The sequence below is a fragment of the Shewanella profunda genome (genome assembly GCF_023283765.1).
Lineage (GTDB): Bacteria > Pseudomonadota > Gammaproteobacteria > Enterobacterales > Shewanellaceae > Shewanella > Shewanella profunda.
This window is the reverse complement of record NZ_JAKILG010000022.1, coordinates 1-57671: the sequence shown is the minus strand read 5'-3', so window position 1 is coordinate 57671 and position 57671 is coordinate 1. Positions and strand designations below refer to the sequence as shown.

Below are 57671 nucleotides of genomic sequence, written 5' to 3'. Positions count from 1 at the left end.
ACGGCGCCATTACTCACTGTTTATAAAGATGCTAATTGTGGCTGTTGTGAGAAATGGCTAGCGCATATTAGTGAACGTGGATTCAGTGTTGATGCCTACAATATTAACAACCTTTATGAGTTTAAACTGTCAAAGGGTATTCCTGCTTCCATGCAATCTTGTCATACCGCAGTGTCATCTCAAGGTTATGTGTTTGAAGGGCATATCCCTGCAAAATTCATTAGTCGTTTTTTAGCCACCCCCCCTAAAGATGCTATCGGCCTAACCGTACCCGCTATGCCTGTGGGCAGCCCTGGTATGGAGTACCAAGATAAATTTATGTCATACCAAGTCTTACTGTTGAAAAATGATGGCAGTAGCCAGGTATACGCCCAAGTGAACTCGCTTGAGGAGTCTGTGCAATGAAATCGCAATACATGATAAAGCCCATGACTCAAACGACAAACAGTGAACTCAACAACAGCCGACGCAGGTTTGTGTTTGGTGCATCAGCCATGTTGGCATTGATGTCGACCCCTTTCCCTAAAAATGCTTTTGCCAATGCATTAAGCCAATCGTTGAGCCAGCTTTCTGGCAAAGTGTTCGACTTATCAATTGACTATAAAATGGTTAATTTTACCGGGAAATCTGCTCGAGCCACTGTGGTCAACCAATTGCTGCCCGCGCCGTTATTGCGCTGGAAAGAAGGTGAAACAGTCACCTTAAGAGTAAAAAATAACCTCGACCATGATAGCTCTATTCACTGGCACGGTATTATTTTACCCACCGAAATGGACGGTGTGCCTGGCTTTAGCTTTGATGGCATTAAACCCGGTGAAACATTTGAGTATCAATTTACCGTCCAGCAAAGTGGCACATATTGGTATCACAGTCATTCAGGCTATCAAGAACAAACCGGTTTATTCGGTGCTATTGTGATTGATCCTGCGACCCCCGATCCGGTCATATATGACCGTGACTATGTGATCATGCTGTCTGATTGGTCTGACGAAGCCCCTGAAAACATTTATGCCAAATTAAAGAAACAAGCCGATTACTATAATTACCGTGAGCGTACGGTAATGGATTTTTTCTCTGACGTGAATAAAAATGGCTTAGCCAATACGTGGAACGCTCGTTCGATGTGGAATAACGCGCGCATGAGTGACAGCGACATATCTGATGTTACTGGTTCAACTTACACCTATTTAATGAATGGCAATCCTCCGCAACAGGGCTGGCAAGGGTTGTTTGAACAAGGTGAGAAGGTGCGCTTACGCTTTATAAATAGTTCTGCTATGACCATATTTGATGTGCGTATACCGGGCCTAAAGATGAGTGTTGTCGCCAGTGATGGTCAGAACATTCAACCGGTTTCTGTGGATGAATTTCGAATCGGTGTTGCTGAAACCTATGATGTGGTTATTGAGCCAGAGGTTGATAATGCTTACTGTATTTTCGCTCAAAGTATTGACCGCACCGGCTTTACGGTAGGTAACCTTACTTCAGATGCCAGTTTACATGCTCTTATTCCACCAATGGATCCAAGGCCAGTCCTTAGCCACAGTGATATGGGCATGGACATGAGTGGTATGGACATGAGTGGTATGGATATGAGCGGTATGGATCATAGCAAAATGGACATGGGCGCAGGTGATATGTCAGGCATGGAACATAGCAAAATGAACATGGGTGGCGGTGATATGCCAAGCATGGACCACAGCAAGATGGCTATGGGCGGCGGTGATATGCCTGGCATGGATCATAGCAAAATGGCTATGGGCGGCGGTGATATGCCTGGCATGGATCACAGCAAGATGGCTATGGGCGACGGTGATATGTCAGGCATGGATCACAGCAAAATGGCCATGGGGACTGCTAAAGCGACAGTCTCAGGATTAGGGCTTGCAGGCTTTGGCAGTAACAATGAAATTAAACACATTGACACCGAGTTCGGCCCACAAGTGGATATGCGTGCCGATGCCCCAAAAAGTGGTTTACACGATCCCGGGATTGGATTGCGTGACCATCAACAACAATTTAATCGCAAAGTATTAACTTATGGCGATATTAAAGGCTTACATCCTACCTACGACACGCGCCAACCTAGCCGCGAAATTCAACTGCATTTAACCGGCAATATGAACCGATATATGTGGTCTGTGAATGGGGTGAAATTTATGGACGCCGCGCCATTAGAGTTTGAATACGGAGAAAGACTGCGGATCACCTTAGTGAACGACACGATGATGACTCACCCTATGCATTTGCATGGTATGTGGAGTGAGTTAGAGACAGGCGACCCTGATTTTATTCCCCGTAAGCACACGGTATTAGTTCAGCCGGGTTCTAAGATCAGTTACTTAGTCACCGCCGATGCAAAAGGGCAATGGGCATATCATTGCCACTTGTTATTCCACATGCCAGGCATGTTCAGAAAAGTCGTGGTGAAATAAGGGGAATACAGATGAATAAAACGAATTTAGTGGCATTGGGACTGTTGAGTCTGAGCGCCTCATTGGCTAGCTCAGCTGTGTTTGCCGGCGGTAATGATGATCCTCTATTAACAAAAGTCATGCTGGATCAATTTGAAAAAGGCGTGGATCCGCAAGATCCCACCCAGTTTAGTGCACAAGCCTGGTTAGGTTACGATTTGAATAAGTTGTGGCTTAAAACCGAAGGTGAATATTCAAATAGTGATAAGCAAGACCTTGAAATTCAGGCTCTTTACAGTAAGCCCATCGCACCATACTGGGATGTACAATTCGGTATTAAAACCGATATCAAACCGACGCCGAACCGTAATTGGGCTGTGATTGGGGTTCAAGGGTTAGCGCCATATTTTTTTGATATTGATGCGGCCTTATTCATCGGTGATCAAGGCCGTACGGCTATGCGTGTGAGTGCGGAATATGAACTGTTAATCACTCAAAAATTGATACTCACACCTGAAGTAGAAGTTAATTTATTTGGTAAGGACGATGCTGAACTTGGAATAGGCTCAGGCTTATCTGACGTCAGTGCAGGGCTGCGATTGAGATACGAGATTGTTCGAGAGTTCGCACCCTATATCGGTGTGGATTGGCGTCAGAAGCTCGGTAATACCGCCGATTACGCCCGAAATGAAGGGGAAGAAACACAAGAAACCCAGTTTGTTATTGGTTTTAGAGCTTGGTTCTAAGACCTCGTTCGTACACTGAGTTATAAGCTTGGCGCCAAGATGTTAGCTAAGCCAATATTTAATCATTTATGTAAACCGTTTTTCGATCGTTAAAAACAATATAAAAGGAAATATCATGAAATTATTTAACAACGTTTTAGTCGTAACAAGTCTATTCCTGAGTGCTTCAGCATTTGCTCATGTCGGACTGGGTAGTTCTATGCCCGCTAACGGTGCGATGCTAAGTCAAGCCCCAACAACGCTTGAACTGACCTTTACGGCTCCGGTACGTTTGGTCAAATTAACAATGCAAGATGAGAAGCAGCAAAGCGTACCGCTAACATTACCTTCAAGTGCGACCAGCCAAGCAGCATTTTCATTCGCTCTACCAGCATTAAACGCAGCTAATTACACAGTTAACTGGATGATCATGGGTGACGACGGTCATAAGATGAAAGGCAACATGAGCTTTATGCTTCACGACTCTGGCATGAACACTCGCAGTGCACCGCCTATGACAATGGAGCATGAGACTAGCGAGCACACTGCACATCAATAAGTGGATGAGTAAACATGATATTAACCGTATTTGAAATATCGGTGTTGATATCTAAATGGGTTATCTATCTGAGTGTTGCCGCCGTTATTGGCGGCACATTGATGCAATATCTCATTAAGGGTCAACCGAACCTTGGTATTAACGTTGCAAAATATACCTTCGTAGGTGCCGTTTTGGGGTTGATTGCCGTCAGTATCAACTATTTTGCTCAAGTAGGGGCTTTTGCTGAAAGTGGCTTGACGGGAATATTTGATGCGCAGATGCATGCTTTTCTTTGGCCAACCCAGGTAGGGCAAACGGTGCTTTGGCGCTTAATCGGTTTTGGGATAATGCTAGTGGTTAGTGGTTTACTGTTACATAAGAACCGTTATATCAAAACGTTTTCTGCGGTATTAGCGATTCTCAGCTGTCTGTTAATTGCTGTCACGTTTACTTTTATTGGCCATAGCACTGAGCTGGGATTGCTTGCTCAAGGCTTAATATTGATACACGTGTTGATCATTGGCAGCTGGATAGGCGCTTTTTATCCATTATGGAAATTATGCAGCACCGATGACAACATCGTCATAAAAAATGTCATGGATACATTTGGTCGTTTAGGCATAGTGATTGTCATTCTTGTGTTGCTCTCAGGCATGGGAATGGTGTGGATGTTGTTTGATAGTCCCACTGAATTATTCAGCTCCGATTATGGTATTGCGGTCACCATCAAGCTCTGTTTGGTGGCTATCATTTTGCTTATAGCAGCATGGCATAAATTGGTTTTAGTACCGAAATTAACGATTGCGAACCCATTACTCGCAAAACAAAAACTACAAAAATCGATTGGATTAGAAGCATTAATAGCAGTACTGATATTAGCGACAACAGCGGTACTTTCGAGCGTGCTAGGTCCTATGAGCCTTGGATAATCACTATAAATTAACAGAGAGATAAAAATGAAGAATAGCCCTTTAACAATACTCATAACGACCGGGATATTACTGATGTCAGCAGGACAAAGCACATTGAGCTTCGCCCATGGTGATGAAACTCACCCTATAGAACAAAAAACGTTTATCGGTGTTGATTCCGCCGCGGGTAATGTTGTCAAACAATTTCATGTTGCATTACAAACGGGCAATGAGGCTATTGTCAGGCAGTCATTAGCTGTCAATGTGCAAATTTATGAAGGTGGAAAAGTAGAACGTTCACTTACGGATTATGCCAATCATCACATGCTTGCAGATATGGCCTACTTAAAAGGGTTAACCATAACGCCAAAAGAACACCAAGTAACGATTACAGATGACATTGCTATTTCAACGTCAATAAGTCACGCCCAAGGTGAATATAAAGGTAAAAGTATTGACTCAATGACCATGGAAACGCTTGTGTTAATTAAACAAGCGGATGGTCATTGGAAAATAACCCACGTGCACTGGTCGTAACTAATAAAAGTTTCATCAACCAGATAAGGGATTATCTTGAGCTTCTTTGTAGGTGCTCCCAAGAAAACCACAAAGACTCGGATCATGTTAGTGCATGATATTTTATGGAAAAGGATTTCCATTTTTTATATAAAAAAAGACCGGAATAACTCCAGTCTTTTTTGATTTTGCATTCAAATATTAACTTTCAATAAGTTGCATAGTAGTAATGCAAGTTCTATCATTATTGAAAGTAGACAGTACCTCTCTTGCCACTCTTTCGCTTCCGTCTTTTGCTTTATGATAAATATTGAATGCTAAGTTTTTATCTTTTGGAACCCAAAAGTCTATAAATCCATCAGGTTGTGTCGTCACTTTTTTGTCTATTAATGTTTCACCTGTATCAGTATCAATCATGACAACTTTCATTACTTGATTTTTTATCTCACCGGTACAACCTGTTAAAACATGATTAGTACATGGATGAGAGCTATTAATGTACGGAGCTATTGAAAGAAAGAATTGATCTTTTGGTATTGCTACAAAACTACTTTTACCATCTGAGAAAGTTGCAACTATTCTATTGGGTAAAACTTTTATCATTATCCCTTCATTATTTTTATATAGTGTATGTGCTGTTGTTACAGCACTCTTATAATCTAAATCTTTAAACGTTTCTGAATTTATTGTGGCGGCATATGATTGACTTGAAAAAGCAATTATAAGTCCTAGTAAAATATTTTTTTTAATCATGATATGAATCTTCCTATGTTGTTTTTGTGAGATAATATATTTTGTTTAAATGTGTTTATCTATTTTTATTGTAATGTTTGTAGTTTATTTTATATTGATCGAATTAACATTTTTGATATTAATTTAATATTTTTTGTTATTTTAAATCTTTCCTTTAAGTGCTTTTTTAATATTTCCTCCACCTAAGTTTTTAACTTTGGTTTTAAACCTATGTCTTATTTTAATTTGTTATTTTTGTGAGTTTAATATTTTTTGTTGTGAAATGGATCACTGTTAAAAATGTTTTTATTTGTATTATTGATTGGGTTTGTAATTTATTTGTTTATCTTCGGTTTTTATTTTGCTCAATATAATTTCTTGTTTGTAACTTAACGTTAATAAGGTTTATATGTTTAAATATAATAAATATTTTTTGGTGATATTAGCAATGAGTAATAATGCATTCTCTAATGGTGATATTGAAAGTTTTTCTGAATGGATACACAATGGTAATGTTGGAGGTACAGCGAAATCGTACTATTTCGAACAAGATTTTGACGATTCAAATGCAGAGAATAGCTCGATTTGGGTGAATGGTGGTAATGTTACTTTTAATACATCAGAGTTTAATGGGTTTAAATTGGGAGGAGAAGTACAGGGATCATACGTTAGTAACATCAATGATGATGATGATAGAACTGCGGGCAGTATAAACGCACAAGGACTTGTATTATCAGAAGCTTTTTTGAAATATCAGTTTGGTGGTACGGTGTTTTCTGGAGGTAGACAACACTTTTCATCACCCTTGATCGCTAACTCAGGTTCAAGATTGATAAAAGAGTCTTTTGAAATGTATCAGGTATCTTCAAGTCATTTTGAGGATACTGATATTTCGATTGGTTATGTGACTAAATATCAGACTCGAACAGATAAATCATTTTATGTTGATAATGAATTTGTTGATTTTGATTATAATGGTTCTGGTTCCCCTGGCGACTTTTATAAAATAGGTAATGATGGCGTCTTTTTCGCACAAGTTAATAAACGGATAGCTAAAAAAGTTAAAATTAACTCACAGTACGCAAATGTAATAAATGAAGTCCAAGCACTTTATGCGGATGTAGAATATACATTGCCAACTAACTTTAACAGTTATATTGCGGTGCAGTACTACAAAACTAAGTGGGATAAAAATGAACTAGTTGATAATGATCTTTTGGGCTTTAAAGTAGGTTTCAGCCAAGGGGGAGTAGATTTTTTCGCTGGTTATACATTAGCTGGAGGGAATGAAGGAGAAAATAGAGTTTTTAGAGGCATAGGTCAAGGAGCTTATTATCAGTTTACTGCAACTACTAAAACTGCGGGTGTTGCTGCATTTGAAGCGGGCACAAATTCGTATCAACTGGGGTTAGGTTCTACTATCTCTAATATTAAAGGTAAATTATTTTATACATCTTTTGACAATCCCATAGTTGGAAAAGATTTAAATGAATGGACGGTTAATCTTGCATATCAATTTGATGGTAAACTAGCTAATTGCGGTATATCAGTTGATTTTTCAATATTGGATTATGAAAATAATCAAAAAGATGCTACTGATTTAAGGACAAAATTCTCTTATAGCTTTTAGCGGTTATAACTTATTAAAAATTTTATTTTTGATAAAGGTTGATTCCCTGTCAATGTTATTTTAATTGTAAATTCAGGCCGTATTAATCTGCTTGGATTTACAATTTTACATGATAAATTACCTCTAGATGATTAAAAGTGATCAAAAACTTGTCGGTTGATAATTGTCTCAATGTCCACTTTTACAAACGACCTCCACTGGAGTGTATTTTAGAACTAAGTAAATTAAATCACAAACCGACGGATATTTTATAACTATTTTACATCACTAGCAGTAGTGGCTAAGAAATATCGGCTGCTACTTTATAAGACTACTGTAGAGGTTAAATTACGTTTGTAACTCAAACTTGTTTTTGCCCCTTTGTGAGTTACTGGAAGTAAACAGTACCGTTAAGTCACACGCCAGTGGGCCTACTTTTGCTCATTGATAAATGGCAACTTAGTATTACTTTTGATTAGACATCTATATCAATGCCCATTTTTCAATTTTCCGCGCTCGTTTATTTAGCTCCACTCTGGTAGAGTTCTTATGAATCAATAGCTTTGATTTAGAGAAGCTTAAATGATAGATAGGAACCTGTACATGCGCGATGTGCCATTTATACTTTACAAACAGCACATCGCATAAATACTAAAACTTTAATGAGCTGGAGAAGTATCAAACTATGTACGTTGGTAAATGTCTGTGTGCCGAAGTGATGGTTAAAATAAATGGACCGATAAGCGATATTATTCATTGCCACTGTTCTTTGTGTCGGAAGAATAGCGGTACAGCATATGCCACTAACGGTTTTATCAATAGAGCTGATTTTGAAATAGTAACAGGTGAGAATAGCTTAACTACTTTTGCGTTTAAACCTGGTCGAAATAGACATTTTTGCACAAAATGTGGTTCACCAGTATTCAGCTCTAATGATCAAGATCCTAATCGACTTAGGATTCGTTTAGGTATATTGGACTCTGATATAGCTGAAAGACCAATTTCGCATAATTTTGTTACGTCAAAAGCTAATTGGGAAGATTTTGATATCATGTTGCCAAAAATATGAAACCTTTGAGCCAAATCGAAACTAGCTCATTAACTAAGACGCTTCACGGAGCCAACAGAGGCTTCAATTGAGCGCATAATCCATCTTGAATCAGCCAAGCTTAAAGATGTATGATAGGAAAATATAATGAAAAGGAATTTCAATGAAAAACTTACCCACTACTCAACATCAATTGACAAAAATCTGCTCTGTAACCCAGAGTCAGCATCAAAAAAAGAAAGTTTCTATGGAATGAAGTATGCCAATCAACTTGTACTAAGCATCGACTAAGTCCAACAAGCAATTTATGCCTTGCAAACAGCGCAGCGTATAAATTCTTAAACGTTAGGCATCAAACAAGGAGTTACATATTATGTCAAAATGGGCAGATTATCTTATTTCAGCAGTGCGTTATAATTCAGAACATTCTCATATTGAGCAGTTAAAAGCTCATGAGGATAAAGATGATAAAGTGGTAGAGGGAACAACGTATAGTAGGCAAGCAATTGTAGATGCGATAAATACAGGTACAACTTTCCTAACTATATATAAGAACGGTAAAGGTAATTATGACAAAGGGCAAAAAGTCTATGTTATAAATGTTAACGGGACAGGTTACTTGAAAACCGTAGACAACAAGAAAGAAGATGATAATCTTGAGAACCTTCCTGAATTTTAGCCTCCAGTCCCCACACTGCATTTGGCTCCGCACAAGGCAGTTCATTTAGAACACCTAATTAAAGATTCTGGTTAGGATAATGAACTGCGACCTATCCATCTCTTAGTGAATATAATCCAGTTTCTTCAGATATTCATTACTCAGCTCGCTCTATCTGGTGTTTTCGAGCTAAGCCAAGCTGGATTTGTATTAAAATATCTTCCTGTTTGGAAGATTCAGTTAGTACGTAAAAGACCAATAAAAACAATATCTTTGACGATTTATTAAGAAAAAGGTATCTTGGCTTGAAAATTCGAAATAGATTAAACAAATTATTTTTCAATTTAGGTTTCATGTAAAATTATAATATCAAGCTGCATTCATGCTGTGGTGGTATTTTGTATTGGTATAGGGTGTTATTTAGGATTTTGTGCACTAGCAGCAACTATTATTTTATCTTATGATTTTCGAAACCAGGTACAAAAAATCTTTGCTGGTTATGTAAAATAACTTCATTATTTTTTAACCATAAATGATATTGTTTGCCAACTAGTAAATTATCGGCGGGCGAGCAGTCAACATTCCAATGCCTGAGAAAATATCCCATTAAGGCCGCTTTTACAGTCACTCTATGTTCACCATTTTGCATCGCATAATCTAATTCAATAGAGCGTGGATTCTGCAATAATGGATGAGGTACCAAAACTAGCCTAACTTCGCTATTCCATTCAGTATCATTAGTTTTTTTTTCATAGCTATTAACCTTACTTTTGATTCCTTTAACCTTTTCAATTCGAGTGATAACAAAATCAGAAAATAGGTCTTTTTCTCTGTCATAAGCTCTAAAATGCCATCTTTCCCCATTATTAACGACAGAGTGAGGAATAATGACTGCTCGGCGCTTCCCTGATCGAACAGAGTAATACTCAATTTCTATAGGAATAGCGCTAGCCATAGATCTCGTTATTGCAGAAACGATTTCAACCTTCGGTTTTGTAATCATTTCTAGAGTTTCACTACTCAAACATTGTTCATGTGTTTTCTGAGTCAGACTTTGCCTTTGTCCCGTTAATTCTAACAATGCAACATTAACGTCAATTTCAAATTGTTGAGTAAAGCTTCTTTGATTGTATAGGTATGCTTTGAGTTTGTTATCGTAAGTGCAATTATCAGGGCTGTACTTTTGATAGTCTATTAGATCTCTAGTTGCGGCAGCGTCACTAATTTGGAACCTTTCCTTCAATGTCTTCCTTGTAATTGTGCCTACAAATAATAAATTGAGTTCAATAAAAGCTAATCGCTCTTGACGATTTACAGGGAGTAATTGCATGTGCTTATGCCTGCTATTTATAGATATTGACGATAAAATTAGCACTTATCCTAAATAATAACAACATCAAAATGATCTGGTGGTTACTTTTTCCACATCTTTATGCTTGCGATCTTTTTTTGATCCGATTATAATAAAATTAATGGAAACACTACATAGTGTGCCTGTAGTGGCACACTAATTTTGGCCACCTAAATAGAGGTGATATTATTACCTCGTAGATGACTTTAGGTGAACACATGAGATCGACAACCAGAAAAACATTTAGTGCTGAATTCAAACTTGAAGCAGCCCAATTAGTCCTCGATAAAAACCATAGCATCATCGAAGCTGCAAAGGCGATGAACGTAGGTAAGTCCACTATGGATAAATGGGTGAGACAGTTAAAACTAGAACGCCAGGGTGGCACACCAAAAGCATCTCCGATTACCCCTGAACAAATTGAAATCCGTGAGCTGAAGAAGCAAATAGCTCGTCTTGAGGAGCACAATCTTATCCTAAAAAAGGCTACCGCTCTCTTGATGTCAGACTCGATGAACAATTTACGCTAATCAGCGAACTCAAGCAGAGCCACTCTATTCTCACAATTTGTAATGCATTCAAAGTACATCGAAGTAGCTATAAGTATTGGCTAAAAAGAAAAGAACATATTGATGCAGACTTTACTATTTTATGTAGTGAAGTGAAGGCCGCACATCGTATTAGTCATGGCTCTGCCGGTGCTCGAACGATAGCGCAATTAGTGACTAACAAAGGGATTGGTCTCAGTCGTTATCGAGCCCGTAATCTAATGAAAAAGCTTGGGTTATTAAGCTGTCAGCAGCCTAAGCATTCTTATCGGAAAGCGACACAAGAGCATGTTGCAATCCCCAATACGCTTAATCGACAGTTTGCAGTAACTCAACCAGATCAAGTGTGGTGTGGCGACGTGACGTATGTTTGGGTCGGTAATCGTTGGGCCTATCTAGCTGTTGTTTTAGACTTATTTTCCCGCAAACCTGTTGGATGGGCTTTGTCATTATCACCAGATAGTGAGCTGACCTGTAAAGCTTTGAAAATGGCATTTGAGTTAAGGGGTAAGCCTGAGAATGTGATATATCACAGCGATCAAGGTTCGCATTACACAAGCTTGAAATTCAGACAATTAATATGGCGTCTTCAGATTGAGCAAAGTATGAGTCGCCGCGGGAATTGTTGGGATAACGCACCAATGGAGCGTTTCTTTAGAAGTTTGAAATCTGAGTGGATACCCGCCAGTGGTTATGGGAATTTTACAGAAGCAGATAAAGAGATCACAAATTACATCACTGGATATTACAGTGAGACAAGACCCCATCAATATAATGGTGGGTTAACGCCAAATGAGTCAGAACGTTTATATTGGAATGACTCTAAAACCGTGGCCAATTTTACTTGACCACTACAAAAAGAAGGTGTTAGTTTCTATGAAGTAGGCCTACAAGGTGGAACTATCTATTGGTGGGTGGCTGAATATGGTTTTGTAGTGGCTGTAGGAGAGGAACAAAGTCTCATACCAAGTATTAAAGAATCATACTAAGGATTAAAGTACCATTCTAAATAGCAGCGATTTATGGCCATAAAATCAATAAAGTCATCCTTATTCTACCAGTTGGCTGTAAAACTGATGAGGCCGCTTTTGGGGCTTGCAATCATTTTCCTGTTCATTATTCGCACTAGCGGAGAACAGTTTCCACAAGTCAACAGTCAGTGAGATAAATCGTTAATAGAAGCGCTTAACAACATCCAATTGGATAGCCAAAATTATATAATCTGACCGCTAGAGAGAGCAGTTATGAACATGCAATACTCACACTGCACATGATGAAGGGTCACTCGTGATTAATCTCTAAGTAATTAGCTAAAAGTGTATAAAACCGAGTCTATAGTCGTTTATCAATGGTTTAATTATACAAATTGCAATTAAGTGTATTTTAATTTTAGATTTGTTTTTGTTAAATGTTCATGTTTAAAAGGGGTTTTCACTCACTCACTCACTTTTTGGTGTGGTATTTTAGTGGGTATTACCCTTCTGAGGAATACATAAATAGACATCGAATAACGAATAACCCAGCCTATATGCTGGGTTATTCTTTATTGCCTTTAAAATTAACCTGTTGGTACCTTAATGCTGTTAATGATCGATAATTACGACTCTTTTACCTTTAACTTAGTGCAGTATTTTCAGCAACTAGGGCAAAAGATAGTGGTGAAACGTAATGATGAAATTAGCTTAGATGAGATTGAAGCCCTCGCTCCAACTCATCTGGTGATTTCCCCAGGTCCCTGTTCTCCAAATGAAGCGGGGATTTCCCTCGCGGCGATTAAGCATTTTGCGGCGCGTTTACCTATTTTAGGTGTGTGTTTAGGGCATCAAGCCATGGCTCAGGTTTTTGGCGCTAATGTTGTGCGTGCCGAGCGAGTGATGCACGGTAAAGTGAGTACAATTGAACACTGTGGTGAGCGATTATTTACAGGGCTAAATCACCCTTTGACTGTGACAAGGTATCATTCATTACTTGTGGATGTGGTACCTGAGGATTTTGTGCTCGACGCTTGGTTCGATGATCCTGTTTATGGGCGGGAGATAATGGCAATGAGCCATCAACACTTACCGCTTTATGGAGTGCAATTTCATCCAGAGTCGATTTTAACCGAGCAAGGACTCGATCTCTTAGCAAACTTTTTATCTTTATCACCAAGCTCCAAGTAGTTTTTTATTCACCCTTTTATCATTCTCTGTTACAAGATTTATCCCTCCTTTTACGTCAATTTAGCGGTTAAATATGATATAAGTGCCGCAAAACCACGCCAAACAGACAAATACATTTTGGCTGTTGCGATAACAATAAAAGGAAGGATGAATGAAAAGCGTAATCCGAAATTTGGGTTTAAGTGCACTGGCTGTTTCCGTGTTAGCGGGTTGTGCCGCAACATCAACAGAAACGTCAACTCCCACACCATTGCCGCAGGTATTCCAAGTCCCATTGGCGCAACCTCCTCAAGTTTCACAGGCGCTGACGCTTAATCAAATTATGGCTAATCCTGATTGGATGGGGATTTTCGCCAAAGAGGCTTACTGGAGTGATGATAGTCAAAGCGTACTTTTTGCCCGTCAAGCCAGTGCTGCACCTTTACGAAGCTATTATCAGCAAGGTCTTAATGATAATAGTGCGGTTGAGTTAGCCGTCGATAAGCTACATACAGCCGATCAGCAATTTGGGGTATTAGATCCCACTAAATCCCATAAAGCTTACCTCTATCAAGGCAATATTTTTGTTAAGCAGCTAAGTACAGGCAAGATCACTCAATTGACTCGCCAACGTATTGCTATTGATGGTGTGCGTTATTTGAATAATGGCGATATTGCATACTGGCAGGGTGATAATGTTTTTCAAATTCATCAAGATACAGGTTTAGTTGAACAGCTTGCCGAAATCAAAATGGCAAAAGCGCCTGAAGGTGTAAAAGAGCCTAGTACCTATTTAGCGAAACAGCAGCACAGATTAATTCAATACGTGGCACTGCAACAAGAAAACGCTAAAGCTAAGGCGAAGTTCAATGAGGAATTACAAAAAAACGATCCGACTCTTGCGGCCAGCACTTGGTATTTAGGTGATAGCGAAGTGGTTTCTGAGCTTAGCCTTTCCCCTGATGGACGCACTATTTTAGTGGTGTTAACCGATAAAAATAATAATGGTCGTAACGAGCACGACATTATGCCTAACTATCTAGGCGCAAAAGGATATATTGATCCTGTGCCTGTGCGCGCACGTGTTGCTGAAGACCCTCAACCAGGGCAACGTTTTGTATTGCTTGATCTAAATCAGCATAAACAAACGGATATCACCATTGAAGGCCTTACCGGATTCGATGAGGATGTACTGGCAAAGGTTAAAGCAGAGAATGCCAAGGCCAAGGGTGAAACCTATCAAAGCACTAAAGTGCCGCGTAAAATTCAGCTAATACAGGATTGGGGCTGGACACAAAGCGCAATTCAATGGCATGAGTCGGAAACTAAAGTCGTCCTAATGTTGGAAGCCACAGATAATAAAGATCGCTGGATAGCCAGTGTCGACCTGTCAAAGGGAAAATTTATTACCGAACATCGCCTCCATGATGACGCTTGGGTGAACTATGACTATAACCAATTCGGTTGGTTACCAGGGACGGATACGCTTTACTATCTGTCGGAAGAAACTGGCTATTCGCAGCTCTACATTAAACCACTGGGTGGGAAGCCACGTGCCTTAACCCAAGGTAAGTTTGTAGTGAGTGATATTATGCTATCACCTGATGCTAATTTTATTTACTACAAAGCAAACCAAAATCATCCCGGTATTTATAATGTTCACCGCGTGAATATATCAACGGGCAAAAATGAGCAATTAACTCAGTGGGATGGAAATTTAGATTACAGCCTAAGCCCTGACGGGACTAAACTGTTGCTCAATGCATCACGCCGTACGCAGCCAAATGAACTCTATATTCAACCTATCGGCGGTGAACTAAAGCAACTGACCTCTTATACGAGTGATGCCTTTAAAAACTACCCATGGCAAGCGCCTGAAGTGGTGGCAGTGCCTTCAAATCATGGTGCGGGTAGTATTTATACGCGAGTATATTTACCCCAAGGTTATGACAAATCCCGCGCTGAGAAATATCCGGCAGTGATTTTCAACCATGGCGCAGGTTATTTACAAAATGCGGACTATGGCTTTAGTGGGTATTTTCGCGAGTTTATGTTCCATAACTTACTAACTCAGCAAGGCTATGTGGTGATGGATATGGACTTCCGGGGTTCTAAAGGTTATGGCCGTGATTGGCGTACCGCTATTTATCGCAATATGGGGCATCCTGAGGTCGAAGACTTAAAGGATGGTGTCACTTGGATGGCGACCCATACGAATGTCGATACCAAACGAGTCGGCACCTATGGTGGTTCCTACGGTGGATTCTTAACTTTCATGTCGCTGTTTACCGCACCAGACCTATTCCAAGCAGGAGCCGCACTGCGTCCTGTAGCCGATTGGGCGCACTATAATGCCCCTTATACCTCTAACATCTTAAACACGCCCGATGTGGATCCTATTGCCTATGAGCGTAGCTCACCGATTGAACATGCTAAAGGATTAACTAAGCCACTGTTGATTATGAGTGGTGTGATGGATGATAACGTCTTCTTCCAAGACAGTGTTCGTATGGTGCAGCATTTGATTGAACTAGAAAAGCCTATGTTTGAAATGGCGATTTATCCCGTTGAGCCCCATGGTTTCCGTCAGCCGTCGAGTTGGTTAGATGAATATCGTCGTATCTATAAGCTGTTTGAACAAGAACTCAAATAAGCGGGTTTAGCCCTCAGTTAAGGCCTCAATAAGAGGCCTTTTTTATTTTGGGGCCGCTAAAGTTGAGCGGTATTAAGCAGTATGGCTTGCTTGTTGCTAAGATTGAGAGTGTGTGCTGAAATTGTAATGATTTTGAGGGTTTTAGAGTATTGGCGCCACATGGCATGGCTATATAGGACAGATTGATAGTGGCGATTTCGGTAGCGGGTGGCGTAAGGCCCGGCAAGATTATAGAGATAGAACATAGGCTCTATCAGCAATTAATCCTCGGCAAACAAAAGGCGAGCCCGACACTATTGGATGAATTGGATAGGGAGCTTGAGGCTGATGCCAATAAGTTGGATGTCGAGCGCGAAGCGATCTTGGCGCGTTTGATGAAACAAATCCAAGCCAGAGAGCTGTTTGAAGTCGTTTCTAAACAATTGACCGCAACCGTTAATAACGCCATTGAACATCAATTAGCTTCCCCTGAGTTGGTTTTGGTGAAGTCGGATATCAATGAATCACAAATTCTGTTGCTAGAACTACTACTCGCAAAAAATCTCGATGTAACACGATTACGACCGCTTATCAGTAACTTAAGCTGGTTATGTCGCGATTTAACCAATATGGTCAACAGTCCCGCTTTCCGTGCCCATAGACCTCAGAGTTCTGATGTGCGCGTCACTGATATGAAATTGGTGATGAATTACATTGGGGTAGAGAATCTTCGCACCATTATTCCCTATTTTTGCTTACGTAACTGGTTGCCCAGTGGCAATGCTAAATTGCTGTGGACCACACGTAAACTGTGGCGTTATAGCATTGTCAGTGGTATCGCAGCCAATGCACTGGCTCAGCTTCATAATACTGACTCAGCTCTGGTTTATAGTAGTGCTCTGTTAAACCAGTTAGGCACGTCGGTTGTGCTGAGTTTAAGTGCGCGTTTGTTCGATAAGACGTGGGGTTCTTGGATACGAGAAGCCAGTAGCAGCCGGGATAAAGAAGTATACGATGCTGTGATAGCAACAGAATTTCCAGCAAAAGCTGTTTTTGAACAAGTGTTAAGTCATGGACTTAAACTTAATTGGCAATTATTAGAGCTGCTTGAGTTTGAAAATAGCCCATTAACGCGGTTATTAAAGGAGCTTGATCAAACCTTAAGCTATCGTGAACTTTCGTCCCAAGCGGCGATTGTCGCACGGGCTAATTGTTATGCTAAGGTGGTGTTACTTGAAGAAATGCGCCAGATAGAGCCGCAAGAAAAGCGTTTAATGTTCGATTATTACGAGTTAACAGAGCAAGAAGTGCTGCGCTTAAAAGCGCAAAATTATAGAAAGTTAGATTTGCTGTAATCGACCCTTCGATATAAGTGTCGAGGTTATGGCACTAGATGGAGGGCATATGTCAAGCTGGCAAGCATCTGTATTAAACACTATTTTATCCTATGTTGCCCGTCCCTCGATTAGTCGGGGCAAGGCGAAAGTCCCCTTAGCACAAGTCCGGAAAAAGCTAATTGAACTGGATAAGCGTTGGATTACTTGGCCCGATAAATTAGTCAGTGCCGCCGTTCCGCTAGGGCATTCGAATCTACTGCACTATGCGCACCTTAATAAATTACCCCTGTTAGGAAATCTCTTTTATGTCCGTGGTGGCGGTTTTTGTTTTAAAACGCCCCACGCCCATGCAAGACTCGTTGCGGATATAGGTCAGCGTTGTCAGTTAGATATCTATATTCCCGATTATCGTCTTGCTCCTGAACATCCTTTCCCTGCTCCCTGTGATGATGTCATGGAGGCATATCTACGCTTAATCGACTTGAAAGGTGCAGATAATGTGGTTTTGATGGGGGATTCGGCGGGGGGCAATTTAGCGCTAAGTTTGTTGCTCGAGCTTAAGCGTCTTAATTTACCGCTTCCTCAAGCCTGCGTACTCTTATCTCCCGCGTTAGATTTGGCGATAACCGGTGACACAGAACTTATTCTCGCCGCCGATGATCCCTTTTTTACCATAGAGTCATTGCTGCGTTTACGCGGCGCTTATCTTGCCGGAGGTGATCCTATGTCGGCAAGAGTTTCACCCTTGCAGGGGAACTTGGCTGGTTTACCACCGCTCTTAGTTATCGCTGGAACTCGGGAATTGCTATTACAGGATTCGGAGCGGTTAGTGGCTCAAATTAAAGCCTGTGGTGGTGAGATACAGGGCATTTTCTACCCCAATATGCCCCATGTATTCCCTATGATTGATTTATTACCTGAAGCCCTTGAAGCAAGGGCGCAAATCAGTCATTTTGTGCTTTCACATTTGATTCGTTAAAATTGTGTAGTTATTCATATTTAGTGAATAGCTAGCAAAAATAGGGGTAAATAACTTTTTTTGTGACTAAATATGCTGCAACCCACTGGCTTAAACGCTTGTATAGTTCTTAAACTGCAATCTTTATGCACTTTGTATCAAAGCATAGTGATTGATGTTTGTGAAAAACTGGTATTTTGATCACATTTTCGCTAATAATGGCTATTAACAGACACAAGCATTCCCTGTATCACTAACTCTAGATAAAGATACACAGGGTATTCTGACGGCGCCCGATGCCGCTAAACAAACACAAAGGATGAAGAAGAATGAGCGTTGATATGAAGTTAAACCGTGCCCAATTTGACGCAGTTATGGTGCCTAATTATGCACCAGCTGCTGTTATCCCAGTACGTGGCGAAGGAAGCCGAGTATGGGACCAAGAAGGTAACGAGTTTATCGATTTTGCCGGTGGTATTGCGGTAAATTGCTTAGGTCATTGTCATCCAGCTCTCGTTAATGCGCTAAAAACTCAAGGTGAAAAACTGTGGCATTTGTCCAATGTTATGACGAACGAGCCAGCATTAGAATTAGCAACTAAGTTAGTGAATAGCACTTTTGCCGAGCGAGTCTATTTTGCCAACTCCGGTGCCGAAGCTAACGAAGCCGCATTAAAATTAGCTCGTCGTTATGCCTTAGAGAAACACGGTATTGAAAAAGACGAAATTATTGCTTTCGATAAAGCTTTCCATGGTCGTACTTTCTTCACCGTGAGTGTTGGTGGACAAGCCGCTTACTCGGATGGCTTTGGCCCTAAACCACAGAGTATTACGCATTTGCCATACAATGATATCGCAGCATTAGAAGCCGCCATTTCGGATAAAACCTGCGCCATTATGTTAGAGCCGCTGCAAGGTGAGGGCGGTATTGTCAGTGGCGATCCTGCCTTCCTTAAGGCGGTACGTGAACTTGCCAACAAGCACAATGCCCTCGTGATTTTTGATGAAGTCCAAACGGGTGTTGGTCGTACTGGCGAGCTTTACGCTTATATGGGAACCGAGATAGTGCCGGATATTCTCACCACGGCTAAGGCTTTGGGTGGCGGTTTCCCTATCGCAGCTATGCTGACTACGACTGAAATTGCTGAACATTTGAAAGTGGGGACCCATGGTTCTACCTATGGTGGTAACCCATTGGCCTGTGCTATTGGTAATGCGGTATTAGATGTAGTAAACACTCAAGAAGTGCTAGATGGTGTGAAACATCGCGAGCAGTTACTGCGCGATGGTTTAAATAAAATTAATGAAAAATATCATGTTTTTTCAGAAGTTCGCGGTAAAGGTTTACTCTTAGGGGCAGTTCTTAATGAACAGTACCAAGGTCGTTCACGCGACTTTTTGGTTGCCTCTGTCGCCGAAGGCTTAATGAGTCTGATGGCGGGTGCTAACGTGGTGCGTTTTGCTCCTTCTCTGGTGATCCCCGAGGCAGATATTGCTGAAGGTCTAGCTCGTTTTGAACGTGCTGTGGCCAGCATAGCTGCCGCCTAAATGACCGAAGGAGTGCTGAATTTATTCGCACTCCTTTTTTGTCAGGGAATGCTTGCGTGCATCACTACCTGTCTAATTAAGATAGGTACCTTGGTGCGCAGCAAGCCAAAGTGAGGAGACACTAAGATGTTAATCATACGTCCTATTCAGGCTGGCGATTTTGAGGCTTTATATCAAATTGCCGAAGAGTCTGGTCATGGTTTTACGTCATTACCTGTGAATGCTGATTTGCTCAAACATAAAATTGCCCGAGCAGAAACCTCATTCGTCAAACCCGTAGAGGCTCCCTTCGACGAAGGCTATCTGATGGTATTGGAAGATAGCGCCACTCGTGAAGTCGTAGGAACGTGCGCCATTGAGGCCGCAGTGGGAATGGAAGATGCCTTTTACCATTATCGCCTCGGCACCGAAGTCTATCATTCCGAGCAAATTGATGTGCGTAATGAGGTCGAAACCCTCACTCTTTGCCATGATTACACCGGTGCGGCCGAATTATGCACCCTGTTTTTGCGTGAGGCTTATCGTAAAGGTAACAATGGCCGCATGTTATCCCGCAGCCGCTTTCTGTTTTTAGCCCAACATGCGAAACGTTTTGGTGAAACTGTGATCGCGGAAATGCGTGGTGTGAGCGATGCTAATGGCCATTCACCCTTTTATGGTTGGCTACAAAAGCACTTTTTAGGCATTGATTTTATTCAGGCCGATTATCTCTCAGGCCTTGGTAAAAAAGCCTTTATGGCCGAAATGATGCCACGAAATCCTGTCTATGTTTGTCTGTTACCGGAAGAAGCGCAAAAAGTCATTGGTGAAGTGCATACCAATACCCGTCCCGCGTTGAGCCTACTGCAGGCAGAAGGTTTTAGATGTCGTGGGTATGTGGATATTTTTGATGGTGGTCCAACGGTTGAGTGTCGTTTATCGGACATTCGCGGCGTGCGTGAAAGTCGTTTATTGACCGTCGATATTGGTGACATGCTTGAAGCCGATACTCAATTTATTATCTCCAATACCCAATTAGCCAACTACCGTGCGACAGCGGCGTATTTGGCGGTGGACGATAAATCCGAACACATAGTAATTAGCCCTGAACTCGCAGCGGGTTTGTTGCTCGCAAAAGGCGATCAAATCCGTATTTTGGCAATGTAGGAATCTCAAATGACACATTATATTCAAGGCCAGTGGCATGCTGGTAACGGTCATGACGTGACCTCAATCAACCCTGCCAATGGTGAAACTATTTGGTGCGGAAAAACTGCCACCGCAGAGCAAGTTAACGCCGCGGTTGATGCTGCCCGCACTGCGCAATTTGATTGGTTTATGTTAGGTTTTGATGCGCGCTTAGCCATTGTCGAAGCGTATCGCAGCCAACTGGAAGCCAATAAAGCGGAACTGGCTGAGACCATTGCCCAAGAAACCGGCAAACCTCAGTGGGAAACGGCAACCGAAGTCGGTGCCATGATAGGTAAGATTGCGCTATCGGCAGCGGCCTATAATAAACGTACTGGCACTGAAGCGAACGATACTCCGGCAGGGCGTGCGGTTATTCGCCATAAACCCCATGGCGTGGTGGCCGTATTTGGACCTTATAATTTCCCAGGTCATCTGCCTAATGGTCATATAGTGCCTGCGTTACTTGCTGGGAATACCGTGGTGTTTAAGCCATCTGAACTCACGCCTAAAGTCGCTGAGTTAATGGTCACGCTTTGGGACAAGGCGGGCTTACCCGTAGGTGTCATCAACTTAGTTCAAGGTGAAGTGGATACGGGCAAGGCGTTAGCATCCCACCCTCAGCTCGATGGTCTGTTCTTTACTGGCAGCTCGCGTACAGGTCATGTTCTGCATCAACAATACGCCGGTCATCCGGGCAAGATTTTAGCGCTTGAGATGGGCGGTAATAACCCGCTTATCATCAAAGGGGTACAAGATATTAAGGCCGCAGTGCACGATATTCTGCAGTCGGCTTATATCTCATCGGGCCAACGTTGCACCTGTGCGCGTCGTCTATATGTAGAGCAAGGTGAACATGGCGATGCTTTGATCGCCATGTTAGTCAATGCGGTCAAACAGATTAAAGTCGGTCCTTGGAATGCGCAGCCACAACCTTTTATGGGCTCAATGATTTCTGAAACTGCCGCTAAGGGTATGGTTGCGGCGCAGGCGAATCTGTTGAACTTAGGCGGCGTATCTTTGGTCGAGTTAACCCACCTAGAGGTGGGTACTGGTTTAGTGTCTCCTGGCCTTATCGATGTGACTGCGATCGATGCATTGCCGGATGAAGAATACTTCGGACCTCTGCTGCAGCTGGTGCGTTACAGTGATTTCGATCAGGCGATTAAACTGGCTAACCAAACACGTTACGGCTTGTCTGCGGGTCTACTCGCCGATAGTCGTGAAGATTATGACTATTTCCTTGCACGCATTCGTGCAGGGATTGTTAACTGGAACAAACAAATCACTGGCGCATCGGGCGCGGCACCTTTTGGTGGCGTAGGTGCTTCGGGTAATCACAGAGCGAGTGCATTTTATGCCGCCGATTACTGTGCTTACCCGGTCGCTTCGGTCGAAGCCGATGCCGTGAGCTTGCCGGCGACATTAAGCCCAGGTTTGAGCTTGTAAGCGGGTAGAGATTTGACTTTTATGTGGTAAAGAGGAGGAAGGACTAATGTTCTTCCTTTTTAATAACAAGCAGTAACGTTACTTGAGTTTCTACTGTGGGTATGTGTGGCGCTGCAACAGTGGCACTTAGGTCGTTACATTTAATGTTTGCGGCAAAATAACAGCAATAACCGCAAGCAAATAAAAGGAGTTTTTATGCATACCGACATCAACGCATTATTTGCCGCTCTGTGGCAAGACTATATTCAAATGACCCCTTCTGCGGCAAAAGTGCACGCGTTGTTGGGTCATGGTAAGCCGATCATCAACGACCATATTGCACTGCGTACTTTCAATATCGCTAAGGTAAATTTGGATGTGCTGGCTAAGCATTTCACTTCGTTAGGTTATGTGGCTTGTGGTGATTATAAGTTTGAGCAGAAAAAACTGGTGGCTAAGCATTTTGAACATCCAGACTCGACTCAGCCTAAAGTGTTTATCTCTGAGCTCTTGGTTGAAGAATTTAGCCCTGCGCTACAAGCGACCATTCAAGGCTTAATTGCTCAAGTTGATGATGCTGCCACTACGGCTGACAACTTTATTTACTCGGGTCGTCATTGGTCATTGGATTCTAAAACCTATCAAGATTTATTATCTGAGAGTGAATATGCTGCTTGGGTGGCCGCTTTTGGGTACCGTGCCAACCATTTCACTGTGTCTATCAATCACCTCGAAGGTTTTAAAACCCTTGAAGCGGTAAATGACGCACTGAAACAGGCTGGATTTGTGCTTAATAGTGCAGGTGGTGAGATCAAAGGTTCAGCCGATGTTTTGTTAGAACAATCTTCGACTATGGCCGACAGGATCTCTGTAGAATTTAGCGATGCTAAGGTTGAAATTCCAAGCTGCTTCTACGAGTTTGCCCTGCGTTATCCTATGGCTAACGGTGAGTTATATACTGGCTTTGTGGCGGCTTCTGCTGACAAGATCTTTGAAAGTACCAACGTGAATAAAGCCTAACTTCATCAGGGCATAATCTCGCTTTGAGTATAAAAAACGCCATCAATTCGATGGCGTTTTTTATTTATGTTCTAAAGACAGTATTCCAAACAAGGTATTTCAAGCCGTTAGCTAAAGGTTAGTTCGATCCTCAATCCGCCTAAGCGAGAGCTGTGATTAAACTTAAGCGTCATTCCGTACTGTTCGGCAATTTCCTTTACGATAGATAATCCCAAGCCGTGACCCATCACTGCTTCATCTAATCTTGTGCCCCGTTGGGTGAGCTTATCTAGCTCATCATCTGCAACCCCTGGGCCATCATCATCGATACAAAGGCAGAGACGCTCCTGCTGACGTGATAGCTGAATGCTCACTCGGCTCTTGGCCCATTTAAAGGCGTTGTCTAGCAGGTTGCCTAAGAGCTCCATACCATCTTCCCTGTGGATCGGTAGCCGTAGAATATTAGGGTCGAGTTCGAAATCGCACTCTATGGACTTATTGCGGTGAACCTTGTTTAAGGTATTGGCTAGACTGTGTAAATCCCGTGGGATCACTAATTGCGCCGCAGGGAGCATATTGCCCGTAATCCTTGCTGCTGCCAGCTTTCGTTCGACCATCTTATGGATAATATCGAGCTGTTGCTGTAAGGCGATTGCAGTTTGCGGATCTTTGAGGCCAAGGGCTTCAACCTGCTGCTGCATTACTGCGAGCGGTGTTTTGAGCCCATGGCTTAAATTACCTAAATTATTACGGCTACGCTCAATTTGTTTGGCGGTATATTCAAGTAACTCGTTATAGGTTTTTGCTAGTGGCCGTACTTCCGGGGGGATATTACTCAGTTCGAGAGCGTTGATCTCGCCTTGCTGTAAACGAGATAACGCATCTTGGATTTGCCTAACGGGTTTAAAGGACTGACGTAGAATTAAAAAAATCCCCACGATCATCGCAACCAGCATCGCCAGATTTACCCCAAGTTTAGTACCATAGACTTCACTAAATACCCGTCTGCCAATACTGAGATCCTGAGCAACAGTGAGGGTAGCTGTGACATTGGCACTACTCGAGTTTAATCCCAGAGATAACAACTGCATATCATTGTTTTTGGGGCCTTTTGCTTGCCACACTCGAGTATGGTTTGGGGCTAATGGTTCTATATCTAACTGCATGTCCCATAGGGAGCGGGAACGAATGACTTCGTTAGGTAAATTTAACTGAAAATAGCGGCCTGAATAGGCGGGTTTGTAGAAACTGGAAAGCTGGCTTTGATCTATGCTGATATCACCATCATTGATATGGGTCGCCAGCATGATATGTTCAAGATCTTCTTCTAAACGATTGATAATAGAATCGTGAAAAGCCTGACGTAGCATGGACTCAAATAATATGAGTCCAATAACTGTACCTAACACTATTAAGCCCGTTAACCATAAACTGAGCTTAGTACGAATGGATATCACTGAGTCGCGCCGTGGAAGATATAACCCTGACCGCGACGGGTTTCGATAGCCGTTTTACCCAGTTTCTTACGTAAGTGTGTCACATAGACTTCTACGACATTACTCTCTTTTTCATCATCAAATTGATAAAGTTTATCGGTTAACTGGGCTTTAGATAACAGCTTTTTAGGTGACATAAGAAAGATTTTAAGCAATCTAAATTCCATCGCTGTTAACTCATATAGATGATCGGCTACTTTCACCGTTTGCTCGGTTTCATCTAATGTAACACCGCCATAGCTTAATTGTTTGCTGGGGGTATTTAAGCGGCCATGGGCTCGGTGAATAAGTGCTTGTATGCGTGCGAGTAACTCTTGAGCATGGAAAGGTTTTCCTAGGTAATCATCGGCGCCAGCGTTAAAACCTTCGACTTTCTCATGCCATTGGCTGCGAGCCGTTAACATGATCACAGGCGTACTAATACCTTGATTGCGCCAGCCCTCGAGCAATTCGAGTCCATTACCGTCGGGTAGGCCGATATCTAAGATCACACAATCGTATTGAGTCTCTTTGATGAGATAATCGGCTTCCAGCGCTTTATCTGTAATATCGGTAACGTAGCCAGCGAGTTTGAGTTGCTTTGCCAGTTCATTGACTAGCATAGGGTTATCTTCAACGAGTAGCAGTTTCATTTTTTTGGCATTCGCTCGGTAGGGCAATTGAGTGATCGGGTTGGCCATTGGTAGCATCAATACTCAGATTCACTATTTGGCCGCGCTGAACTTTAATTTGTAAATCATAGCGCCATTTATGCGCTTCTTGATAGAGATGGGCGTCAATTAGTTCACCATGGCAGAATTGATTTACAGCTGCAAGGGTACCATTGAGCGACAGGATTTGTCCTGAATTAACCAGAGCCTTAACTTGATAGTGTTCTAATTCAATCGGTTCAGCATTGATTATTGTTGGATACACCAGTGCGAGCGGACTGAAAAAACAGATATAAAACAGTCGTTTCATTTGTGTACCCCAATAAAAAATGGCCTAGAATTTATGCTAGGCCACTTTAATGATACAGGCTTAAATCAAGCTGAAGACTAACTTAACGAGTACCGTATACCACTATGGTTTTTCCGTGTGCTTGGATTAAATTCTGCTCTTCAAGCATTTTCAAGATACGACCTACGGTCTCACGTGAACAGCCTACGATCTGGCCAATTTCTTGACGAGTGATCTTAATTTGCATGCCATCTGGATGAGTCATTGCATCAGGCTGTTTAGCTAAGTGCAATAATGTTTGTGCTATGCGGCCCGCTACATCAAGAAACGCTAAGTTGCCAACCTTCTGACTGGTGCTTTGTAGGCGATAAGCCATTTGAGCAGACAGTTTCATTAGAATTTCAGGGTTTACTTGGATAAGTTGCTTGAACTTTTTGTATGAAATTTCAGCAATTTCACATGCTTGTTTAGCACGAACCCAAGCAGTCCGCTCGGCTTGTTCTTCAAACAATCCTAATTCACCAATAAAGTCGCCCTGATTAAGATAAGAAAGGATCATCTCTTTACCTTCTTCATCTTTAATCAATACGGCTACAGAACCTTTTACAATGTAATAAAGGGTATCTGAATCTTCACCAGCATGGATAAGGGTGCTCTTTGCAGGGTACTTATGAATGTGACAGTGTGATAAAAACCATTCCAAAGTTGGGTCCGGTTTTGGCTTACCAATCAGAGCCATGTTGATGTTCCTCGATTGATTAAAACGAAAGTAAGGATATTCTAAATAAGCATTTTACGTCAATTAGACTCACAAAAACTTGATAGAAGTCTTAGTTTAGAATAAGTGAATAAATGCAATTAACCATCTAAAATTAGAGCTTATTTTGCTGCTTTAGTGATATTAGTCAACTAAATCGGCACGAAACTCACCGGATTCACTTAACTCTGTCGAGTTAATCACATCTTATAAATCATTTTAAGAATTTTTTTAACCAAAAATAAAAAAAATGCGGTTATATGCTGCGATCACTTTTGCTATTTCATAGAAATATTTCGTTATTATCCCCTTTTAGTCTGAGCTTTAGTGCGATTCAGGCTCGACTTATGCAAAAAATTCAGGCTAACTTTATGGTGTGGTCGCTTTAAAGAGAGGTAAAACGTGAAATACAGACAATGGGCTTTAGGCATGGGTTTAAGCTTAACTGTGGGGTTAAGCTCTGTCGCGCACGCATTTTCTATTCCACAACCTGCAGCAGAAATTGCGGCGAGTAAATTTGCGCTGATCCAAGTTCAGGCAGCCCATGGCAGTGCCGATGCTCAATTTTTGTTGGGACTCATGTATCTCTCTGGGCGCTTTGTGGAGCAAGAGGTGCCATCAGGAATGTATTGGATGTCGCTTGCTGCGGAACAACAGCATGAGAAAGCACAGCAAACGCTGGCGGATTTATCCTTTGAAGGCAAAATTATTGCCCGTGATCTGTCGGTAGCTGAGCATTGGTATAAGGTTATGGGTGAGCGAGGTAATCGTTGGGCTCAGTTCCGTTTAGGTTTTATTTATGCTTCTGGCGGTGATGGCGTTGTACGTAATTGCGGCAAAGCCGTAGAGCAGTTTACCCAAGTGGGTGACGATATTGCTCTGGGTAATGTGGCGTGGATCCTTGCGACTTGCCCAGAGGCGGAATATCGCGATGGTAATAAAGCGGTCGAGTTATCCTTAAAGTTACTTAAAGTGAATGAAAACGATCCGACTAATTTAGATAACCTCGCCGCCGCCTATGCAGAAATTGGTGATTTTGGCGCCGCTATATTGACCCAGCAAAAAGCGATTGAAGCATTAAAGATGAGTGCTGAATTTACTAAGACCGATGAGTTTAAACAGCGCCTGCAAACCTATGAACAAAAGCGTGCTTATCGCGAAACCTTACGTTTGCTTGAATAAATAGTGAAAGCCCGAATACATTATCGGGCTTTTTAGTTTTTATTCGCACTTTACCGAACTCGCCCTCGTACCCAAAAATTCAATATTTGACCTTCCTCATAAATCCTTTTTGTCGGCTATAAGGCATACGACTAGGCCAAGTAAACGGTACATCGTTCAATATGTTTGAGGGTAGATCTTGACCAAGGATATGTTTGAGGGTAAATCTTGATCAAGGATAAATATTTGTGTTTTTCGAATAAGCTATATTTTTGTCCGGTAGTGGTTAAAGTCATTTTATTGTTTTATAGCATTGATTAGCAGGTGTTTGATTGTTCAAGCTTCTATACTCAACACATGTTGATAATACCTTGAATGGAATGTTAGGTAAGGAAATACCTTGAGATGTCAGATGGTTTAGCAAATCCACTCCAACAGGCACTAGTCACTATTTTTAGCGAAACACCGCTAGAAACCTTAGAACAGAATGTTGACCGAGCCCTAGAAACGATCACCTTGCAACTCCACTGCGATGGGGTATTTGTGTTGACTGGCAGTCAATCACTCGATCATTTACGCACACGAAATCTTTATTTAAAACCGCAATTTACTAAGGGACAACAGACCAGAGTCTGGCCTTTAGCGCGTATGCCTTTTTTTCGTTCTTTGGTTCGAACCCCAAGATTATTAAATCTGTCCGATGTTAATACTTTGCCCGACGATGCATTGGCCGAACGGGCGTTGTTAAGGGATTGGAATGTAAAAAGCTTATTAGTTTTACCTCCCATCATTTTTGGTGAAACGCGGATAGCACTGGGGGCGGTTAACTGCTCAGAATGTTGCGATTGGAGCAATGCGTTTATTGATGAGTTTAATCATGCGGCTGTGATGATTGGCTCGGCAATGGAGTTGACTCGCATTGCCCAAAAAATGCTTGCCAGCGAATATAAATACCGTGAAGTATTCAATCAGTTACCTTTAGCCTGTGCTTTACTCGATAAACATAATCAACTGGCAATGTTGAATAAGGTAGCGTTGCAAACTTTACCTGTGCAGCACGGATATGATTTATTCCAGATGGTACGAGAGGAAGAACATGCCATGCTTTCCGATACCTTACATATGGTACGCGAGGGAGTTTTAGGTCAAGCTTGGTGTGAGTTGCCGTTAAAATCGGTGCATCAACTCGATTGGTTAAGATTAAGTTTTAGTCAGATCCATGGCGATAAAGACACGCTCGTGATGATAGCTGAAGATGTGAGTGAAAAGTATCGCTTAGCCGATGAACTCTCTTTCCATGCGAATTACGATGCGCTTACAGGGTTACCAAATCGGCTACATTTTGAGGCTTTGCTCGAGAATCTTCTGCAGGCAAGGGACGACATGCCGACCTGTGTCGCTTTCATCGATGTCGACCAATTTCAAGTCATCAATAATGTGAGTGGCCATCAAGCGGGCGATAAACTCCTGTGTCAGCTAGCTTTGCGTCTAAAACAACTTGTGCGTAAAGGCGATATTGTTGCACGCCTCGGTGGTGATGAATTTGGTATTTTGATGCATTACAGCAACGTGGATTCGGCGAAGCACATTGCTAATCGAATTTGTACTCAACTCGCTACCCACGAGTTTATCTGGGAAAACCGTTGCCACAATGTCAGTGTGAGTATGGGCATTGCCAAGCTAGAGAAATCGGCTGCCGATATTTATACCGTGATGAGTCAAGCAGATGCTGCATGTCGCCTTGCTAAGGATAAGGGGCGCAATGGCTGGCACTTATATAGCGCCAAAGATCCTAAAATGACCCGACTTTATACTGAGATGATGGCTTCAGTGGATATTGTCAGTGCCTTAGCATTAAATCAATTTGAGCTCTATTTTCAAACTATTACACCATTAAACCGCCATGAGTCTGGCCTGCATTTAGAAATCCTACTGCGTATGGTTCAGACCAATGGTTCTATTGTTTCTCCCGCAATTTTCTTGCCCGCCGCTGAACGTTATAACTTGGCTTCTAAAGTCGATCTTTGGGTTATTGATAATTTACTCAAATGGGGTAGTAGCCATTTAGAGATCTGGCAACAGTTGGATCTTGTGTCCGTTAATCTTTCAGCCACTTCCTTAGGGGATTGTGAGTTTATGAACTGGCTTGAAATGCGATTAATGACAGAGCCTGAGCTGGTGGACAAACTCTGTATAGAGATCACTGAAACGGCTGCAGTGAGCCAGCTAGAACAAGCGACTAAACTGATTGAAGTGTTACGCCCTCTTAATTGTCAATTAGCGCTTGATGATTTTGGTGCTGGTTTTTCAAGCTTTGCCTATCTTAAACGCCTTAATGTGGATTTTGTAAAGATTGATGGTCAGTTTGTGATTAATATTTGTGAGGACCCAGCGGATCAAGCCATTGTTAAGGCTATCTGTCAGTTGGGGCAAGATATGGGGTTTGATATCGTGGCTGAGTTTGTGGAATCCCGTGAAATAGGTCGTAAATTACAGGCTCTTGGAGTGGACTATGCCCAAGGCTATGCGATTAACAAACCCACTCGTTTGTCTGAGTTAAGCTCAGGTCTTAGCAAACCTTGGCTCGAGGTGGACGCGAGTTTACTGACTTAAATCCACAGCGAAATGGTACTTAAAGCCGATTATTAGTACACTGACGACTTGTTTTGGTCTTTGATATTTGATCTTTGAACTCTCTACCCATTCATTCTCTACTTGCTCCGCTGCGCGCTGCATTCTCTACCCATGCCCAAGTCATCCTTGAGGCACCAACGGGGGCGGGTAAATCTACCGCTTTGCCTTTGGCTATGTTGGATTGGCCTGAAGTCACTGGGCGTATCCTAATGTTGGAACCGCGTCGGGTCGCCGCCCGTAGTGTGGCGCATTATATTGCTAGCTGCCGACAACAGAGCGTAGGGCAAGAGATAGGGTATCGGGTGCGTGGAGAGTCTAAAGTCAGCGCTAATACACGCTTAGAGATAGTTACCGAAGGGATTTTAACGCGGATGATCCAGCAAGATCCTGAATTAAAAGGGATTGAAGTGATCATTTTTGATGAGATCCACGAGCGGCATCTTACAACGGATCTTGGCCTTGCCTTAGCGCTCGAAGTACAAGCTTCCCTGCGTGATGATTTAAAAATATTGGCTATGTCGGCGACGTTATCTGGCTTAGCCTTGGGTGAATTAATGCCCTCGGCGGCGATTTTACACAGTGAAGGTCGCAGTTTCCCCGTTGAAGTTGAATATTGCCCCGTGCCAAGTCAGCAGCATTGGTTGGATCATCTTGGTCGCTGCATTGTCGAGCTTGTCGGTTCAAATGCCGTTACTGAAAAAAATACCACTCACAATGATGTATTAATCTTTTTACCCGGCAAAGCTGAAATCCTGCGATTAGTGCAGTATTTGGGTGAGCGTCTCGACAGTGATACTTTTTTGATATGTCCACTATACGGTGAACTTTCTGGTGCTGAGCAAGATCGCGCCATAGCGGTATCGACACAGGGAAAGCGTAAAATTGTGTTGGCAACCAACGTAGCAGAATCGAGCTTAACGATTGATGGCATTGGCTTTGTTATAGACAGTGGTTATAAGCGTCAGGCGAGTTTTAATCCTAAAACTGGCGTTACTCGCCTCAGTTTAAAACGTATTAGCCAAGCCTCGGCAACTCAACGTGCTGGGCGTGCAGGGCGTTTAGCCGCGGGTATATGTGTTAGATTATGGAGCCAAGAAGAGCAAGGGCGAATGCTAAAGGCCGATGAGCCTGAAATTTACCAAGCGGATCTTGTCTCGATGGCCCACGATTGTGCCTATTGGGGGGCAAAGTCGTTTAGTGACCTGATGTTACTTACTTCGCCGCCCAAGGTAAATGAAGCACTAGCTTGGCGGCTGTTACAGCATTTAGGGATGGTTGATCCCCAAAATAAGTTAACTTCCCATGGCAAAGCTGCCTATGAGTTAGGTTGCCATCCTCGGCTTGCCCATATGTTATTGAGTGCTAAAACCTTAGCTGAGCAGCTATCACAACCAGAATTAACTAGCTTAGCCTGCTTGCTTGCGGGGATTTTAGAAGCCAGAGGCTTACCCAAAAAGGGTGCAGATATTATGAATTATCTGCACTTTGCGACTCAGGGACAAGTGGGGCAGCAGGTAAAACAATGGCAAAGAAAGTTAACTGTGTCTGACGGTTTAAGCGTGATAGCCTCCCATGCTCATCATAAAGATGTAGGGTTATTATTGGCATTTGCCTATCCTGATCGTATCGCTAGGGCGCGCGGCGTAGAGGGATATCAATTGGCTAATGGCACCGGTGTTGTGCTCGCCGCCGAGGATGGACTTGCGCAAACTCCATGGCTTGTCGTGGCGGACTTTCAAGAAACCGAAGGTAAAAGTGCAGGTCGGATCTATTTGGCAAGTCAGTTGCACCCCAATTTGTTCGATGAGTCATTAAAGTCCTTACTTGAAATCACCGAACAATGCGGTTGGGATGAGGCAAAAGGGCGAGTGGTGGCAGAGCGCCAATATAAAATCGGGCAAATATTGATCAAATCTGAATCAATAGCTAAACCTGAACGCCCGCAAATAGTGGCTGCATTACTGAACTACATTCGTCAGCAGGGTTTACAAATCCTCAACTGGAACGCTAACTTAGAACAATTCCAATATCGACTAAAGCTGGCTAAAGAGCTCGATGTCAGTGCTGACTGGCCGGATATGAGTGATACAGTATTATTGGCAAACCTTGAAACTTGGCTGGCACCTTACCTTGAAAATGTGAATAATCTGCCGCAATTACAGAAACTCGATTGTTTTAGCTTTATGGCAAACCAATTGAGCTGGCAGCAGCAACAAATGCTCGATACATTCTTGCCTACCTCTTGGCCGTTAGTTACAGGGACTTATGCCCCGATAGTGTATGACGCGTCTGGGCGAGCCTTGCTTAGGGTGAGATTACAAGAAACCTTTGGCATGGCACAAAGCCCAATATTGGCACAGGGTAAGCTTAAGGTGACTATGGAGCTATTGTCGCCAGCACAGCGCCCATTGGCACTGACGGCGGATTTAGCCAGTTTTTGGCAGGGCCCCTATGTTGAAGTGAAAAAAGAAATGCGTGGCCGTTATCCAAAACATCTGTGGCCGGACGATCCTGTGAATACTTTACCTACAAAATATACCAAGAAGAAAACCTTGGGTTTATCTCAGTCATAGCTTTTAGGCTGCTTTGATTTACAACATTTAGGTGTTGTGCCCGTGACTGATGTCTTTAATGTGTGAATGATGAAGTAGATATGACAACTAAGACGACAAAAAAAACACCCGCCCAGCGCAAGGCAAAAAGCAGTCGCGGGCTCTTTGGACACATCTGGTCGCTCACTTGGAAGCTGGCATTAGTAGGGCTTGCCGTAGTTACTTTTTACAGTATTTACCTCGATCAAATTATTGCCCAAAAATTTGAAGGGCAAAAATGGCATCTACCTGCCCAAGTATTTAGCCGTTCGATGGCCTTGTATCCAGGCGCCGCCGTCAGTCACCCCCAATTAATGGCTGAACTTAAATTACTTGGTTATCGCAAGGTGGCTAACCCACGGCAAGTAGGTGAATTTTCAGCATCGAGTACCCGTATTGAGTTATGGCGTCGACCCTTTTTACATCCTGAAGGCAATCAAGTTGAGCAAAGAGTGATGATAAGCTTCGACAGTGATGGCGTAAGTTCAGTCGCGCGGGTAGAAGATAAGCGTCAATTGGCGGTATTCCACTTAGAACCCGTATTACTCGATCGTATTATTGCGGGCGACGGTGAAGACAGATTATTTGTGCCAACCGAAGAAATGCCAAAATTAATTATTCAGGCACTACTACTGGTGGAGGATCGTAGTTTCTATGAGCACCATGGTGTTAATCCTTTTGCTATTCTTCGCGCCGCCTTTGTCAATTTAAGCGCAGGACGTACGGTGCAAGGCGGCTCAACACTCACTCAGCAGCTTGCGAAAAACTTCTTCTTGTCGAGTGAGCGCTCTTTGCTGCGTAAAGTGCGGGAAGCTCTAATGGCGGTGATTATTGATTTCCGCTACAGCAAGGAAGAAATTCTCGAAGCCTATTTAAATGAAGTTTATATGGGGCAGGACAAATCCCGTGCCGTACATGGTATGGGACTGGCCTCACAGTTTTATTTTGGTCGTCCGATTAGCGAACTTACAGCGCCTCAGCAGGCGTTTCTTGTGGCAGCAATTAAAGGTCCATCTTACTACAATCCGTGGAAATACCCTGAGCGTAGCCAAGAAAGACGCGATCTCGTGCTGCGTTTATTGATGGATGCGGGTGAGTTAAATACGGCTCAGTACAAGGCTGCAGTGGAGTCACCACTGGGATTACGAAGTCAAAGTAAGCCAGTTCATCAGAAATTGCCTGCTTTCTATGCTTTGGTGAAGCAAGAACTTAATCAACGTTATGGTGATGCTTTACTGAAACAATCGGGTGTGAAAATCTATACCACTCTAGATCCAATGGCCCAAGAAGCTGCCGAAAATGCGGTGATGAAAACCTTTAAAAGCTTAGATAAAGGCAATAAATCATTGCAGATTGGTATGGTGGTGACCGACAAATACACTGGTGGTATTGCCGCAATGGTGGGCGATAAAACGCCGGGTTTTGATGGATTTAACCGCGCGGTTGAAATTCGCCGCCCCATTGGTTCATTAATTAAGCCCTTTGTGTACGCCACGGCATTGGCTCCTAATAGCCAATTCACATTGGCAACACCGCTTAAAGATCAACCTATTACCTTAAAAAATGAACAAGGTAAAACCTGGTCGCCGCAAAACTTCGATAAGAAGTTTAGTGGTCAAGTATCGTTGTTAACGGCGCTGAAAAAATCGATGAACGTGCCCACGGTAAACCTAGGTATTGCGGTTGGCGTGGATGCGGTGGCAACTACCCTAGCCAAATCTGGTTGGGAAGAACCTTTAAACGAGTATCCATCCATGTTACTCGGTGCCGTAAATGGCTCGCCATTAATGGTTGCGCAGGTGTACCAAACCCTTGCCGATAATGGGGCTTATCGTAAGCTCACTACCGTTACCGCAGTACTGGATAGTCATAATGATCCCTTGCCCGTAACTCGTTCACCTAAAGAACAAGCCATTCCAGCAGAGACCGATTTTCTCGTGCAATATGCGATGCAGCAGGTGGTGCGTTCTGGTACGGCAACACGGTTAGGCAATGCCTTCCCTGGGGTGGCACTTGCGGGTAAAACCGGAACCAGTAACGATAGCCGTGACTCTTGGTTTGCGGGGTTTGATGAGCGTAACATTGCGGCAATTTGGGTCGGACGGGACGATAACGGTAAAACTAGCCTCTATGGTAGTAGTGGCGCTATGGCCGTGTATCAATCTTTCTTAAATGAGCGTCCGCCTATTGGGTTACGTTCAATCCCTGTCACTGGTGTGGTACGGGGTTATTTTGACCGTGATACTGGCATTGCCAAAGAAGCGGGTTGTGGCAATGTTGAGGCTCTGCCCGCATTAAAGGAAACCTATAATCCTGCACAAAACTGCGGTGAGCCTTTGCAGTGGTGGCAGAAAATTTTAGGTCAATAATACCAATCACATTAAATATCTAATCAGTTCAGAGCCTCGCAGGCATCTCAATCCAAGGCGCATTGACGCAGAAATGGTCATTCCCTTTTAAGTCAATGCAAGACGGGAGTGGGGTGCCTGTGAAGCTCCCAAAGGACGGGTTTCAAAGCGCTTTATACTGCGTTAAAGGCTTTTGACAGAGCACCACTATGCCTTCAAGCCTTCGCCTTGTCTAAAGCGCGTTGAACTCCCGCTGAATGAACAGATATTTAATACGATTGGTATAGTAAGTAACAGATTTGTCGCGGTGGCATCCGCTTGATTGGTTTGGTTGTGCCACTGCTATTGATAGAGAGATACCGAGATGTTTAAAACTGCGGCAGCCGTGCATATTTTAGTTAAACATAAAGAGCAGGCAGAAGACATTATTAAGCAATTGAATAATGGTGCTAATTTTGCTGTGCTCGCTAAACGCTTCTCCTCTTGCCCTTCGGCCAAAAAAGGCGGCGATTTAGGCGAGTTCAAAAAAGGCCAAATGGTGCCACAGTTCGATAAGGTTGCATTTTCAGGTGAATTGCTGGTGCCACATATAGTGAAAACTAAGTTTGGCTGGCATGTAGTCAAAGTGCTGTATCGAACATGATGTTGGCATAGTTTGTTTATACCCGCAGCATGATAACTTTATCATCTGAACGAATGCCATTCTATCGTCGCTAATGTAGTGAATATTAATATTTAGCATCATTGTAATAATTCATTATTTTTATATTTGGTGATCTAAATACAATAAATCAGGAGTAGAAAGAACGGGTATTTATGATCTAGATTTTGGTCATTTGGGGAAAGGTAAAGCAAAGGATTGAAGGTTTGCAAAGTCAATTATTCTAACAGGACAAAACGTAGACTTAGGAGGGGATCAGACCCAACACAACAGATATAGAGACTCGAGCTTAGTAAATAATAACTATCTACGTGTTCGGTTTAAGCAGCATAAAAGGATGGCGATTTCTCTGAAGCTTGATCAGGCATTGAGTATACACTGCCAGTAGCCGACATCTACCCAGTTCTCAAATTTACGCCCCACCTCTTTGAAATGTGCCACTTTCTTCATGCCGAATTTTTCATGTAATGCAACACTGGCTTCGTTGGGTAAAGCTATACCACCAATAACAGCGTGAACTTGCAAACTTTTTAACTGTGTCAGCAGTTGTTCATAGAGCATAGTACCCCAACCTTGAGAGGTGATAGAAAAATCTAAATAAACGGTCACCTCAACGGAGTAACGATATGCACAGCGGCCTTTCCATTTACTTGCATAACAGTAGCCGATTATGTGTCCATTGTTCTCAGCTACGAGCCATGGAAGTTCACTATTACAGGCGTCTTCTATACGTTGCTCCATTTCAGGAGTAGAAACGGGTTTAAGCTCGAAGGTTACTGAAGTATTTTCTATATAGTAGTTATAAATTTTCGCAATATTATAAGCATCTTCTTTTTTTACCTGACGAATCATTTGTTTTCTCTAATATGGCTAAAGCACACCTAAAGGGTGAGCAATTTGTTACGTGGCCTGCACTCGAAGAGTACGATATTTAAAGCGTTATTGATAAGACGATCCTTTTTCTGTCATCCCCAATACTGACTAGAGGCTATCTAACAAGGATGACTCACTTGGGAGTATCGGCATGTCATTCGCTACCAACTATATCGATAATCAGATCAGTTTTAAATATCAAGATAGACAGAAGATGCAAATGCCCTTCCAAGCCAATTGCTCCCATTAAATTATAGGTACTTATTATTCTGCCAAGTTTTTATTCATTTCTTGTATAGTTTGTCTTAGTCGACATGATTTCTGCTAGTTCGACACATTGAAAGAACAAGGAATGAGCATGGCTTTCAGTTTTAATGTTTTTAGTTTCAGCACCTTTCGCTTCAATATTGAGGATGCAATTCAAGTGTGCGTAGGAGCTTTTGCCCTTGCGGTGCCTATCGCATTCTCGGAGGAGTCGTGGCGACTGGGTGAGACCTTGCCTTTATTGAATATCGCTATGCTCTTTTGCCTATCGCTGTTATTTCTCGGGGTATTTACCTACCACAGCGTGTTCCAACAGAATATTCGAGCACGGATCCCTGTGTTTGTTTTTCGGATAGTGGTGGCATATTTTCTTACGGCACTTGTTGTTTTTCTGGTATTACTTTGTCTCGATAAACTGCCATTTTTTGAGGATCCTCTGACCTCGATTAAACGGATCATAGTGATCACTATGCCTGCCTCCATGGGTGCTATCGTTGTGGATAGTTTTGATAAGGAATGACCTTGCTTAGCCAAACCTCATGACTTTTGTCACTGGTGCATTTGGAGTATCTTGAACATACTTATTGCTACTATGAATGCTATGGCATGCTAACGTTTTGAGATTAAATGTTGTTCGCTCTGGTAAGCTCTTGATCGCGAAATGAGGAGTGAAGTGGTGTTATTCAATTCAAATGACGAGCGGCTCGTATGAAAGAAAGTAAGAGCATGGCTGGCGTTTCTGCTACGTTATCGCCCGTTTATGTAGAATAACTATATCGCACGGACTTTGCCTTGCATAAAAGCCAGCCAAATCGCTGCAAAAATAAATCCTGAAACGTCAACACGCCCTAATAACTAAAGGAATTGATTATGAACAATGGTGCTCTTGCTTTACTTATTCCCATACTTGCGATTGTGGGGGGATATGTTGTGGCAATTATGAAGATCCGTGAAAAGCAAAGATTGGCGAGTCGTGAGCAAGCGTTGGATAACCAAGCGCTGCGTACCGAGTTAGAAACCCTGCGCCGTCGTGTTGAGGTGCTCGAACAGTTGGTGACGGATGATGGTTTTCAATTGAAACGTGAGTTCAATAAGGTCTAAATCGAGGCATCTTGCCATGGAAACTCAATCGTAACCATAAATGATATAAATCCAACTTATATGCGATTAGCTTTACAAATATTATCACAGTGTTACTTTGTACGGCTTCGTTGGATTCAAGTCATCGGGTGAGTGAAATACCTAAATTAGGGTAGACTCGTGATAATTTTGTTATCCATCCCTATTTGAGTCATTAATAATAGAGTTTATATGTTTCTAGCGCCTTATTTTTCCAAGCAAAATCAAGCAATTTCAGTTTCCGCACAGCAGGCCAGCGATTTCGCTAAGAAAGTTGCACAGGATTTTAATCCAATACACGATGTCGGTGCCAAGCGTTTTTGTGTTCCGGGAGATTTACTGTTTGCCTTAGTGTTAACTCAGTATGGTTTGAGCCAGAGCATGAAATTTAGCTTTGCGGGCATGGTGGGTGATGGCGTTGAATTGCAATTTCCCGAGCAAGTTAATGATAGTTTTTCGATTTGCGATAGCAGAGATAAAACCTATTTAAATGTGAGTCGCCAAGGCAATGTGAGCCGCTGCGATGCACAAACAGAATCCTTTATTCGCCATTATGTGGCGTTTTCTGGGCATAATTTTATCGATATCTTGATGCCATTAATGAAACAGCATCAAGTGATGATAAACCCAGAGCGTCCATTGGTTATTTACGAGAGCATGTCGTTCGACCTCACTACACTCGATTTTGTTGAAGTCACGCTATCCCTCGTTGGGCAAGATTTGAAAATCGATGGTAAGCGTGGCGATGTGACGCTACATTTTGAGTTGCACAGTGGTGACGTCTTAGTTGGAACTGGTATTAAAACCTTAGTAATGAGTGGTTTACGTGCTTATGAAGAGGCGTTTATGCAACAAATGTGTGCAACCTACCAAGGTCGTAAAACGGATTTCTAGTCGAAAGTCTTAGGTATAGCGCCATGCTTCCATGTATAGCGCGCTAATCATGTGATGAATGCGGATTAATGTTGATCGTCAATGGAAAGCTTTGAAACCGTTGCCGAGACATTTTCCGCCCCATTGCGTATTTCCCCCATTACTAATGTCACCTCTGCCAACTGCAGCTTCCCTTCCTGGGCGATACGCTCAACCTCATTCATCATACTTGTTGCACTCGTCGTTAATTGACTATTTTTGCTGACTACGGCGGCGATTTCACTGGTTGATTTACTGGTACGGGCAGCAAGTTGTCTCACTTCATCGGCGACTACTGCAAAACCTCGGCCTTGATCGCCAGCGCGAGCGGCCTCAATGGCAGCATTGAGTGCCAAAAGATTAGTTTGATCTGCAATTGAGCTGATTGTTGCCACAATGGCTTGAATATTCTGAGATTGTTCATTGAGCTTTGCCATTGACTCTGTGGTTTTATTGGTTTGCTCTGCAATGGCGTTTGAGGTATTAACTGTTGCATTCAGTAATCTAACCCCTTGTTGGGCTTGAGTTAGCGTTTGCTGTGAGGTGGTAAGGGCAATATTGGCTGCCTCTTGAACGGCTTGGTTTTGTTGGACCCGAGCACTGACATCACTGGCAAATTTGATGATTTTTCTAACATGACCGTTTTCATCAAGAATGGGATTATAGGCAGCTTCTAGCCAGACGGCTTGACCATAGGCATTTTTACGCTCAAACAAACCGCTCTTAAATTGCCCATTTTGAAGGTCTTCCCAGAAATGCGGTTGTTGCTGATAGAAATTATCGAAGCAAAAAATGCGATGGTGTTTGCCTATGACTTGTTCTTTGCTGTACGCCATTACCCGTAAAAAATTACTATTGGCGTTGAGAATGGTACCCTCAGGAGTAAACTCAATAATGGCCTGCGACTTATTTAGTGCATCGAAAATGGCTGCTTGATCATCGAGTTGAAGCTTTTCTTTAGTGACATCGGCGGCAATCTTCATCACTTTTATAACTTTACCATCCAGTTTAATTGGGAAATAAGTCGCCTTAAGCCATACCTCATGTCCCTTTTTATGGATGCGACAGAAATTACCTTCCTGCAGATGGCCTGCTTTCAAATTGTCCCAAAACTGACGATAAGCGGGAGAGTTCGTATATTCAGGCTTACAAAGTATTCTATGGCTTCGACCCACAACCTCCACAAGTGAATAACCCATCGTATTTAAAAACAGGTGGTTGGCATCTAGGATTTCACCTTCGGGTGAAAACGTTACGGAGGCGACACTGTTATCAATGGAATCAACTAAAGATTCCGATTCCAACAGTTTCGCCTCACTTTCTTCAAGGCTTTTACGTAATGATGAATTAAACACTTTGATACTCCTCAATTCAAAAACGACTTCTGTTTTATGGGGGGCGATATAGCACTAAATGCACTGATAAATATAGCTGTGATTTTGGCGCGTAGTGAAAATTGTACAATGATCTTATACTCGGATTGTGGGGAATAAGATCACAAAAATCAGGTGTGGATAAAGTGAAGTCATAAACCCTGAATGAGAAAAAGCTGCCAAGTGGCAGCTTTGTAAGGTGTAAAAGGGGAGTTATATAATTTTCTCTATTTTAGCGGGTAGCCCTTGCCTTGCGGATGCGCCGCTTGCCCAATCTACTAATGGATAGCGGCCGTGGCGACTCGGATCGAACAGATTCAAATCGTTCATATTGATACCTACTCGGATCAGTGGGTTAGCGGCGATTTTAATGTCGTCGATTACTATGTCCCGCGCGCCGAGTTCTTTATGACCATAACCATGTTCGATGGCTATGCAGTCAGGATGAACTCCGGCAACAGATTCCACTAAGGCAATAACGCTACCGTTCGGCGTGCTTATTTTCACCGTATCGCCAGTGTTGATCCCGAGACGTGCGGCCGTTTTTTCATTTATCCGTACTGGATTATTAGGGTGTACTTGGCGCAAACGGTCCGATCCAATGCTCATCGAACTCATGGTATGCGACTTGTAACTACTGATAAGCAAAGGCCACTGTGATTTGTCAAAAGCCTTATGAAGCGGTGTGCCATTGGCTAGGGCGGGTTGATATAAGCGCGGACAGCCACTCATAAATTCCCCTGTGAGACTGTTACGGCGACTGCCTACTTCGGGATTCCACAGCATCATAGGTTTTGGCCAAACCTTGGTTGGATTCCCCACTTCATCCCGTGCACCGCTCATATTTTCAAAGCGGCCGCCGCGGGCAAATAAGTAGCTGACTTTTTTGACTTCATCTGGCTTGAGTCTGGCGTTGAGTTCGGCTTGAATGCGACTTACACCGCTAAGATACATGTCCTCGGCATTGATATCGGCGACGGCTTTGCCCAAATAGGCCACGTTGGCAGCACCATAAAGGGAGTAATCCGCTGCGCGCGTTAACGGATGTAAGCTGCCATCGGCGGCCTTAACGGCATTTTCGCCAAAACCAGGTAATTGCAGTTTTATTGCCACTTGGCTTAAGAAAGACTCCATGCACACCACATCGCCACTGGCCATTTTTGTGACCCTTGGTTCGACAATCGGCCAGCGACCTGTTGTTTCCTTTGTCAGAGTCCCATGCCACGCAGGGCTCCAACCCCATGACTCGTACGTTAATGTGTCGGGCACGATATAATCCGATAGCGCCGAGGTTTCGTTAATAAAGCTGTCGATACTGATAAACAGTGGCAGTACTTTGGGATCTTTCAGTTGTTCACCAATGGCTTCACCTAGGCCCGCTTGACCATAAATCGGATTGCCCATGTGGTTAATCCATGCTTTGAGTCGATAGGGATAACCGTGCACCGCCGCCGTTAAATGTTCGCCAAGCAAGGGCGATGAAATCGGAAACCAAGGCTCTTTAGCTGGATAAGGTGATTCGCCCGCTTCAACTTTACGGCGATACTCTGAGGTTTTCTCATAGGGGAATTTAGAGCGCGATAGGAATACGCCCTTAGGTTCGACCATGCCGTCAAACTCCTGCAGATTATACCTTGGGCCTTTACCAAAGGCGGGGAATGAACCGCCGGAAGCTAATGCGCCACCTTTTAAATTGATGTTACCTATCATGGCGTTGAGCATCATGATTGCCCACGCGCTATAGAAACCATTGGCGCTCATCGTGCCGCCGTGGGAGATCACCGCAGCCTTAGTGCCATGGCTGGTAAATTTATCCGCGAGGGCTATGATCTGCGCCTCGCTGATATCGCACTCCTTGGCATAGTGTGCCATTTCAACGCTACGTGCCGCTTCGCTTAAGAGTTGGAAGCTAGATTTAACCGCAATCACTCCCTTAGGTGTGTCGACGCTTTGGTCAACGTCGAGCTTGGCTTTCAGGCTTTGGCTAGCCAAAACTATCTTGCCACTCGCGGCATCGACAACCAACTGCGAGTCTTGCTCGCCGTAGGCTTTGCCGTCGAAAGGTAAGCCAAGATCGCTGGCAAAGAGATATTGGCCATATCTTGGATGGGTAGGTTCGCTGACGATCAAGAAGCCTGCGTTACTAAAACCACGGTAACCTGATGCTTTTGCTGCATCGACATTGGGTGCACTCAAAAAATCGGCGGCATAGCGCTGGTTATCAATAATCCAGCGCAACATGCCCATGGCGAGGGCCGAGTCGGTGGCGGGGCGGATCGGCAGCCAAGTATTGTTACCCGCACAAGGTTGATTCGAAGTATTGGGCAGCATGGGCGACACCACCACATAGCTGAAATTGGTGTTATTCACCCGCGCGTTAGCCAATTGTCTTGCTTGGCGTTTAAAGGGATTGCCCGATTGCTGCGGCGAGGTACCGATAAAGAGTAAAAATTCGCTATGATCCCAATCGGGTTTCAAGTGGGCGTATTTTTTCAAATCATCCAATAAAGCGCCTGCTCCGGCGCGGTAGGTAAAGCCACAGTAAGCGCCGTGGTTGGCAAAGTTTCGGGTGCCAAAACTGTTGAAGGTAAAGCGTTTGATAATGGCATCGCGGCCTTCATCGGAGGCATTCGAGACCAGTAACTGGTTGGCTTTAGGGCCATATTCTGGGTTATTGGCATCGAGCGGTGTGGCGATATCACGAATCGCTCTTAGCCCTTCGACTTGGCCCTCACCAAATAAATCACCACCTTCGACGACTTCATTCAGCAATTGCTCAAAGCTAATGCTCTGCCATTGGCCGCTGCCGCGCTTACCCACGCGTTTAAGACATTGGGTGATGCGATGTGGACTATCTAATTGTTCTAGCATGGCATTACCGCGGGCGCAGGCGGTGGAACGCCCCTGCAGACCCTGTTCTTGAAAGGCGCTAAGCCCAACAAAGGCGGTTTTGATCGGTGTATCAAAATCGATATGTTCCCGCGATGACAACGGATGATAAGGATTACCGCTGATACGGATGATCTTATCGGTTTTTTGATCGATACGAGCGCGCACGCCGCATTTGGTCCAGCAACCTAAGCACATAGTATTGGCGATGCGTTGATCGTCATTGCTGATTAACTGGCCTGACTGTAAATCGACTTTGTATTCAGGTGCTAAGGAATTGCCATGCAGCGGATCTTGGGTCGATTTTCCTGAAGTACCATTGACGACACCTTTACCTATTTGCGCTAATGTATGGCTATAACCCGCGGCAAACAATCCCACACCACCCGTTACAGCGGCCCCTTTGATAAAACGACGTTTACTCTTATCCATGATGGACTCCTTAATTCTGTAAACTAATTGGGTGCTCAGCGAGCAAGTTTTGCCGCAGGCGTGTGGCGAATAAGTTCGGAGACCAGCGCCATTAATGTTAACCAGAGGCCGAAGGTACCAGCTATGCCTAATAGCCCTTCGGGTCCCCAAGGCAGTTGATAGAGATAAGTCCCCGCGCCGTATTTAGGATCGGTTTGCGCTTGGATTAGCACTATCCAGCGAAATCCCCACGCAAGGTGAATGGCCGTGAGGCTGACGATTAGCATTGCCACATTGGGTAAGTGACGAATGGCGAGCATCAGTGCCAGCACGGCGAGTGTGACCAGTACCCAAATTGCAGCAAGTTGCCAGCTTGGGCTGGTTTCAAGCAATAATGCGGCTTCGGGGGCCGAGCCCTTATCGAATAACGCCCAGCCGATAAGGCATAGGGCGAATAGACCAAAACTCGCTCTTACCCAGAGTAATAGGCTGTCTTGGGTGCGCTGTTGGTAGCCCGTTAATAGTCGATTCAGTACCACCAAAGTGCCGCAGGCGGCGAGCAGGGCGCTCATTGCCATCAAAGGTGGCAGCCAATAGGTATGCCACAGTGGCCGCGCCTTAATGGCCATGGTTTCCATGCCAGTGTAGAGGGCGATACTGCAGGCACTCAGGGCCGTGATAATCGCGATTGGCTTGATGAATTTGTCACTATCCCAATCACCGAATCTCAGTAATTGGCCTATTTTATTCACCCAATCTGAGTCTTGATTCGTGGTGTGCTTAGGCAGATATTGACGCAGTAGCAGCCAAGCAAACACTGCGCTGGTGCCCGAGAATACCGGCAGTAAAAAGGCGCCATACCACATCCAAGAATCCGGGCGAACTTGCGCATAAAAATGCCAAGCCCGCAGCGGTTGGTGTAAATCGGCGAGTAAGGCAATAGGCGCGACTATGCCTGCGGTCAACATTAAACAGGCGCAGAGCTTCAGCAATCTGTCATCGGGTTTGGGTTGGCTAAACAAATGTATTGTCGCTACCCATACGCTGGCGTAGGCGAGCCCCATCATAAAAAAGTATTGCACTGCCCAAGGTAGCCAAGTAATGGCGATATCTGGGGTAAAGATTTCTTTAATGACCATGGTGGATCTCCTCGCCAGTATCGGTAAGTAAGGTTCTAACGGGGGCTTGGCCGCTGATCCTGTGCTCAAAAGCGCTGCTCATGCCGATGTAGAACACCCGCGGCGCAGTGTTTGCTGTTGGTTTTAGCACCTTGATATCGGTTTTGTTGGTGGCGAGTAACTGACTTATCTGGCTGTTAGGATCATTAAGATCGCCAATCACACGGGCTTCTCCTACGCAGGTCTCGACACAGGCGGGCAGTAATCCTGCATCCAATCTGTGGGCGCAGAAGGTACATTTGTCGGCGGTATTGGTGTCGTGGTTGATAAAGCGCGCATCGTAGGGGCAGGCTTGTACACAGTAGCCACAGCCAACGCACCACTCATTGTTGACGACCACTATGCCGTCCTTGCGTTGGAAGGTCGCACCCGTAGGACAAACGGGGATACAGGGCGGTTTTTCACAGTGATTACAAAGTCTTGGCAACATTAAAAACGCTGGCGGAGTGGTATCCTCCTGCTGCGAGACTTCGTACTGTTGCACTGTGGTGCGAAATTGTCCTAGGGGCGGTTGATTCTCGATAGTGCAAGCCACAGTACAGGCTTGGCAGCCAACACAGCGACGCAAGTCAATCACCATGCCGTAACGTTTACCCACTTGGCCTTCGCTGGCACTGTGCATTTGAGGGCTGCGTTTATCATCCTGCGCATACACTTGCACGACAGGGATCAGTGCGGCGCCAACGCTGACACTGGCCATTTTGCCGAGAAACTGACGTTTACTCTTGTCCATACGGATTTCCTTCACTCTTGCAGATAGCTAACAACAGGCTCATACACCCAATGCGTAAGGTTGATGGGCTAGGTATGCGGGCATTCTGGTAAAGGGGAGGCGGCAAAACTATAGTGGTTTTCCACATATTGAGTATGGGTTTGATCTAGCGCAATAAATATCCGTTAGAATGTCCCTCAATACATTATGGCTTTCAGTTTGTTGATTTTCAGGCGAGGGGATAACGGATTGTACTTCAAGCGATTTGAGAAAATGGAACCCTTAGTTGGTTGGGCTGTATCTGCGAAAAGTCTATGGCTAATAGCTTCTTTAGTTTGCTTACTAGGTTTACCTAAACTATCTACGGCACAGTCTTTGGAAAATACCCCAAACTCGGTTTTAGTTGCTCAAACGGCATTAGCTAAATCAGTCGTCGAAGAACCTAGTAATCAGGTTATTGATGTGGGCGTGTTAGCCATACGCGGTTATAAGGCGACTATCAACCGCTGGCAACCTTTGATGGGCTGGCTCGAAACCCAAATCCCCAACAGTTACTTTAGGCTACATCCTCTCTCCCTCGATGAGTTAGCCAAGGGCGTTGAAACTCAAGGGCTCGATTTTGTGATCACTAATCCGGGCCAATCCGTGTTATTGGCGCGGCAATATTCCCTCTCTTGGGTTGCGACCCTGCGTAGCCCGTTAAATAATGGCGCGGCGATGCAAGTGGGCTCAGCGCTGGTGGTGCGCGCCGATTCGCCCTATCACACCTTAAATGATCTCAAGGGGCGTCGCCTTGGGATCGTGTCGAAAAATGCCTTCGGTGGTTATCTTACCTTAGTGTATGAGGCTCAGCTAAAGGGTATAGATTTACCTAGGTTTGTGGGTGAAATAATTCCTTTAGGCTTTCCGCTAGATAACTTGATTTATCGGTTAGATGACAACAAAACTGCCACAGATTTAAAGCAACAGCTGGATGCTGCGGTAGTACCTGTTTGCCAGCTTGAACAAATGCAGACTGAGGGTTTGATTAACATTGAACGTCATCGAGTACTCGATAATCAAGCTCCAAAGGGGTTTGATTGCCAAGTGTCAACCCGTTTATACCCTAACTGGTCTATGGCTAAGACTAGTCGCGCATCCCAGCCATTAGCGAAGAGTGTGACGCAAGCGTTACTTGCACTTCCCGAAGGTCATCCCGCTGCTAAAGCTGCCGATTCTGTGGGATGGACAACCGCGGTTAGCCAACTCGCTATCGATCAACTGCTTAAAGATCTCAACATGCATCCCCTGCAGGCGCCATGGTGGCAAAGGGCGTGGCAGTGGGTCAAGTTACATCAACAATGGGCTTGGCTTGTTTTGGGGATTTTGGTTTTACTCAATGTGTATCATTTCTGGCTTGAATACCGCTTTAGCCGCCGCGGCCGTGAGTTGATTAGCACTCAGCGCCAGCTCAATGAAAACCGCGCGTTACTGGAACATGCCCAGCGTATTGCTATTGCGGGCGAGCTTGGCGCGAGTCTCTCCCATGAACTGAATCAACCTTTGGCGGCGATTGGTCATTATTGTCACGGTGCCGAAGTGCGATTACAGCGAGGAACTAGCCCTGAGGAACTGCAATCTGTGTTGGCGCTTATCCAGCAGGAAGTGACGCGGGCTGACAGTATTATCAGTCGTCTACGTAATTTATTGAAGAAGCGTCCCGTATCGAAACAACCCTTGTACCTACATGAACTCGTTAATGATACTGTGCCACTGCTTGCCTATGAGTTTGAACAGCATCAGATAAACCTTGCCGTAAATGTGAGTGGTGAAGCTTATTTGCAGCCACTCGATGAGGTGGGCATGCAGCAATTATTGCTCAATCTGTTGAAAAATGCTGCCGATGCCTGTATTCAACGGCAAGCGTTAGAGCAAAGTGCCAGTGAGGCTAATCCGAGGGACGATAGCAAATCCTACAGTCCCTCGATCGATATCGATCTACGCTATCAAGAACACAAAACCTTGCTGACAATCACCGACAACGGTACGGGTTTAACTGAAGAAGCTAGCCTGCTGATGCAAGCATTTTACTCCACTAAATCAGAAGGATTAGGTTTAGGCTTAGTGATTTGCCGTGATATTGCCGAGAGCCATGGCGGAACTTTCAATCTTGAAAGCGCCATAGGCGGCGGTTGCCAAGCGCAGATTGCTATACCGCGTAAATCCTAAACTGTATAAGACCGATAGGTCATAAACTTGATAGCCAATAAACCCGATGGAGCATACTGATGAGTCTTGAGTTACCCGTGTATTTAATCGATGACGATGACTCAGTGCGTCGCTCCTTGCGTTTTATGCTTGAAAGTTATGGCCTTAAGATCACTGACTTTGATAGCGCCGAAGCCTTTTTTACCGGAGTGGACTTAACGCTGCCGGGTTGTGTGCTGGTTGATGTGCGTATGCCGGGTTTGAGCGGTCCGCAGTTACATCTTGAATTAGTAGCAAAAAATAGTCCGTTAGCTGTGATTTATCTCACTGGTCATGGTGATGTGCCAATGGCGGTAGACGCATTCAAATTAGGCGCTGTGGATTTTTTCCAAAAGCCCGCCGATGGCGCTAAGTTAGCTGATGCCGTAGTTAAATCACTGGAATATGCTAAAGTACATCATCAAGATAATCAGTATCTTGCGACTTATCAAGCACTCACGCCAAGGGAGCGAGAAATACTCAATCTGATTGCCCAAGGCCTGAAGAACCAAGAGATCGCCGATAGTCTCTGTATTGCTATGCGCACGGTTGAGATCCACCGCGCCAACTTGATGAAAGGCATGCAAGTGGGATCGCTGGCGGAAATGATGCTGATCTACAGTCGGATCGCTGAACACCTGCGCCTTGAATAAATCTGCTTAAATTTACTTTTTACTGCGCTAATTGCCGTTTTGTTAGCCGCCTATTTGGGCTAAGTTGTCGTATCATTGGCCGCTTAACATTTGTCTGGCTATGGGTTTATTTTTTTGCTGAGCAATGGGCTTAGTCATCCGCTTAGTTCTGGGCTGAGATGTGAGCCATGGCATTAGTGCAGCGCCGCTTAATTGCCAATAGACTGTGATTGCCTTATTTTAGGGGCACTATTTTTAGGCCACGATTTTAATGTCAGTGGCCCTCTTGGATTGTCTTCTCTTAGTCATGTGGAAAAACTTCTGCAGCTTAGATAAGACTCTCCCGTTTGCATAAGGAATGAAATGGCAAGCTTGATTCGTATTGTGCTGATTGATACGCACCTTCCGGGCGTGGTGGAACTCGCCCTCAATGGCCATACCAACATTTGTGGTACTAACGCCTCGGGTAAAACGACATTACAACGTCTAGTACCTGTTTTTTATGGTGAATACCCAAGCCGCGTGGTGCCTTCGACCCGCGACAGTTTCGAGCGTTGGTACTTGCCACACGATTCAAGCTACATCATTTACGAATATCAAAAAGCCGACGGCTTACTGTACCAAGCCGTGCTGGCCTCTGCGGGCGATGGTAAGGGCGTTAACTATCGTTTTATCACCAAAGGTTTTGAGTTAAGCGATTATATTAAATCGCAAAATGGCGACACTATTCTGTGCCACACCATGGCGGAATTAGGCCGTGATTTAAAACGTGCCGGCATCGCCACCACTAATTTGCTTAATACTCGTGAATATCGCGCCATTATTCAAAACGATCGCACCCTATTAAGCACGGGCAGCAACCGCAGCGAACTACGCGGTTATGCACGCCAATTTGCCCTGTGTGAGGGCGAGCATTCCCTGCGCCACATCGAAAAACTCGCTAAAGCGGTGCACTCCAAAGAAGGCAAGATGGAGACGGTCAAATCCATGATCGCCGCCATTTTAGAGGAGGACGGGGTTAATCCGCCCAGCTCACGCTTAAACCCGCAGCGCGTTGAGGCGTGGATCCGTGAGAGCCAACTTATCCAAGGCTTTGAAGTTATTCGTCCTGAGTTTGAAAAACTCGAACAAGAATTTAACCAACTGCTCAGCGCCGAACTGCGTTTATCGAGCTTATCCCGCGGTTATCGCAACGATGAAACCTTAGAAGCCGATCGCCAAGATATTCAGCAAACCTTATCTAAGGAACTGAATTTAAAACTCAGATTGCTCGACGATGAATGGAAAGAGCAACGCGATGAGCTCAATCTCGATTTATCGGCTGCCAAGGGCGATGTGGCAAAGTGCGAGTATGAGCTCGATGCGATTGAAGATCAGCACGCCGCCTTTTTAGATGCCAACATAGAGCAAGCCAAGGCCGATCTTGAGATGCTGCCGAACTGGCGCACCGATGTTGAAAACCTAAGTGAACGCCATAAGTTGCAAACCGAGAAGCACCAAGACATTGAGGCGGCCTACAATGCCCGTCGCAGTAAGATTGGCGAGCAGTTAAACCGCGAGCTTGAAGGTTTGCATGCCGACCAAGACAAGCAGCGCGAAGCCCGCGATAAGCAACGCGAAGTCGCGCGCACCGATATCGACGCCCTAGAGCTGCAATGGCGCAACCAAATGGATGCGGGCAAGGCTAGCTTTAGCGAGCAGGAATACCAATTCAAACTCACTGCCGCCGAGCTTAAATTGCGTGTCGATGGTGTGACTTACACCGAAGAAGAAAAGCTGAGTCTCGCGATTTTCGACGAACGTATTCACCGCGCCGACGAAGAACAAGAAAGCTGCAATGCCAAGGTCGAACGCTTAAGCAGCGATGAGCGCAAGCTCAGAGCTAAACGTGACCAAGCCAACGAAGCCTTGCGTATCGCCACCTTAAGGGTGAATGAGCGTCAAACTGCGCTGGATGAACTGCACCATATGTTGTTCCCACAATCCCACACCCTATTGGAGTTTCTGCGTAAAGAATCCCAAGGCTGGGAGAAAAGTTTAGGGAAAGTGATCGCGCCTGAACTACTGCATCGCACCGATTTACATCCAAGCTTAGTGACTGAATCGAGCGAAGCTTTCTTTGGCGTACATTTAGATCTTAAAGCGATCGATGTGCCTGAATATGCCGCCTCCGAGCAAGAGCTGCGTATTCGGTTAAGTAAAGCCGAAGAAGCCCACACTAGTGCCCAAGAAATGCAAGCCGAGGCCGAATCTCAGCTGGTGGCCATTAATGGCGAGTTGGATAATCTCAGCCGTGAACTGACCTTTGCCCGCACGGCGTACAAAAATAGCCGTGACGATCTGCGTCGCCTATTTGATGAAAAGCGCAGCGAGCAAGAGAAAATCAACAAAGCATTGAGCGATCGTAAAGCCCATGCGGGACAAAGGCTGACCCAACTCGATGGCGAGCTAAAACAGCTTAAACATCAGCACGAACTCTGGCTCGAAGAGCAAAAAGAGCAAGCGTTAGAAGCGCGCATGGAAAAGAATGCCTATTGGCAGGAAGTCATCGGCGCGCTCGACAATCAACTCGGCCAAATTAAAGCGACCATTGAAGGGCGCCGTGAAAGTGCCAAAATTGAGCAGAAAGCCTGCGAGACTTGGTATAAAAACGAGCTTAAATCCCGCGGTGTGGATGAGGATAATATCCTCAAACTCAAGCAACAAATTCGCGAGTTAGAAACCAAAATCAGCCGCGCCGAGCAGCGTCGCAGCGACGTACTGCGCTTCGACGATTGGTATCAGCACACTTGGCTTGTGCGCAAACCTAAACTGCAAACTCAGCTTAGCGATGTGAAGCGCGCAGTATCGGAAATCGATCAACAGCTTAAGGCGAAAACTCAGGATGTTAAGGCCCGTCGTCAACAACTCGAAACCGAGCGTAAAGCGTCCGATGCGGCGCAGGTTGAAGCTTCTGAAAACTTAACTAAATTACGTGCCGTAATGCGTAAACTCGCCGAGCTTAAGTTACCAACCAATAACGAAGAAGCCCAAGGTAGCCTAGGCGAGCGTCTGCGCCAAGGTGAGGATTTGCTGCTGAAACGCGATTACTTGATGGGGTCAGTGAAGCAATATGTGGAGCATTTCGACTCAGTGATCGCCAGCAAGTCAGGTTCGGGCCTTGCCGAAACCTGGGAGCGCGCCCGCGAAGAATCGAGCTTTATCAACGACAAAGGAATTCGTCTGCTGGATTACCGCAAGTTAGTGCCACAACTTGAGCAATTGCTGAACGTGATAGTGCCGCAATCGATTACCGCGCTGCGTGAGCAGGGACGGATTTTTGGTGTCGACTTAACCGCCTTCTACGATGTGTTAGCCGATATCGACCGCCGCATTGCCTCCCAAAGTGCGCGTATTACCCGCGAAGTGGGCGAAGAGTTATTCCTCGATGGCGTGTCTGAATCGGCTGTGCGTATTCGCTCGCGCATCAGTGAGCTAGAGTTCTGGCCTGAGCTTGAGCAGTTCGTCAAAGCCTTTAAGCATTGGAAAGCAGATGGCTTTAATGGCTTGCCCGATGAGGATTACACCAACAGCATGCGCCGCGCCTTAGACATTATCGGCCGTGCCGCATTAACGGGGGGCATCTCTAAGTTGCTGGAAATCGAGCTGCGCCTCAAAGAAGGTAACAGCGATCTGATTATCCGCACCGACAGACAGCTTAACGAATCCTCAAGCCACGGTATGGCGTATCTGATTTTGTGTAAGTTTCTGCTGGCATTCACGCGCTTGCTGCGTGGACGCGCCGATGTCACCATTCACTGGCCAATTGATGAGTTGGGCACTTTGCACCATACCAACGTGAAGAAGATTTTCGATGCTTGCGAAAATAACAATATTTGTGTGCTGGGCGCCTTCCCGAACCCAGAGTCTGAGGTGCTGAACTTGTTCGCCAACCGTTACATTATCAACAAACAAACCAAGAAGTTGCAGGTGGTGAAGCCCAAAGCCAATCCGATTGCCGACATGCTGAGCAAACGCTTGTCTAAGGAGACTGTGTAACCATGAGTGAATCGACACAAACCGTATTGGTCGGTACTGGCGCTTTGATTGAACTGTTACTCAAGGGCGAGTTTATTTGCCGCACCACTAATGAAGAAGGCTGGCGCGCCCTTAAAAATAGCAGCACCCGCGAGCGGGTCGAAGGCTATTTAAACCAGATCAACCGTACCGTGGCCTCCGCCGCCGAAGGTGATGTGTTCTTCTGCGGTTATTTGCAGCTCGGCGATGCCGAACGCAAAGTGATTTCGTCGCAGTTTAAAGATATCTGTCAGGCATTGATCCCGCTGGTGGAATGGTTGGTATTAGTGCAGGAAGCCAGTGGCCAAGATGCGCCGCTGAGCGAAGGTGCGCCCGTGCGGTTAACTGAGCTACAAAGCCGCATAGAAGACACGCCGGCGTTTCGTGAGCAGTTAGCCAAACTCAGTCAATATCGCCTATTTGGCTCGACCAGTACCAATAGCGATGCGCAAATCAAATTAGTCTTCAAACGCTTAGTCGAACTCGGCTATTTAGTGCGCCCCAATGCGGAGAAGCAAATCTATATCGCTACGGGCAAGCTGGATTATCTGTATGAAGTCATTCGCTTTATCGATGAAACCGAAGGCTTAAGCCTAGAAGCGCAGGCAGAAACGGCGACCCAGCGGGACTTGATATAATGTTAGCACTGTTAAACCTAGGTAAAAGCTGCGACCAAGGAGGCCGTGATGAGCAGTAACTTGCATCAGGCTGGGGTTAAGCTGCTCAAGCAGTTAGGTCGCCATGCTGACATTATTATGGACACCTATTTGGCGGGCTCTCTTAACGAGGATGCGCACGATCCAAGCGTGGTTGAAAAGCTTAAACAGGCGGGGATTTTATGGCGGCCAGAGCCAGATCAGGAGCTGCGGCTTAAGCGTTCTGTGCGAGCCTTGCTCGAAGAAGGCTTAAGTGACGAGCGCAATCGCCAAATCGACTCTAATGTCGGCTCGGCCTTAGCGACCATTAAAACCTTGGCCGATCACTATAAAGAGGCGCGTCATAGCTCAGATTACAGCGCCGCCGAGGCCTATTTGTCAGATTTAAGCGAGCATGTTTATAGCTTTGCCGACAGTCTGCGTTATTCGATCCGTGTGCTCTGGGGCCGCATTAATAACGAGTTCGGTTACGTTGGTACGATCAACGCTAAGATCCGCGAAAACGAATTAGCCCAAAGCCAAGTCTCTGAATTGCTTAATGGCTTAGAGATGTTCCAGTTTAGTGAGCTAGGCGAAATTGCCGGCGATATCCGTGAACTGCGCAAGCTCTTAGTGACGACTTTGCAGGAAACTATGAGCGACTGCGCCCAGGAACTGAGCGTAGTGCAGGGGCGTTTACTCGAACTCTTAGGCCGCTTCAGACAAATCCGTGGCCGTACCCGTTTGCTCAAGGGCTGGTTGCTCTACACTGACTTGCATCCGGATTATCGTCCTGCGGATCATGTGTCGCACAAGGAAATTCCGAGCCTATTCAATCGCGCCGAAGTCTTGCTCGCTCCTGCATCGGTCGACGTGCATAACGCCAGCCAAGAGCTGGAGTTGATGGACATAGTTGCGCATATTAAGGCGATCAGCCGTCATCCTGTGATTGCGGCGGTACGTGAGCATGATGTATCTGTTTCTATCACCCAAAGTGAAGACTTCGATGTACCGGATAATCCGCTTAAACAAGCGGTGGATAAGTATTTCGTCGATGTGATTGAGTCTGGCCTGCGCCAATCAGCTCTGGAATATCTGGCAGAAAAAACCTTGCCTTGGGATGCTGAAAGCTGGATTTATCAAGTGATTGGCGGCTACGAAGGTTTACCAGATGAACATAAAGCCTACTTTGAACTTGAGCCATTAGGAGAGCCACACCCTATCTATAGCGGCAACTTTATTATTCGCGATGTTGAGTTATGGCTAGCCTAGGTCAGCAACAACTGCAGCTGTTGGAGAACGCTTTTATTAAGCGTTCTCCCAAGGTTAAGCTCACGGCTAACTGGCGCGCTATTTACCGCGAGTTAGAAGTGGGTGAGTTAGATGAGTCCGAAAAGTATTTGTGCTTCGCGCCCCGAGATTTTGATCTATTAAGGCAAAGCGTGTTGGCGTTAATGGGGCTTGATTTAAGGCAGCTTGATTTCAATGTCGATCGCATGGCGATGTCCGCCAAAAGTCACGATGAAAAGCTCGCTAAGATCCGTCCCGAAGCCGAATACGTTTTGATGAAGTATCTAGGTTTCGAATCTTCACCAACTGGGATTTCAACTCGCACATCACTGCGTATTCCATTGGATGAAGCACAAAAGCATTGCCATGAACTCAATGTCGCAGCCATCCTCGTGGTTGAAAATTTAGATGTGTTTGATGTTATCCATCAAGCGCGTTTGCCACAGGACTTAAGCAATATCATGGTCATCTACCGTGGCAGCGGTCATCATTCACCCATCGGCGTGCGGCATTTTTTGCGCTCAATGGCAGGGAAACTGCCGATTATTGCCTTTACCGATTTTGATCCTGCTGGTCTGCAAATCGCCCACACTTTAATAGGCATGACTCATTGCGTAGCGCCGCAACTTGCGCTGACTGCACCTGCTGATTTATTGGCGATAGCGCAAATTAATTCCACCCGTGATTTCGACAAGCAAGCGAAACAGGCTAAGTATTTGCAAAATGCCGATTTAAAGCATTGGCAGAAACTCGCTGTTTGGTTGAATCAAAACCACATTAGCATCAAGCAGCAACACCTGCTGGATCGTAAGCTTGAACTAGTGTTAGTGCCATATATTTAGCTGTCATTCATTTTATCTCACTGCTTTATTGTAATTGTCTGGTTTAAAATCCTGTTATAAATTTAAATTTAGTTATTAAATCCAGGGTTTAAATGGAGGGTGTGTTTTAATTGTTTAGATTGTTTATTTTTAGTGTCTTATCTGTGTTTATTTTTGATGTAAAAATGAGTGAGGCTGGTACTTATTTATAAATCTAATATTATTTAACGTTTTAAAATCATTATGTTATGAATTTTTTGTGATATCTCTCGCTGAATTTAAGATGAAAAAAACAAAATTTTTCATTGAATTAACTGCCAGCATGTTTCACTATCCCCTGCCTAAGCCAAAAGGGAATGGCATTTGTGCTCATCATGGAAGATGAATAACAAGAAACTACCTTCCTGGGGAAACTACAAGCATGATGAAATCACTTTCGACGCGGATCTTTATTGGTCTGTTTGCGGGTCTTATTTTTGGCACAATTGTGCAGTACTTTTTAAACGATATTGGCTTTTTCTCGGGTAGTTTAGTCGAGCTGGCAGGTGGCGCTGGCACTATGTTTGTCAATATGATCATGATGCTAGTGGTACCATTGGTGTTTGTGAGTATTGTTTGTGGTGTCTGTGAGTTGCAAGATCTCAAAAGCTTTGGTCGTTTGGGCGGCAAAACCTTCGGTTTTTACATCATCAACACCCTAGTGGCTATTGCCACTGCATTATTGGTGGCGCTGTTACTCAATCCCGGTAAAGGCGTGGATATGAGTAGCACTGACGGCGTCGTTATCACTGCTACTGAACTACCCAGCTTGATGGCGTTAGTGATTGATATTATTCCCCGTAATCCTGTTGCAGCCTTTATGTCGGGCAATATGTTGCAAGTAATCTTTATGGCCTTAATGCTCGGCGGTGTGATTAAATCCCTCGGTGAGCATGTTGCTGGCGCGGTGCAAGGGTTTCAAACCGCGAATAAGATCATGATGAAGCTGATTTCTGTGGTGATGAATCTTGCGCCCTATGGTGTTTTTGCCTTGATGTTTAAACTTGGCGCAACCCTCGAAGCCGCTGTATTTATGAGTGTAGTTGAGTATATGGTGCTGATCCTCGCGCTGCTGCTGCTGTGGATTTTTGTAGTTTATCCAATGGCGGTGGGATTCTTTACCCCTATTTCGGCTAAAACCTTTCGCGAAAAGACCCAAGAGCAAGTGCTGTTTTCACTCTCGACTGCAAGCTCGAATGCCACTATTCCTGTCACTATGCGCACCCTAACCGATAAGTTAGGTGTAAACCGAGCCGTAGCCGGATTTGGTGTACCGCTTGGTGCGACCATGAATATGGGTGGTGTGGCGATTTATATCACTATCGCGATTTTCTTTGTGGCGAACGCCTTTGGCATGCCCATTACTAATGAGCAATTACCTTCGTTGCTATTTAGTATCTTCTTATTATCTGTCGGTGCGGGCGGCGTTCCCGGCGGTGGTATGGTGATGATAGGCGTGCTTATCCATCAAATGGGTCTACCGATAGAAGCCTTTGCCATTGTTGCGGCTCTAGATCGCATTATCGATATGGTACTGACATCCTGTAACGTGGTCGGCGATACTGCAGTATTGACCATAGTCGATCAAACTGAGAAGGCGCATCAGGTGGAGTTTGCTAAGCGCTAATATTTGAGAATAAATTCGAATAAAAAGCCACTTAAATCAGTGGCTTTTTGTTTGGCTATTACTTACTGACGCGGGTAATTCTGTCTAAATATCCCATGGCACAGGCCGATAACACAAAGGTGATATGGATCAGCAGATACCACATTATCTTGTCATTGGAAATGTTCTCAACATTCATAAATATCTTGAGCAAGTGAATGGACGAAATAGCCACAATAGAGGCGGCGACTTTGTTTTTCAGCGAGCCTGAATCTAGCTTACCAAGCCAACTGAGTTTTTCGCTATCTTCGTCGACATCTAACTGCGAAACGAAATTTTCATAGCCAGAAAACATTACCATTACGATAAGGCCACCCACTAAGGTGATATCAATTAGTGATAGTGTGACCAGTACTAGGTCTACTTCGCGCATCTCAAAAATGATGGGCAGAACATGAAAAATTTCTTGGAAGAATTTAATGCCTAAACCCAATAATACTAGGCTTAATCCCAAATAAATCGGCGCCATAATCCAACGCGATGCATACATTAATTTTTCAAATATTTTTTCCATCAAAAATTTAACCCTTTATATAAGATACAGTAGAAGTCAACCTAATCATTTAAGCTAAAACAATAGCATAATGCACTTTCGGTCCGCCATTATACAATAGCCAGGGCGGGATCATACTTTGTTAACTAACGGAAACTTTTAGGCTTAAACAGGATCAGAGCAAGCATGTTATGCTAACGACCTATTCCCTATGTCACTGTTTGAACACTTGA

44 protein-coding genes and 1 pseudogene (1 of these 45 running past the window's edge) are annotated in these 57671 nt (G+C 44.3%); 33 read left to right on the top strand and 12 right to left on the bottom strand.

What is annotated here, in order from left to right; translation table 11 throughout:
* From L2744_RS12075 to L2744_RS12050, 6 genes are all read left to right on the top strand, one after another.
* Positions 1–405, top strand: the 3' portion of a protein-coding gene (locus L2744_RS12075) for a DUF411 domain-containing protein (RefSeq protein ID WP_248992135.1). It extends 111 nt beyond the left edge of the window; 405 of the gene's 516 nt are visible here — the last part of the coding sequence; the start codon falls outside the window, past its left edge; its stop codon occupies positions 403–405.
* Complete coding sequence (locus L2744_RS12070) at positions 402–2435, top strand: copper resistance system multicopper oxidase (protein ID WP_248992134.1); 2034 nt, start codon at positions 402–404, stop codon at positions 2433–2435. The genes L2744_RS12075 and L2744_RS12070 overlap by 4 nt, the downstream gene beginning before the upstream one ends.
* A gap of 11 nt (positions 2436–2446) precedes the next feature.
* A complete protein-coding gene (locus L2744_RS12065) occupies positions 2447–3160 on the top strand; it encodes a copper resistance protein B (RefSeq protein WP_182680749.1) in 714 nt (237 codons plus the stop codon).
* A gap of 115 nt (positions 3161–3275) precedes the next feature.
* Positions 3276–3698 carry a copper resistance CopC family protein gene (locus L2744_RS12060; protein WP_182680750.1) on the top strand — a complete coding sequence of 141 codons (423 nt, stop codon included), beginning with the start codon at positions 3276–3278 and terminating at the stop codon, positions 3696–3698.
* 14 nt (positions 3699–3712) lie between these two features.
* Entirely contained in the window at positions 3713–4609 is an 897-nt protein-coding gene (locus tag L2744_RS12055) for a CopD family protein (protein ID WP_248992133.1), read from the top strand.
* Between the two features lie 75 nt (positions 4610–4684).
* Positions 4685–5128, top strand: coding sequence for a YybH family protein (locus tag L2744_RS12050; RefSeq protein ID WP_182680752.1), 444 nt, complete (start codon positions 4685–4687; stop codon positions 5126–5128).
* Between the two features lie 180 nt (positions 5129–5308).
* Here the strand turns inward: L2744_RS12050 and L2744_RS12045 are convergent, their stop codons facing one another.
* Entirely contained in the window at positions 5309–5860 is a 552-nt protein-coding gene (locus L2744_RS12045; protein WP_248992132.1) for a CueP family metal-binding protein, read from the bottom strand.
* Positions 5861–6287: 427 nt separating this feature from the next.
* On the opposite strand from L2744_RS12045, the gene L2744_RS12040 reads away from it, so the two are divergent.
* From L2744_RS12040 to L2744_RS12030, 3 genes and pseudogenes are all read left to right on the top strand, one after another.
* Positions 6288–7469 (top strand): OprD family outer membrane porin, encoded by a 1182-nt coding sequence (locus L2744_RS12040; protein ID WP_243638418.1) that lies wholly within the window; start codon positions 6288–6290, stop codon positions 7467–7469.
* Positions 7470–8133: 664 nt separating this feature from the next.
* A pseudogene (locus L2744_RS12035) lies at positions 8134–8542 on the top strand (GFA family protein).
* A 327-nt stretch (positions 8543–8869) separates the two neighbouring features.
* Positions 8870–9175: a DUF3892 domain-containing protein gene (locus tag L2744_RS12030; protein ID WP_248992131.1), complete on the top strand. Its 306-nt coding sequence runs from the start codon at positions 8870–8872 to the stop codon at positions 9173–9175.
* 427 nt (positions 9176–9602) lie between these two features.
* Here the strand turns inward: L2744_RS12030 and L2744_RS12025 are convergent, their stop codons facing one another.
* On the bottom strand, positions 9603–10484 hold the full coding sequence (locus L2744_RS12025; RefSeq protein ID WP_248992130.1) for a BrxR family transcriptional regulator: 882 nt from the start codon (positions 10482–10484) through the stop codon (positions 9603–9605).
* Positions 10485–10723: 239 nt separating this feature from the next.
* On the opposite strand from L2744_RS12025, the gene L2744_RS12020 reads away from it, so the two are divergent.
* From L2744_RS12020 to L2744_RS11980, 9 genes are all read left to right on the top strand, one after another.
* Positions 10724–11901, top strand: a protein-coding gene (locus tag L2744_RS12020) for an IS3-like element ISSba5 family transposase (protein ID WP_220732761.1) whose coding sequence is annotated in 2 segments (ribosomal slippage) — positions 10724–10982 and positions 10982–11901 — 1179 coding nt in all. Because the reading frame shifts where the segments join, the coding sequence is not laid out codon by codon here.
* Between the two features lie 729 nt (positions 11902–12630).
* Positions 12631–13215, top strand: a complete 585-nt coding sequence (locus L2744_RS12015) for an anthranilate synthase component II (protein WP_248992129.1) — start codon at positions 12631–12633, stop codon at positions 13213–13215.
* Positions 13216–13366: 151 nt separating this feature from the next.
* Positions 13367–15847: a S9 family peptidase gene (locus L2744_RS12010; RefSeq protein WP_248992128.1), complete on the top strand. Its 2481-nt coding sequence runs from the start codon at positions 13367–13369 to the stop codon at positions 15845–15847.
* Positions 15848–16035: 188 nt separating this feature from the next.
* A complete protein-coding gene (locus tag L2744_RS12005) occupies positions 16036–17181 on the top strand; it encodes an HDOD domain-containing protein (RefSeq protein ID WP_248992127.1) in 1146 nt (381 codons plus the stop codon).
* A 49-nt stretch (positions 17182–17230) separates the two neighbouring features.
* Positions 17231–18142, top strand: a complete 912-nt coding sequence (locus tag L2744_RS12000) for an alpha/beta hydrolase (protein ID WP_248992126.1) — start codon at positions 17231–17233, stop codon at positions 18140–18142.
* A gap of 308 nt (positions 18143–18450) precedes the next feature.
* Positions 18451–19668: an aspartate aminotransferase family protein gene (locus L2744_RS11995; protein WP_248992125.1), complete on the top strand. Its 1218-nt coding sequence runs from the start codon at positions 18451–18453 to the stop codon at positions 19666–19668.
* A gap of 126 nt (positions 19669–19794) precedes the next feature.
* Positions 19795–20814: an arginine N-succinyltransferase gene (astA, locus tag L2744_RS11990; protein ID WP_248992124.1), complete on the top strand. Its 1020-nt coding sequence runs from the start codon at positions 19795–19797 to the stop codon at positions 20812–20814.
* Positions 20815–20823: 9 nt separating this feature from the next.
* Positions 20824–22284: a succinylglutamate-semialdehyde dehydrogenase gene (gene astD, locus L2744_RS11985; RefSeq protein WP_248992123.1), complete on the top strand. Its 1461-nt coding sequence runs from the start codon at positions 20824–20826 to the stop codon at positions 22282–22284.
* A 195-nt stretch (positions 22285–22479) separates the two neighbouring features.
* A complete protein-coding gene (locus tag L2744_RS11980) occupies positions 22480–23283 on the top strand; it encodes a DUF1338 domain-containing protein (protein WP_248992122.1) in 804 nt (267 codons plus the stop codon).
* A gap of 107 nt (positions 23284–23390) precedes the next feature.
* Here L2744_RS11980 and L2744_RS11975 read toward each other — a convergent pair whose 3' ends face one another.
* The 4 genes from L2744_RS11975 to crp form a co-directional block, all read right to left on the bottom strand.
* Positions 23391–24719, bottom strand: a complete 1329-nt coding sequence (locus tag L2744_RS11975; protein WP_248992121.1) for an ATP-binding protein — start codon at positions 24717–24719, stop codon at positions 23391–23393.
* Positions 24716–25390 (bottom strand): response regulator transcription factor, encoded by a 675-nt coding sequence (locus L2744_RS11970; RefSeq protein WP_248992120.1) that lies wholly within the window; start codon positions 25388–25390, stop codon positions 24716–24718. Before L2744_RS11970 ends, L2744_RS11975 begins: the two co-directional genes overlap by 4 nt.
* A complete protein-coding gene (locus L2744_RS11965; protein WP_248992119.1) occupies positions 25371–25718 on the bottom strand; it encodes a PepSY domain-containing protein in 348 nt (115 codons plus the stop codon). Before L2744_RS11965 ends, L2744_RS11970 begins: the two co-directional genes overlap by 20 nt.
* An 82-nt stretch (positions 25719–25800) precedes the next feature.
* The gene (gene crp / locus L2744_RS11960; RefSeq protein ID WP_011070954.1) at positions 25801–26436 is read right to left on the bottom strand and encodes a cAMP-activated global transcriptional regulator CRP; all 636 of its coding nucleotides are present in this window, start codon (positions 26434–26436) and stop codon (positions 25801–25803) included.
* A 420-nt stretch (positions 26437–26856) separates the two neighbouring features.
* Between crp and L2744_RS11955 the strand changes: the two genes are divergently transcribed.
* From L2744_RS11955 to L2744_RS11935, 5 genes are all read left to right on the top strand, one after another.
* A complete protein-coding gene (locus L2744_RS11955; protein WP_248992118.1) occupies positions 26857–27636 on the top strand; it encodes a tetratricopeptide repeat protein in 780 nt (259 codons plus the stop codon).
* A gap of 384 nt (positions 27637–28020) precedes the next feature.
* Positions 28021–30228 (top strand): putative bifunctional diguanylate cyclase/phosphodiesterase, encoded by a 2208-nt coding sequence (locus L2744_RS11950; protein WP_248992117.1) that lies wholly within the window; start codon positions 28021–28023, stop codon positions 30226–30228.
* Between the two features lie 74 nt (positions 30229–30302).
* Positions 30303–32822, top strand: a complete 2520-nt coding sequence (hrpB, locus tag L2744_RS11945) for an ATP-dependent helicase HrpB (RefSeq protein WP_248992116.1) — start codon at positions 30303–30305, stop codon at positions 32820–32822.
* A gap of 80 nt (positions 32823–32902) precedes the next feature.
* A complete protein-coding gene (gene mrcB, locus L2744_RS11940) occupies positions 32903–35209 on the top strand; it encodes a penicillin-binding protein 1B (protein ID WP_248992115.1) in 2307 nt (768 codons plus the stop codon).
* A 343-nt stretch (positions 35210–35552) separates the two neighbouring features.
* Positions 35553–35831, top strand: coding sequence for a peptidylprolyl isomerase (locus tag L2744_RS11935; RefSeq protein WP_248992114.1), 279 nt, complete (start codon positions 35553–35555; stop codon positions 35829–35831).
* Positions 35832–36209: 378 nt separating this feature from the next.
* Here the strand turns inward: L2744_RS11935 and L2744_RS11930 are convergent, their stop codons facing one another.
* On the bottom strand, positions 36210–36701 hold the full coding sequence (locus tag L2744_RS11930; protein WP_248992113.1) for an arsinothricin resistance N-acetyltransferase ArsN1 family B: 492 nt from the start codon (positions 36699–36701) through the stop codon (positions 36210–36212).
* 379 nt (positions 36702–37080) lie between these two features.
* On the opposite strand from L2744_RS11930, the gene L2744_RS11925 reads away from it, so the two are divergent.
* The 3 genes from L2744_RS11925 to L2744_RS11915 all read left to right on the top strand — a co-directional run bounded on the left by L2744_RS11925 (position 37081) and on the right by L2744_RS11915 (position 38999).
* Entirely contained in the window at positions 37081–37506 is a 426-nt protein-coding gene (locus tag L2744_RS11925) for a DUF2391 family protein (RefSeq protein WP_248992112.1), read from the top strand.
* 350 nt (positions 37507–37856) lie between these two features.
* Positions 37857–38087 carry a hypothetical protein gene (locus L2744_RS11920; protein ID WP_248992111.1) on the top strand — a complete coding sequence of 77 codons (231 nt, stop codon included), beginning with the start codon at positions 37857–37859 and terminating at the stop codon, positions 38085–38087.
* A 210-nt stretch (positions 38088–38297) separates the two neighbouring features.
* Entirely contained in the window at positions 38298–38999 is a 702-nt protein-coding gene (locus L2744_RS11915) for a DUF3581 domain-containing protein (RefSeq protein WP_248992110.1), read from the top strand.
* A 65-nt stretch (positions 39000–39064) separates the two neighbouring features.
* On the opposite strand, the gene L2744_RS11910 is transcribed toward L2744_RS11915, so the two are convergent.
* From L2744_RS11910 to dsrO, 4 genes are all read right to left on the bottom strand, one after another.
* Positions 39065–40372: a methyl-accepting chemotaxis protein gene (locus tag L2744_RS11910; RefSeq protein WP_248992109.1), complete on the bottom strand. Its 1308-nt coding sequence runs from the start codon at positions 40370–40372 to the stop codon at positions 39065–39067.
* A gap of 231 nt (positions 40373–40603) precedes the next feature.
* Positions 40604–43711 (bottom strand): tetrathionate reductase subunit A, encoded by a 3108-nt coding sequence (locus tag L2744_RS11905; protein ID WP_248992108.1) that lies wholly within the window; start codon positions 43709–43711, stop codon positions 40604–40606.
* Between the two features lie 35 nt (positions 43712–43746).
* On the bottom strand, positions 43747–44829 hold the full coding sequence (gene nrfD, locus L2744_RS11900) for an NrfD/PsrC family molybdoenzyme membrane anchor subunit (protein ID WP_248992107.1): 1083 nt from the start codon (positions 44827–44829) through the stop codon (positions 43747–43749).
* Positions 44819–45601, bottom strand: coding sequence for a sulfate reduction electron transfer complex DsrMKJOP subunit DsrO (gene dsrO, locus L2744_RS11895; RefSeq protein ID WP_248992106.1), 783 nt, complete (start codon positions 45599–45601; stop codon positions 44819–44821). Before dsrO ends, nrfD begins: the two co-directional genes overlap by 11 nt.
* A gap of 252 nt (positions 45602–45853) precedes the next feature.
* Between dsrO and L2744_RS11890 the strand changes: the two genes are divergently transcribed.
* The 7 genes from L2744_RS11890 to L2744_RS11860 all read left to right on the top strand — a co-directional run bounded on the left by L2744_RS11890 (position 45854) and on the right by L2744_RS11860 (position 56906).
* Positions 45854–47788 carry a sensor histidine kinase gene (locus L2744_RS11890; RefSeq protein ID WP_248992105.1) on the top strand — a complete coding sequence of 645 codons (1935 nt, stop codon included), beginning with the start codon at positions 45854–45856 and terminating at the stop codon, positions 47786–47788.
* Positions 47789–47847: 59 nt separating this feature from the next.
* The gene (locus tag L2744_RS11885) at positions 47848–48459 is read left to right on the top strand and encodes a response regulator transcription factor (protein ID WP_248992104.1); all 612 of its coding nucleotides are present in this window, start codon (positions 47848–47850) and stop codon (positions 48457–48459) included.
* A 342-nt stretch (positions 48460–48801) separates the two neighbouring features.
* Complete coding sequence (locus L2744_RS11880) at positions 48802–52476, top strand: ATP-binding protein (RefSeq protein WP_248992103.1); 3675 nt, start codon at positions 48802–48804, stop codon at positions 52474–52476.
* 2 nt (positions 52477–52478) lie between these two features.
* The gene (locus L2744_RS11875; RefSeq protein ID WP_248992102.1) at positions 52479–53132 is read left to right on the top strand and encodes a hypothetical protein; all 654 of its coding nucleotides are present in this window, start codon (positions 52479–52481) and stop codon (positions 53130–53132) included.
* Between the two features lie 48 nt (positions 53133–53180).
* Positions 53181–54401, top strand: coding sequence for a phosphoenolpyruvate carboxylase (locus L2744_RS11870; RefSeq protein WP_248992101.1), 1221 nt, complete (start codon positions 53181–53183; stop codon positions 54399–54401).
* Entirely contained in the window at positions 54389–55261 is an 873-nt protein-coding gene (locus L2744_RS11865; RefSeq protein WP_248992100.1) for a DUF7281 domain-containing protein, read from the top strand. Before L2744_RS11870 ends, L2744_RS11865 begins: the two co-directional genes overlap by 13 nt.
* A gap of 400 nt (positions 55262–55661) precedes the next feature.
* Positions 55662–56906 (top strand): dicarboxylate/amino acid:cation symporter, encoded by a 1245-nt coding sequence (locus L2744_RS11860; RefSeq protein WP_248992099.1) that lies wholly within the window; start codon positions 55662–55664, stop codon positions 56904–56906.
* Between the two features lie 58 nt (positions 56907–56964).
* Here L2744_RS11860 and L2744_RS11855 read toward each other — a convergent pair whose 3' ends face one another.
* Entirely contained in the window at positions 56965–57459 is a 495-nt protein-coding gene (locus L2744_RS11855) for a TIGR00645 family protein (protein WP_248992098.1), read from the bottom strand.
* Between the last annotated feature and the right edge of the window lie 212 nt (positions 57460–57671).

Coding starts and splice junctions, on each gene's coding strand:
- L2744_RS11930 (WP_248992113.1), bottom strand. CDS start 36,701: ATGATTCGTCAGGTAAAAAAAGAAGATGCTTATAATATTGCGAAAATT.
- L2744_RS11855 (WP_248992098.1), bottom strand. CDS start 57,459: ATGGAAAAAATATTTGAAAAATTAATGTATGCATCGCGTTGGATTATG.
- L2744_RS12055 (WP_248992133.1), top strand. CDS start 3,713: ATGATATTAACCGTATTTGAAATATCGGTGTTGATATCTAAATGGGTT.
- L2744_RS12060 (WP_182680750.1), top strand. CDS start 3,276: ATGAAATTATTTAACAACGTTTTAGTCGTAACAAGTCTATTCCTGAGT.
- L2744_RS11995 (WP_248992125.1), top strand. CDS start 18,451: ATGAGCGTTGATATGAAGTTAAACCGTGCCCAATTTGACGCAGTTATG.
- L2744_RS12025 (WP_248992130.1), bottom strand. CDS start 10,484: ATGCAATTACTCCCTGTAAATCGTCAAGAGCGATTAGCTTTTATTGAA.
- L2744_RS11865 (WP_248992100.1), top strand. CDS start 54,389: ATGGCTAGCCTAGGTCAGCAACAACTGCAGCTGTTGGAGAACGCTTTT.
- L2744_RS11920 (WP_248992111.1), top strand. CDS start 37,857: ATGAACAATGGTGCTCTTGCTTTACTTATTCCCATACTTGCGATTGTG.
- L2744_RS11965 (WP_248992119.1), bottom strand. CDS start 25,718: ATGAAACGACTGTTTTATATCTGTTTTTTCAGTCCGCTCGCACTGGTG.
- L2744_RS12050 (WP_182680752.1), top strand. CDS start 4,685: ATGTCAGCAGGACAAAGCACATTGAGCTTCGCCCATGGTGATGAAACT.
- L2744_RS11970 (WP_248992120.1), bottom strand. CDS start 25,390: ATGAAACTGCTACTCGTTGAAGATAACCCTATGCTAGTCAATGAACTG.
- L2744_RS12045 (WP_248992132.1), bottom strand. CDS start 5,860: ATGATTAAAAAAAATATTTTACTAGGACTTATAATTGCTTTTTCAAGT.
- astA (WP_248992124.1), top strand. CDS start 19,795: ATGTTAATCATACGTCCTATTCAGGCTGGCGATTTTGAGGCTTTATAT.
- L2744_RS12070 (WP_248992134.1), top strand. CDS start 402: ATGAAATCGCAATACATGATAAAGCCCATGACTCAAACGACAAACAGT.
- L2744_RS11860 (WP_248992099.1), top strand. CDS start 55,662: ATGATGAAATCACTTTCGACGCGGATCTTTATTGGTCTGTTTGCGGGT.
- L2744_RS11980 (WP_248992122.1), top strand. CDS start 22,480: ATGCATACCGACATCAACGCATTATTTGCCGCTCTGTGGCAAGACTAT.
- L2744_RS11915 (WP_248992110.1), top strand. CDS start 38,298: ATGTTTCTAGCGCCTTATTTTTCCAAGCAAAATCAAGCAATTTCAGTT.
- L2744_RS11880 (WP_248992103.1), top strand. CDS start 48,802: ATGGCAAGCTTGATTCGTATTGTGCTGATTGATACGCACCTTCCGGGC.
- L2744_RS12040 (WP_243638418.1), top strand. CDS start 6,288: ATGAGTAATAATGCATTCTCTAATGGTGATATTGAAAGTTTTTCTGAA.
- L2744_RS12010 (WP_248992128.1), top strand. CDS start 13,367: ATGAAAAGCGTAATCCGAAATTTGGGTTTAAGTGCACTGGCTGTTTCC.
- L2744_RS11950 (WP_248992117.1), top strand. CDS start 28,021: ATGTCAGATGGTTTAGCAAATCCACTCCAACAGGCACTAGTCACTATT.
- L2744_RS11875 (WP_248992102.1), top strand. CDS start 52,479: ATGAGTGAATCGACACAAACCGTATTGGTCGGTACTGGCGCTTTGATT.
- L2744_RS12015 (WP_248992129.1), top strand. CDS start 12,631: ATGCTGTTAATGATCGATAATTACGACTCTTTTACCTTTAACTTAGTG.
- L2744_RS11925 (WP_248992112.1), top strand. CDS start 37,081: ATGGCTTTCAGTTTTAATGTTTTTAGTTTCAGCACCTTTCGCTTCAAT.
- L2744_RS11870 (WP_248992101.1), top strand. CDS start 53,181: ATGAGCAGTAACTTGCATCAGGCTGGGGTTAAGCTGCTCAAGCAGTTA.
- L2744_RS11905 (WP_248992108.1), bottom strand. CDS start 43,711: ATGGATAAGAGTAAACGTCGTTTTATCAAAGGGGCCGCTGTAACGGGT.
- dsrO (WP_248992106.1), bottom strand. CDS start 45,601: ATGGACAAGAGTAAACGTCAGTTTCTCGGCAAAATGGCCAGTGTCAGC.
- astD (WP_248992123.1), top strand. CDS start 20,824: ATGACACATTATATTCAAGGCCAGTGGCATGCTGGTAACGGTCATGAC.
- mrcB (WP_248992115.1), top strand. CDS start 32,903: ATGACAACTAAGACGACAAAAAAAACACCCGCCCAGCGCAAGGCAAAA.
- L2744_RS11885 (WP_248992104.1), top strand. CDS start 47,848: ATGAGTCTTGAGTTACCCGTGTATTTAATCGATGACGATGACTCAGTG.
- L2744_RS11935 (WP_248992114.1), top strand. CDS start 35,553: ATGTTTAAAACTGCGGCAGCCGTGCATATTTTAGTTAAACATAAAGAG.
- L2744_RS12000 (WP_248992126.1), top strand. CDS start 17,231: ATGTCAAGCTGGCAAGCATCTGTATTAAACACTATTTTATCCTATGTT.
- L2744_RS11890 (WP_248992105.1), top strand. CDS start 45,854: ATGGAACCCTTAGTTGGTTGGGCTGTATCTGCGAAAAGTCTATGGCTA.
- L2744_RS12030 (WP_248992131.1), top strand. CDS start 8,870: ATGTCAAAATGGGCAGATTATCTTATTTCAGCAGTGCGTTATAATTCA.
- crp (WP_011070954.1), bottom strand. CDS start 26,436: ATGGCTCTGATTGGTAAGCCAAAACCGGACCCAACTTTGGAATGGTTT.
- L2744_RS12065 (WP_182680749.1), top strand. CDS start 2,447: ATGAATAAAACGAATTTAGTGGCATTGGGACTGTTGAGTCTGAGCGCC.
- nrfD (WP_248992107.1), bottom strand. CDS start 44,829: ATGGTCATTAAAGAAATCTTTACCCCAGATATCGCCATTACTTGGCTA.